This is a genomic window from Acidovorax sp. GW821-FHT09B03, assembly GCF_059418305.1.
The window spans coordinates 1-55,363 of sequence record NZ_JBWKPP010000001.1; the positions used below are offsets into that span (position 1 = coordinate 1).

General features: G+C 67.8%; 54 protein-coding genes (1 of these 54 cut by a window edge). 16 read left to right on the plus strand and 38 right to left on the minus strand.

Annotated features, from left to right (window positions below; genetic code table 11):
* Positions 1-186: 186 nt before the first annotated feature.
* The 8 genes from gshB to AC07PA_RS00040 form a co-directional block, all read right to left on the minus strand.
* Complete coding sequence (gene gshB, locus AC07PA_RS00005; RefSeq protein WP_494604116.1) at positions 187-1,146, minus strand: glutathione synthase; 960 nt, start codon at positions 1,144-1,146, stop codon at positions 187-189.
* 84 nt (positions 1,147-1,230) lie between these two features.
* Complete coding sequence (locus tag AC07PA_RS00010) at positions 1,231-2,418, minus strand: benzoate/H(+) symporter BenE family transporter (protein WP_007851222.1); 1,188 nt, start codon at positions 2,416-2,418, stop codon at positions 1,231-1,233.
* A gap of 77 nt (positions 2,419-2,495) precedes the next feature.
* A complete protein-coding gene (locus AC07PA_RS00015) occupies positions 2,496-4,364 on the minus strand; it encodes a potassium transporter Kup (protein WP_035202579.1) in 1,869 nt (622 codons plus the stop codon).
* Positions 4,365-4,563: 199 nt separating this feature from the next.
* The gene (gene gshA, locus AC07PA_RS00020) at positions 4,564-5,859 is read right to left on the minus strand and encodes a glutamate--cysteine ligase (protein WP_007851219.1); all 1,296 of its coding nucleotides are present in this window, start codon (positions 5,857-5,859) and stop codon (positions 4,564-4,566) included.
* Positions 5,860-5,955: 96 nt separating this feature from the next.
* A complete protein-coding gene (locus AC07PA_RS00025) occupies positions 5,956-7,422 on the minus strand; it encodes a TrkH family potassium uptake protein (protein WP_494604113.1) in 1,467 nt (488 codons plus the stop codon).
* 16 nt (positions 7,423-7,438) lie between these two features.
* Positions 7,439-8,893, minus strand: coding sequence for a Trk system potassium transporter TrkA (gene trkA, locus AC07PA_RS00030; protein ID WP_007851217.1), 1,455 nt, complete (start codon positions 8,891-8,893; stop codon positions 7,439-7,441).
* A gap of 69 nt (positions 8,894-8,962) precedes the next feature.
* Complete coding sequence (locus AC07PA_RS00035) at positions 8,963-10,243, minus strand: glutamate-5-semialdehyde dehydrogenase (RefSeq protein WP_494604111.1); 1,281 nt, start codon at positions 10,241-10,243, stop codon at positions 8,963-8,965.
* 138 nt (positions 10,244-10,381) lie between these two features.
* Positions 10,382-11,953 carry an RCC1 domain-containing protein gene (locus AC07PA_RS00040; RefSeq protein WP_494604109.1) on the minus strand — a complete coding sequence of 524 codons (1,572 nt, stop codon included), beginning with the start codon at positions 11,951-11,953 and terminating at the stop codon, positions 10,382-10,384.
* Between the two features lie 279 nt (positions 11,954-12,232).
* On the opposite strand from AC07PA_RS00040, the gene AC07PA_RS00045 reads away from it, so the two are divergent.
* Positions 12,233-12,514: a hypothetical protein gene (locus AC07PA_RS00045; RefSeq protein WP_007857523.1), complete on the plus strand. Its 282-nt coding sequence runs from the start codon at positions 12,233-12,235 to the stop codon at positions 12,512-12,514.
* Between the two features lie 12 nt (positions 12,515-12,526).
* On the opposite strand, the gene holA is transcribed toward AC07PA_RS00045, so the two are convergent.
* Entirely contained in the window at positions 12,527-13,582 is a 1,056-nt protein-coding gene (gene holA / locus AC07PA_RS00050) for a DNA polymerase III subunit delta (RefSeq protein WP_494604107.1), read from the minus strand.
* Positions 13,583-13,816: 234 nt separating this feature from the next.
* Here holA and rocF point away from each other — a divergent pair, with 234 nt between their 5' ends.
* The gene (gene rocF, locus AC07PA_RS00055) at positions 13,817-14,770 is read left to right on the plus strand and encodes an arginase (protein ID WP_494604105.1); all 954 of its coding nucleotides are present in this window, start codon (positions 13,817-13,819) and stop codon (positions 14,768-14,770) included.
* 2 nt (positions 14,771-14,772) lie between these two features.
* Here rocF and AC07PA_RS00060 read toward each other — a convergent pair whose 3' ends face one another.
* The 6 genes from AC07PA_RS00060 to AC07PA_RS00085 all read right to left on the minus strand — a co-directional run bounded on the left by AC07PA_RS00060 (position 14,773) and on the right by AC07PA_RS00085 (position 20,698).
* Positions 14,773-15,273: an LPS-assembly lipoprotein LptE gene (locus tag AC07PA_RS00060; RefSeq protein WP_007857526.1), complete on the minus strand. Its 501-nt coding sequence runs from the start codon at positions 15,271-15,273 to the stop codon at positions 14,773-14,775.
* Between the two features lie 2 nt (positions 15,274-15,275).
* Positions 15,276-17,987, minus strand: a complete 2,712-nt coding sequence (gene leuS / locus AC07PA_RS00065) for a leucine--tRNA ligase (RefSeq protein WP_494604103.1) — start codon at positions 17,985-17,987, stop codon at positions 15,276-15,278.
* A 98-nt stretch (positions 17,988-18,085) separates the two neighbouring features.
* Positions 18,086-18,526: an ExbD/TolR family protein gene (locus tag AC07PA_RS00070; RefSeq protein ID WP_494604101.1), complete on the minus strand. Its 441-nt coding sequence runs from the start codon at positions 18,524-18,526 to the stop codon at positions 18,086-18,088.
* Positions 18,523-19,212, minus strand: coding sequence for a MotA/TolQ/ExbB proton channel family protein (locus AC07PA_RS00075; RefSeq protein WP_494604099.1), 690 nt, complete (start codon positions 19,210-19,212; stop codon positions 18,523-18,525). The genes AC07PA_RS00070 and AC07PA_RS00075 overlap by 4 nt, the downstream gene beginning before the upstream one ends.
* Before the next feature lie 22 nt (positions 19,213-19,234).
* Complete coding sequence (dapB, locus tag AC07PA_RS00080; protein WP_007857530.1) at positions 19,235-20,065, minus strand: 4-hydroxy-tetrahydrodipicolinate reductase; 831 nt, start codon at positions 20,063-20,065, stop codon at positions 19,235-19,237.
* A gap of 60 nt (positions 20,066-20,125) precedes the next feature.
* On the minus strand, positions 20,126-20,698 hold the full coding sequence (locus AC07PA_RS00085) for an outer membrane protein assembly factor BamE (protein WP_494604097.1): 573 nt from the start codon (positions 20,696-20,698) through the stop codon (positions 20,126-20,128).
* A gap of 85 nt (positions 20,699-20,783) precedes the next feature.
* Here AC07PA_RS00085 and fur point away from each other — a divergent pair, with 85 nt between their 5' ends.
* Positions 20,784-21,200 (plus strand): ferric iron uptake transcriptional regulator, encoded by a 417-nt coding sequence (gene fur / locus AC07PA_RS00090; protein WP_007857532.1) that lies wholly within the window; start codon positions 20,784-20,786, stop codon positions 21,198-21,200.
* A 124-nt stretch (positions 21,201-21,324) separates the two neighbouring features.
* On the opposite strand, the gene hprK is transcribed toward fur, so the two are convergent.
* The 4 genes from hprK to AC07PA_RS00110 all read right to left on the minus strand — a co-directional run bounded on the left by hprK (position 21,325) and on the right by AC07PA_RS00110 (position 24,695).
* Positions 21,325-22,281, minus strand: coding sequence for an HPr(Ser) kinase/phosphatase (gene hprK / locus AC07PA_RS00095; RefSeq protein WP_007857533.1), 957 nt, complete (start codon positions 22,279-22,281; stop codon positions 21,325-21,327).
* Between the two features lie 36 nt (positions 22,282-22,317).
* Complete coding sequence (locus tag AC07PA_RS00100) at positions 22,318-22,785, minus strand: PTS sugar transporter subunit IIA (RefSeq protein ID WP_007857534.1); 468 nt, start codon at positions 22,783-22,785, stop codon at positions 22,318-22,320.
* Positions 22,786-22,893: 108 nt separating this feature from the next.
* A complete protein-coding gene (gene hpf, locus AC07PA_RS00105; RefSeq protein ID WP_007857535.1) occupies positions 22,894-23,229 on the minus strand; it encodes a ribosome hibernation-promoting factor, HPF/YfiA family in 336 nt (111 codons plus the stop codon).
* Between the two features lie 230 nt (positions 23,230-23,459).
* The gene (locus AC07PA_RS00110; protein ID WP_494604093.1) at positions 23,460-24,695 is read right to left on the minus strand and encodes an MFS transporter; all 1,236 of its coding nucleotides are present in this window, start codon (positions 24,693-24,695) and stop codon (positions 23,460-23,462) included.
* A gap of 203 nt (positions 24,696-24,898) precedes the next feature.
* Here AC07PA_RS00110 and AC07PA_RS00115 point away from each other — a divergent pair, with 203 nt between their 5' ends.
* Positions 24,899-25,819 carry a phosphoribosylaminoimidazolesuccinocarboxamide synthase gene (locus tag AC07PA_RS00115; RefSeq protein WP_007857537.1) on the plus strand — a complete coding sequence of 307 codons (921 nt, stop codon included), beginning with the start codon at positions 24,899-24,901 and terminating at the stop codon, positions 25,817-25,819.
* A 61-nt stretch (positions 25,820-25,880) separates the two neighbouring features.
* Here the strand turns inward: AC07PA_RS00115 and trxA are convergent, their stop codons facing one another.
* Positions 25,881-26,786: a thioredoxin gene (trxA, locus tag AC07PA_RS00120; protein ID WP_494604090.1), complete on the minus strand. Its 906-nt coding sequence runs from the start codon at positions 26,784-26,786 to the stop codon at positions 25,881-25,883.
* Between the two features lie 154 nt (positions 26,787-26,940).
* Between trxA and purE the strand changes: the two genes are divergently transcribed.
* From purE to AC07PA_RS00140, 4 genes are all read left to right on the plus strand, one after another.
* Positions 26,941-27,438: a 5-(carboxyamino)imidazole ribonucleotide mutase gene (gene purE, locus AC07PA_RS00125; protein ID WP_007857539.1), complete on the plus strand. Its 498-nt coding sequence runs from the start codon at positions 26,941-26,943 to the stop codon at positions 27,436-27,438.
* Entirely contained in the window at positions 27,435-28,604 is a 1,170-nt protein-coding gene (locus AC07PA_RS00130) for a 5-(carboxyamino)imidazole ribonucleotide synthase (RefSeq protein ID WP_494604087.1), read from the plus strand. Before purE ends, AC07PA_RS00130 begins: the two co-directional genes overlap by 4 nt.
* Positions 28,605-28,623: 19 nt before the next feature.
* Positions 28,624-29,640, plus strand: coding sequence for an L-threonylcarbamoyladenylate synthase (locus AC07PA_RS00135; RefSeq protein WP_007857541.1), 1,017 nt, complete (start codon positions 28,624-28,626; stop codon positions 29,638-29,640).
* Between the two features lie 85 nt (positions 29,641-29,725).
* Positions 29,726-30,682 (plus strand): SGNH/GDSL hydrolase family protein, encoded by a 957-nt coding sequence (locus AC07PA_RS00140; RefSeq protein ID WP_007857542.1) that lies wholly within the window; start codon positions 29,726-29,728, stop codon positions 30,680-30,682.
* Between the two features lie 73 nt (positions 30,683-30,755).
* Here AC07PA_RS00140 and AC07PA_RS00145 read toward each other — a convergent pair whose 3' ends face one another.
* The 4 genes from AC07PA_RS00145 to dacB all read right to left on the minus strand — a co-directional run bounded on the left by AC07PA_RS00145 (position 30,756) and on the right by dacB (position 35,675).
* The gene (locus AC07PA_RS00145) at positions 30,756-31,427 is read right to left on the minus strand and encodes an OmpW/AlkL family protein (protein ID WP_007857543.1); all 672 of its coding nucleotides are present in this window, start codon (positions 31,425-31,427) and stop codon (positions 30,756-30,758) included.
* 39 nt (positions 31,428-31,466) lie between these two features.
* Positions 31,467-32,612 carry an SGNH/GDSL hydrolase family protein gene (locus tag AC07PA_RS00150; protein ID WP_145693692.1) on the minus strand — a complete coding sequence of 382 codons (1,146 nt, stop codon included), beginning with the start codon at positions 32,610-32,612 and terminating at the stop codon, positions 31,467-31,469.
* A gap of 163 nt (positions 32,613-32,775) precedes the next feature.
* Positions 32,776-34,080 carry a lipase family protein gene (locus AC07PA_RS00155; protein WP_494604084.1) on the minus strand — a complete coding sequence of 435 codons (1,305 nt, stop codon included), beginning with the start codon at positions 34,078-34,080 and terminating at the stop codon, positions 32,776-32,778.
* A gap of 134 nt (positions 34,081-34,214) precedes the next feature.
* A complete protein-coding gene (gene dacB, locus AC07PA_RS00160; RefSeq protein WP_494604082.1) occupies positions 34,215-35,675 on the minus strand; it encodes a D-alanyl-D-alanine carboxypeptidase/D-alanyl-D-alanine endopeptidase in 1,461 nt (486 codons plus the stop codon).
* Between the two features lie 60 nt (positions 35,676-35,735).
* On the opposite strand from dacB, the gene AC07PA_RS00165 reads away from it, so the two are divergent.
* The 5 genes from AC07PA_RS00165 (at position 35,736) to corA (ending at position 39,924) form a co-directional block, all read left to right on the plus strand.
* Positions 35,736-36,731, plus strand: a complete 996-nt coding sequence (locus AC07PA_RS00165; RefSeq protein WP_035205030.1) for a DMT family transporter — start codon at positions 35,736-35,738, stop codon at positions 36,729-36,731.
* Positions 36,732-36,750: 19 nt separating this feature from the next.
* Complete coding sequence (gene tsaB / locus AC07PA_RS00170) at positions 36,751-37,470, plus strand: tRNA (adenosine(37)-N6)-threonylcarbamoyltransferase complex dimerization subunit type 1 TsaB (protein WP_145693698.1); 720 nt, start codon at positions 36,751-36,753, stop codon at positions 37,468-37,470.
* A gap of 13 nt (positions 37,471-37,483) precedes the next feature.
* Positions 37,484-37,963, plus strand: a complete 480-nt coding sequence (gene rimI, locus AC07PA_RS00175; RefSeq protein ID WP_007857549.1) for a ribosomal protein S18-alanine N-acetyltransferase — start codon at positions 37,484-37,486, stop codon at positions 37,961-37,963.
* A gap of 16 nt (positions 37,964-37,979) precedes the next feature.
* Complete coding sequence (locus AC07PA_RS00180; protein ID WP_494604079.1) at positions 37,980-38,744, plus strand: uracil-DNA glycosylase family protein; 765 nt, start codon at positions 37,980-37,982, stop codon at positions 38,742-38,744.
* Between the two features lie 193 nt (positions 38,745-38,937).
* Positions 38,938-39,924, plus strand: a complete 987-nt coding sequence (corA, locus tag AC07PA_RS00185; protein WP_007857552.1) for a magnesium/cobalt transporter CorA — start codon at positions 38,938-38,940, stop codon at positions 39,922-39,924.
* A 175-nt stretch (positions 39,925-40,099) separates the two neighbouring features.
* On the opposite strand, the gene AC07PA_RS00190 is transcribed toward corA, so the two are convergent.
* From AC07PA_RS00190 to AC07PA_RS00235, 10 genes are all read right to left on the minus strand, one after another.
* On the minus strand, positions 40,100-40,843 hold the full coding sequence (locus AC07PA_RS00190; RefSeq protein ID WP_494604076.1) for a 5'-methylthioadenosine/adenosylhomocysteine nucleosidase: 744 nt from the start codon (positions 40,841-40,843) through the stop codon (positions 40,100-40,102).
* Positions 40,844-40,983: 140 nt separating this feature from the next.
* Positions 40,984-42,663 carry a long-chain-fatty-acid--CoA ligase gene (locus AC07PA_RS00195; RefSeq protein WP_035205036.1) on the minus strand — a complete coding sequence of 560 codons (1,680 nt, stop codon included), beginning with the start codon at positions 42,661-42,663 and terminating at the stop codon, positions 40,984-40,986.
* Between the two features lie 142 nt (positions 42,664-42,805).
* Positions 42,806-44,230: an NAD(P)(+) transhydrogenase (Re/Si-specific) subunit beta gene (locus tag AC07PA_RS00200; protein ID WP_007857557.1), complete on the minus strand. Its 1,425-nt coding sequence runs from the start codon at positions 44,228-44,230 to the stop codon at positions 42,806-42,808.
* Positions 44,227-44,553 carry an NAD(P) transhydrogenase subunit alpha part 2 gene (locus tag AC07PA_RS00205; protein ID WP_145693704.1) on the minus strand — a complete coding sequence of 109 codons (327 nt, stop codon included), beginning with the start codon at positions 44,551-44,553 and terminating at the stop codon, positions 44,227-44,229. Before AC07PA_RS00205 ends, AC07PA_RS00200 begins: the two co-directional genes overlap by 4 nt.
* A 30-nt stretch (positions 44,554-44,583) precedes the next feature.
* The gene (locus tag AC07PA_RS00210) at positions 44,584-45,129 is read right to left on the minus strand and encodes a hypothetical protein (RefSeq protein WP_007857559.1); all 546 of its coding nucleotides are present in this window, start codon (positions 45,127-45,129) and stop codon (positions 44,584-44,586) included.
* 23 nt (positions 45,130-45,152) lie between these two features.
* Entirely contained in the window at positions 45,153-45,866 is a 714-nt protein-coding gene (locus AC07PA_RS00215; protein ID WP_145693706.1) for a hypothetical protein, read from the minus strand.
* On the minus strand, positions 45,863-46,978 hold the full coding sequence (locus tag AC07PA_RS00220) for a Re/Si-specific NAD(P)(+) transhydrogenase subunit alpha (RefSeq protein WP_494604072.1): 1,116 nt from the start codon (positions 46,976-46,978) through the stop codon (positions 45,863-45,865). Before AC07PA_RS00220 ends, AC07PA_RS00215 begins: the two co-directional genes overlap by 4 nt.
* A gap of 184 nt (positions 46,979-47,162) precedes the next feature.
* Entirely contained in the window at positions 47,163-48,227 is a 1,065-nt protein-coding gene (gene fba, locus AC07PA_RS00225) for a class II fructose-bisphosphate aldolase (RefSeq protein ID WP_007857562.1), read from the minus strand.
* A gap of 81 nt (positions 48,228-48,308) precedes the next feature.
* Positions 48,309-49,694 (minus strand): histidine kinase dimerization/phospho-acceptor domain-containing protein, encoded by a 1,386-nt coding sequence (locus AC07PA_RS00230; RefSeq protein ID WP_494604070.1) that lies wholly within the window; start codon positions 49,692-49,694, stop codon positions 48,309-48,311.
* Positions 49,691-50,398, minus strand: a complete 708-nt coding sequence (locus tag AC07PA_RS00235; protein ID WP_494604068.1) for a response regulator — start codon at positions 50,396-50,398, stop codon at positions 49,691-49,693. The genes AC07PA_RS00230 and AC07PA_RS00235 overlap by 4 nt, the downstream gene beginning before the upstream one ends.
* Before the next feature lie 89 nt (positions 50,399-50,487).
* On the opposite strand from AC07PA_RS00235, the gene AC07PA_RS00240 reads away from it, so the two are divergent.
* Positions 50,488-51,228 carry a phosphatase PAP2 family protein gene (locus tag AC07PA_RS00240; protein ID WP_494604066.1) on the plus strand — a complete coding sequence of 247 codons (741 nt, stop codon included), beginning with the start codon at positions 50,488-50,490 and terminating at the stop codon, positions 51,226-51,228.
* 15 nt (positions 51,229-51,243) lie between these two features.
* Here AC07PA_RS00240 and pyk read toward each other — a convergent pair whose 3' ends face one another.
* Positions 51,244-52,680: a pyruvate kinase gene (gene pyk, locus AC07PA_RS00245; RefSeq protein ID WP_007857566.1), complete on the minus strand. Its 1,437-nt coding sequence runs from the start codon at positions 52,678-52,680 to the stop codon at positions 51,244-51,246.
* 280 nt (positions 52,681-52,960) lie between these two features.
* On the opposite strand from pyk, the gene AC07PA_RS00250 reads away from it, so the two are divergent.
* On the plus strand, positions 52,961-53,254 hold the full coding sequence (locus AC07PA_RS00250; RefSeq protein ID WP_494604064.1) for a DUF4148 domain-containing protein: 294 nt from the start codon (positions 52,961-52,963) through the stop codon (positions 53,252-53,254).
* A gap of 107 nt (positions 53,255-53,361) precedes the next feature.
* Here AC07PA_RS00250 and AC07PA_RS00255 read toward each other — a convergent pair whose 3' ends face one another.
* From AC07PA_RS00255 to AC07PA_RS00265, 3 genes are read right to left on the minus strand one after another with little or no spacing between them, the layout of a single operon-like run.
* A complete protein-coding gene (locus AC07PA_RS00255; RefSeq protein WP_494604062.1) occupies positions 53,362-53,742 on the minus strand; it encodes a nuclear transport factor 2 family protein in 381 nt (126 codons plus the stop codon).
* Between the two features lie 2 nt (positions 53,743-53,744).
* Positions 53,745-53,942, minus strand: a complete 198-nt coding sequence (locus tag AC07PA_RS00260) for a tautomerase family protein (RefSeq protein WP_494604060.1) — start codon at positions 53,940-53,942, stop codon at positions 53,745-53,747.
* An 11-nt stretch (positions 53,943-53,953) separates the two neighbouring features.
* Positions 53,954-54,508, minus strand: a complete 555-nt coding sequence (locus AC07PA_RS00265) for a flavodoxin family protein (protein WP_494604058.1) — start codon at positions 54,506-54,508, stop codon at positions 53,954-53,956.
* A 101-nt stretch (positions 54,509-54,609) separates the two neighbouring features.
* On the opposite strand from AC07PA_RS00265, the gene AC07PA_RS00270 reads away from it, so the two are divergent.
* Positions 54,610-55,363, plus strand: partial view of a LysR family transcriptional regulator gene (locus AC07PA_RS00270; protein WP_494604056.1) — the 5' portion only. Its footprint extends 152 nt past the window's final position; the window shows 754 of its 906 coding nt (coding positions 1-754); it begins with the start codon at positions 54,610-54,612; its stop codon lies off the right edge, out of view.

The window sequence follows — 55,363 nt, forward strand, 5'->3', positions numbered from 1 at the left end:
GCAGTCAGCTCTTGTCAGCGCAGCCTTAGATTGTATACCGAGAAATCAGCGACTTTTCTAAAACTACCGAAGTTTTTTCAAACCCCGCCTCCGTCTGCCCAGAACCTCCAAAGAAGGAAAGGACCTCCGTGCAGCGAAGCCCTCGACTATAGCATGAGTTTTGGGGCTGCCGGGGGAGTTGCCGACTTATCGCGCGGACAAGGCAGCCAGGGCCGCCTCCAGTGCATCGATGAACAGGGCTGCCACGTCGCAGCCGGTCTGGTCGAAGATCTCCTGGAAGCAGGTGGGGCTGGTGACGTTGATCTCGGTGACGCAGTCACCGATCACATCGACACCGGCCAGCAGCAGGCCGCGCTCCTGCAGGATGGGACCCAGGGCATTGCCGATCTCCCAGTCGCGCTCGGACAAGGGGCGGGCCACGCCCTTGCCGCCAGCGGCCAAGTTGCCGCGCACTTCGGTTCCCTGGGGAATGCGCGCCAGGCAATAGGGGACCGGCTTGCCGCCAATGACCAGCACGCGCTTGTCGCCTTCGGAGATCTGGGGCAGGAATTTCTGCACCATCACGCTCTCGGCGCCATCCTTGTTCAGCGTCTCGATGATGCTGCCCAGGTTCAGGCCGTCCGGCCCCACGCGGAAGATGCCCATGCCGCCCATGCCGTCCAGCGGCTTGAGGATGATGTCCTTGTGCTCGGCGTGGAAGCTGCGGATGTCTGCCGGGTCGCGCGTGACCAGGGTGGGGCCGATGAACTGCGGGAACTCCATGATCGCCAGCTTCTCTGGGTGGTCGCGCAATGCCCGGGGCTTGTTGAACACGCGCGCACCATCGCGCTCGGCCTGTTCCAGCATGTGGGTGGCGTAGAAGTATTCGCTGTCGAACGGCGGGTCCTTGCGCATCAGCACCGCGCCGAAGTCGGCCAGCACGGCAGTGCGCACGGGCTGCTCGGTGTACCAGTCGTCCGGGTGGCCGGTGAGCACGATGTCGCGCACGCGCGCCGTCACCTTGCCGCCGCGCTGCCAGCTGACGTCCTGCGGGCCGCACACCGTGATCGTGTGACCACGGCGCTGGGCCTCGCGCATCATGGCGAAGGTGGTGTCCTTGTAGATCTTGAAGCTGGCCAGCGGGTCGGCGATGAAGAGGATTTGCATGGACTGGAAGATGGATGGATGTGGAAAAGACCGGCGCCCCATGGCCAGGGAGGGCTTCTCTATATACAGAGGGGAAGGAAGCCGTCAGCCGCCCTGGGTGCGCGTACGCCCGTACTGTTGCACAAATAGCGCAAGGCTGCCTGCGACCACGCCCCAGAAAGCCGAGCCCACGCCCGCCACCACCACGCCGCTGAGCGTGACCAGGAAGGTGATGAGCGCCGCCTCGCGGTGCCCCTCCTCGCGCAGCGCAGTCGCCAGGCCATTGCCGATGGTGCCCAGCAGGGCCAGCCCGGCGATGGCGGCGATCAGCTCCTTGGGAAAGGCGGTGAGCAGGCCGGTGATCACCGCGCCAAAAATCCCGATCACCACGTAGATGGCTCCGCAGGACACGGCGGCCGTGTAGCGGCGTGCACGGTCCTCATGGGCTTCGGGCCCCATGCACATGGCGGCCGTGATGGCGCTGAAATTGAGGGCGAAGGCTCCGAAGGGTGCCAGAACCAGGGTAGCGAGCCCCGATAGCGTGAGCAGGCGCGAGACCGGCAGCGGGTAACCCGATGCACGGATGACCGCCACGCCAGGCAGGTTCTGCGAGGCCATGGTCACCACGAACAGGGGGATGGCCAGGCTCACCAGGGCCGACAGGCTGAACTGCGGCGTGGTCCAGACCGGCACCGCCAACGAGAACTGAACGGCCGACCAGGCCATCTGCCCACGCAGCGCCACCCAGGCGATGCCTACGGCCAGCGTGAGCACCACGGCATAGCGCGGCAGCAGGCGGCGACCCAGCAGGTAAGTGCCCAGCATCAGCAGCACCAGGGGCAGTGCGGTCTGCGCCGCTGTGAAGGCCTGGATGCCGAAGCGCGCCAGCACGCCGGCCAGCAGCGCGGCCGCAATCTCCATGGGAATGCGGTTCATGATGCGCTCGAACCAGCCGGTGATGCCGCACAGCGTGATCAGCACGGCACTGACCATGAAGGCACCGACGGCCTCGGCCATGCTGAAGCCACCGGCCAACCCGGCGGTGGCCAGCACCGCCGCGCCCGGCGTGGACCAGGCGATCATGACCGGCATGCGCAGGATGAGTGATGGCACCAGGGAGCACAGCCCCATGCCCAGCCCCAGCGCCCACATCCAGGACGTGATCTGCCCCGGCGTGGCGTGGAAGGCCTGGGCCGCCTGGAAGACGATGGCCACCGAGCTCGTGAAGCCCACCAACACCGCCACGAAGCCCGCGGTGAAAGCCGACAGGCTCAGGTCTTTGAAAAACTGCATGGGCAGGATTCTGCATCGCGCACCGAAGCGGTGCACGGCGGGGGCTATCGGCCCCGCAGTCCCCTGCCCCAGGGGCGTCAGATCTCGATCTTCGAGCCCAGCTCCACCACCGCATTGTTGGGCAGGTGCAGGAAGTCCGCAGCGCCACTGGCATTGTGGTGCATCTGGGCGAAGAGTTTCTCGCGCCAGGGCGCCATGCCGCTGCCGATGGTGGGCACCACGGTATCGCGCGACAGGAAGTAGCTCGTGGTCATCGGCTCCATGCCGCAGCCCCGGCCGCGCAGTTGCTCCAGCGCGCGTGGCAGGTCCGGATCGTTCTTGAAGCCGTAGTGCACCACCACCTGCCAGCAGTCATGGCCCAGCGCATCCACCTGCAGGCGCTTGTCCATGCCGATCCAGGGCACCTCATGGCTCTTGACCGTCACGAACAGGTTCTGCTCGTGCAGCACCTTGTTGTGCTTGAGGTTGTGCAAGAGCGCATTGGGCACGACACCCGTCTCGGCCGTGAGGAACACTGCCGTGCCTTCCACGCGCGTGGGCGGGCTGATGAACACCGACTCCAGGAAGTCCTTGAGGTCGATGGCATCGGCGCGCAGCTTGTCGTTGACCAGGTGGCGCCCTTGCTTCCAGGTCATCATCAAGGTGAAGACGACCCCGCCGATCATCAGCGGGAACCAGCCGCCCGCGAACAGCTTGAGCAGGTTGGAGGCAAAGAAGGCCAGGTCCACCACGAAGAAGCAGCCCGTGGCGGCCACGCACAGCGCCAGAGGATAGCCCCAGCCGTAGCGGATCACGAAGAAGGTCAGCGTGGTGGTGATCAGCATGTCCAGCGTCACCGCGATGCCGTAGGCAGCGGCCAGGTTGCTCGACGAGCGGAACATCACCACCGCGAGCACGATGGCCACGAACAGGCCCCAGTTCACGAGCGGCATGTAGATCTGGCCGGTATCGCGCACGCTGGTGTGCTGGATGTTCAGGCGCGGCAGGTAGCCGAGCTGGATGGCCTGCTTGGTCACGCTGAAGGCGCCCGTGATCAGCGCCTGCGAGGCGATCACCGTGGCCATGGTGGCCAGCACCACCAGGGGCAGCAGGGCCCAGCTGGGGGCCATCATGAAGAACGGGTTCTTCACGGCCTCGGGCTCGGCCAGCAGCAGGGCGCCCTGGCCGAAGTAGTTGAGGACGAGTGCCGGCATGGCCACGCAGAACCAGGCCAGGCGGATGGGCCGCTTGCCGAAATGCCCGAGATCGGCATACAGCGCCTCGGCCCCGGTCACGCACAGCACCACAGCGCCCAGGATGATGAAACTGGTGCCTGGATTGGCCCACATGAAGCCCAGGGCGTAGTGCGGGCTCATCGCCCAGAGAATTTCGGGGTGGGTGACGATGTGGGACACGCCCAGGATGGCCAGGGTAGCGAACCACACCAGGGTGATGGGCCCGAAGAACTTGCCGATGCCGCTGGTGCCGCGCTTTTGCACCAGGAACAGGCAGAACAGCACGACCAGGGTCAGCGGTATCACGTACTGCTTGAAGTGCGGAGAGACCACCTCCAGCCCTTCCACCGCCGACAGCACCGAGATCGCCGGTGTGATGACCCCATCGCCGTAGAACAGCGAGGTGCCGAAGATGCCCACGCCCAGCAGCAGGCCGCGCAGGCGGGGTTTGTCCTTCACGGCCTGGGAGGCCAGGGCCAGCATGGCGATCAGCCCGCCCTCGCCGTTGTTGTCGGCGCGCAGCACCAACACCACGTACTTCAGTGACACGATGACCGTGAGCGTCCAGAACAGGATGGACAGGATGCCGTAGATGTTGTCCTGGGTGAAGGGCACATGCCCCGACCCGAAGACCTCCTTGACCGCATACAGCACGCTGGTGCCGATATCACCGTAGACAACACCGATGGCGCCCAGCGTGAGCGCTGCGAGCGAGGATTTGGAGCTTTGCACTGACCGCACCCGGCACACGTGGCTGCCGGGGTTCCGTTACTTTTGGGAACGCTATTGTGCTCCTGCGGTGGTGCAGCGGCGCACCAGCCCGGGGCATGTTGCAACGCAGCAACTGCCCTCTGGCGCCCCGTTGGCAGACGTGGCAGGCAGGTGTGTGGGGCCTGTTGGCCCGCCTTCCACCCTCTTTAGAGAGGGCACCTCAGTCGTAGACTTCGGCGTCCGGATTGGTGGCTTCGAGCTCGTAGCTGGCAGCGAGCATGGCCAGGCGAGCGACCACGCCGTACATGTAAAAGCGGTTGGGTGCGCTCACGCCCGGGCGCATGCCCGGCTGGGGCATGTGCGTGCTGTGCTCGAAGGCCAGGGGCACAAAGCTCGCGCCCGGTGCGTTCAGGTTCTCGTCGGTGCCGCGCTCGGCGTGCATGCGGTAGAAGCCGCCCACCACGTAGCGGTCCATCATGTAGACCACGGGTTCGGCCACGGCATCGTTCACGCGCTCCTGGGTGAGCACGCCCTCCTGGATGATCACGTCGTTGACCACCTGACCGTCCTTGATCACGGCCATCTTGTTGCGCGTCTTGCGGTTGAGCGCGTCGAGCTCCTTGGCGTCGCGCACCGTCATGATGCCCATGCCGTAGGTGCCGTTGTTGGCCTTGACGATCACGAAGGGCTTTTCGTTGATGCCGTATTCCTTGTACTTGCGGCGCACCTTGGTGAGCAGGGCGTCCACATTCGTCTGCAGGTTCTCCATGCCTGCACCTTCGGAGAAGTCCACATCGCCGCACTGGCTGAACATGGGATTCACCAGCCAGGGGTCGATGCCCAGCATCTTGCCGAAGCGCTTGGCCACCTCCTCGTAGTTCTTGAAGTGGGTGCTCTTCTTGCGCACGCTCCAGCCGGCGTGCAGCGGCGGCAGCAGGTACTGCTCGTGGATGTCTTCCAGGATGCCCGGTGCGCCCGCCGTGAGGTCGTTGTTGAGCAGGATGGTGCAGGGGTCGAAGTCCTTGAGCCCCAGGCGGCGCTTGGTGCGCACCACGGGCTCCAGCGTCACCGTGTCACCATTGGGCAGCTCGATCAGGGTGGGCTTCTTGATCTCGGGGCTGATGGAGCCCACGCGCACGTTGAGCCCGGCCATGTTGAAGATGCGCTGCAGCTGCACCACATTCGACAGGTAGAAGGTGTTGCGCGTGTGGTTCTCGGGAATGATCAGCAGGTTGCGTGCCTCGGGGCAGATCTTCTCGATGGCGGCCATGGCGGCCTGCACGGCCAGCGGCAGCATCTCCTTGGTCAGGTTGTTCCAGCCGCCGGGAAACAGATTGGTGTCCACCGGGGCCAGCTTGAAGCCAGCATTGCGGATGTCCACCGAGGTGTAGAACGGCGGGGTGTGCTCCATCCACTCCAGGCGGAACCAGCGCTCGATGGCGGGCATGGAGTCGAGCACACGCTGCTCGAGTTCGTTGATCGGCCCGGTCAGGGCCGTGATGAGGTGCGGAACCATGGAAAACCTTACGTGGAGGCGGGTCTATTGCGGTGGCAGGCCATTGTAGGGTGGGGGCGTGACCAATTGTTCGCAAGCCCGCCCGGCGGCTTTCTTTCACCGCCGCCAGAACGACGGCGTCAGCAGCGCCATGAAGCTCAGGATCTCGAGCCGCCCGAGCAGCATGGCGAGGGTGCAGACCCAGATCTGAAAATCGGTGAGCACCGAGAAATTCGACGCCGGCCCCACGCTGCCCAGGCCGGGCCCGGCGCAGTTGACGCTGGCCAGCACCACCGAGAAGGCGGTCACCGGGTCCAGGTCGGTCAGCAGCAGCACCATGCTCAGCCCGAAGACCGTGCCACCGTACACCAGCATGAAGGCCAGCACCGAGAAGATCACGCGGTTGTCCACCACGCCGCCGCCCAGGCACACCGGCTGCACTGCGCGCGGGTGCACCAGGCGGTTCATCTCGCGGCGCGCCTGCTTGACCAGGATGAGCATGCGCACCATCTTGATCCCGCCACCGGTCGACCCGGCACTGGTGGCCACACCCGACAGCAGCAGCATGAACACGGGCGCGAACACCGGCCAGGCCAGGTAGTCCACCGTGGCATAGCCGGTGGTGGTGGCCAGCGATATGGTGTTGAACATGCCATGGCGCAGTGCATCGAGCGGCGCGTACACCCCCTTGGCCCAGAGCAGCAGCGCCACCACCAGCCCGCCGCCGGTCAGCGCGAACAGCGTGGCGCGCAGCTCCGGGTCGCCCCAGAAGCCGCGCCAGTGCCCCTTGCGGAAGGCCACGAAGTACAGCGCGAAGTTGCAGCTGGCGACCAGCATGAAGAAGATGCAGATGGCTTCGAGCAGTGGCGACTGGAAATGTCCGAAGCTCGCATCATAGGAAGACAACCCCCCCAGGCTCACCGTGGTGAACATGTGCATCAGCGCATCCAGCGGCGCCATGCCGGCGAGCCAGTAGGCCAGGCCGCAGGACACGGAGAACAGCGCATACACGCCCCACAGCCCCTTGGCCGTGCCCGTCATGCGCGGCGTGAGCTTGGCGTCCTTGAGCGGGCCGGCGGCTTCGGCCTTGAACAGCTGGCTGCCGCCTACACCCAGCAGTGGCAGCACGGCCACGGCCAGGACCAGGATGCCCATGCCCCCCACCCACTGCAGGAAGGTGCGCCACACGTTGACCGACACCGGCAGCGTGTCGAGCCCGCTGAGCACCGTGGAGCCGCTCGTGGTCAGGCCCGACACGGCCTCGAAATAAGCGTGCGTGAACGACATGGGGCGCCCGATATAGTGCCCCGCCAGCATCAACGGCAGCGCCGCGGCCAGTGGCAGCAGCATCCAGACCAGCGACACCAGCATGACCCCGTGGCGCGGCTGCAGCTCATGGCGAAAGTGGCGCAGGCGCCACCAGAGCCAGGCGCCGGCCATGAAGGTGGCGCCCATGGCCTGTGGGTACACATACCAGATGCCGTCGCGCGTCCAGAGCGATACCGCCAGCGGCAGCCCCATGGTCAGCGAGAAGATCATGGCCAGGATGCCCAGCACGCGCAGGACGGGGAACATGTCCACCATGGTGTTCAGTGCTGCGTCAGAAGAACGTGGCGCTCACGCGAAAGAGCTTCTCCACTTCGCGCACCAGCCGCTTGTGCGGCAGGAAGAACACGACGTGGTCGTTGCTCTCGATCACCGTGGAGCTGCGCGGGATGATGACCTGGGGCTCGCGCAGGTCCTCGGGCGAGACGTCGGGCGAATCTGGCAGGCCGCGCACGATGAGCCCCATGTGCACCTCGCCGGGCAGCTGCAGTTCGCTGACCTTGCGGCCCACCACGCGCGAGCTCTTGCGATCGCCACGTGCCACGATCTCCAGTGCCTCGGCCACGCCGCGGCGCAGGCTGTGCACGGCCTGGACGTCGCCCTGGCGCACATAGGCCAGCAGCTCGCCGAGCATGGCTTGCGCGGGCGACAGCGCAATGTCGATCTGCGTGCCGTGCATCAGGTCGGCATAGCTGCGCCGGTTGATCAGCGCCAGCACCCGGCGCGCGCCCATGCGCTTGGCCAGCAGGCAGGACATGATGTTGTTCTCGTCATCGTCGGTGAGCGCAAGGAAGAGGTCGATCTCCTCGATGTTCTCGTCCCCCAGCAGGTCCTCGTCGGTGGCATCGCCCTGCAACACCAGGGTGTCGGCAGGCAGCAGGGAGGCCAGCTCGGTGCAGCGCTGCATGTCGCCCTCGATGATCTTCACGCGAAAGCGCCCACCCTGTTTCGCCAGCTGTCGCGCCAGGCGCAGACCCACGCGCCCGCCACCGGCGATCATGATGCGGCGAACGGGCTGCACGGCCGTGGCGCCGCGCCGGTGCAGGGCCGCGAGCACGTACGCAATGTGCTCGCTGGCCGCAAGCACGAAGACCTCGTCGCCCGGCTCGATGCGGGTGGTGCCGTCACAGGCCACGAAGCGGTCGGGCTCGTCGGGAAAGCGCCGGTAGATGGCCACGATGCGCACCGCCACGTCGGGCGCGCCGGCCCGCAGTTCGGCAATGGTGTGGCCCACCATGGGCGCCCCGGCCCGTGCGCGCACCGAGGCCAGGCAGGCCCGGCCGCCCGCGAACTCACGCACCTGCATGGCCTCGGGGTACTCGATGAGCTTGCCGATGTAGCGGGTCAGCGACTCCTCGGGGCAGATGATGCGGTCCACCGCAAAGCCTTCGGGGCCAACCAGCCGCTCGTCATCGTCGAAGCCCGAGGAGCGCACGCGCGCGATGCGCGTGGGGATGCTGAACAGCACCTGCGCGATCTTGCAGCACACCAGGTTGGTCTCGTCCTGCGCGGCGCAGGCGATCAGCAGGTCGGTGTCGTGCGCACCGGCCTCGGCCAGCACCTGCGGGTCGATGCCGCTGCCGACCACACCGCGCAGGTCGAAGCGCGACTCCAGGTCGCGCAGGCGCGCAGCATCGGTGTCGATGACGGTGATGTCGTTGCGCTCGGAGACCAGGCTCTCGGCCACGCTGTGGCCGACACGGCCGGCACCCAGGATGATGATTTTCACGGGGGAATGATGGGTACAGGCGGCGGGCGCGTCAAGCCGGCTGCCGCACGCGGCAGCCGGGGCGGGGGATCAGCCGCGCACCTCGCCTTCGCCCAGCACCACGTACTTGAGCGAGGTCAGGCCCTCGATGCCCACGGGGCCGCGGGCATGGAACTTGTCGGTGCTGATGCCGATCTCGGCGCCCAGGCCGTACTCGAAGCCATCGGCAAAGCGCGTGCTGGCATTGACCATGACGCTGGCCGAGTCCACTTCGCGCAGGAAGCGCTGGGCGTGCACGTGGTCAGTGGTGAGGATGGCGTCCGTGTGGTGCGAGGAATAGTGGTTGATGTGCGCGATCGCCTCGTCCACGCCCGCCACCACCTTGATGCTGATGATGGGCGCCAGGTATTCCTCGGACCAATCCTGCTCGGTGGCATCGACCAGCCTGGCGCCGGCCACCGGGGCCAGCAGCGCGCGGCTTTCGGAGCACACGCGCATCTCCACGCCCTTGGCGGCATAGACGGCACCGATCAGCGGCAGAAATTCGGCGGCCACGCCGCGCGCAACCAGCAGGCCCTCGCTGGCATTGCAGGGGCTGTACTTCTGGGTCTTGGCGTTGTCGGCCACCTTGACGGCCATGGCCACGTCGCAGGGGTCGTCCACGTAGGTGTGGCAGTTGCCGTCCAGGTGCTTGATCACGGGCACCTTGGCATCGCGGCTGATGCGCTCGATCAGGCCCTTGCCGCCGCGCGGGATGATCACGTCCACGAACTGCGGCATGGCGATGAGCTGGCCCACGGCCTCGCGGTCGGTGGTCTGCACCAGCTGCACCGCGTCCTGCGGCAGGCCGGCCTCGGCCAGCGCCAGCTGCACCAGGCGCGCCAGCGCCTTGTTGGAATCGATGGCTTCCGAGCCGCCGCGCAGGATGCAGGCGTTGCCGCTCTTGATGGACAGGCTCGCAGCCTCGATGGTCACGTTGGGGCGGCTCTCGTAGATCATGCCGAACACGCCGATGGGCACGCGCATCTGGCCCACGCGGATGCCACTGGGCTGCTGTTTCATGCCGATGATCTCGCCAATCACGTCGGCCATGGCCGCCAGCTGTTCACAGCCCTCGGCACAGGTGTCGAGTACCTTGGGCGTGAGCTTCAAGCGATCCACCAGGGGTTCAGCCAGGCCGGCAGCACGGGCGCGTTCCAGGTCGCGGGCGTTGTCCACCTGCAGTGCGGCGGTGTGCTCGCGCAGCAGGCGCGCCAGGGCGCGCAGGGCCTTGTTCTTGACAGCGGCCGGCGCGCGCGCCATGAGGGCGGAGGCGGCCTTGGCCTGGGATCCGAGGGTGTGCGTGTATTCAGCCACGTTGAGCGCGTTCATGGCCCCGATTCTCGCAGAAGCGCCCTGCCCCTGCGCACCCCAGGGAAGGCATGCCGGCAATGCCGGGAGGGAGGTGCCGGGTTCTCCGCCAGCCGCCTCCCTGGCGGACCGGCGATCCCGGCACCCGCCCACAGGCACTCAGTTGAGCGTGTGCACCACCCGGTAACGCCCCGCCCGCACCATCTCCGCAGCGGCCGAGGCATCATCCCCCACACCGTACCCCACCACCAGCTGCACGCCTTCCAGCCCGCTGAAGTTCAGGCCCGAGGCAATGCGCACCGGCACCGTGCGCGGCAGCGCACCCGACAGGTACGCCGGGAAGGCACCACCCGTGTACTGCGCCCAGCCGTTGGAGCCCAGGAACAGCACGGTCGAGCCCGCAAAGGCCGCCACGTACACGCGCCCGGTCTTGCCCCGGTGCAGCGTGGAGACCGTGGCTCCGACGTCCAGTGTCACGTTGCTCAGGGGGCCGGTCTGGCTGCCCGCGAAGGTGCCGCTGGCATCGCCCACCCGCCCGGCATCGAAGGCCGCTCCATTGCCGCCCATCACGCGCACGGGAGCCGTGGTCTTGTCGGTGCCACCCAGGTTGGTGCCCTTGCCCCAGATCCAGACGCTGCCGTCGGTGCCGATCACGCCCGAGATCGCCGAACCCGCCGCCGCGGCAACCACGGGCGGCAGGCCCGCGATGTGCGCGATCTTGGGCACTTCGGTGGAAGGGTTCACCAGGGTGCCGTCGCCCAGCTGGCCGGCGGCATTGACGCCACAGGCATGCACCGCACCATCGGCATCGACGAACAGGGTGTGGCCGTCGCCCGGCTCGATCTGCTGGATGCGCGTCAGGCCCTGGACGGGGGAGATGTCGATCAGGGCGAAGCCGCCGTTCTGGATGCCTTTTTGGCCGCAGTAGGTGGCGTTGGTCGAGGCCTGGCCCCAGACGGCGACGCTGCCGTCGTTCTTGAGGGCGTAGTACTGGCCGGCGATGTTCATGGAGGTGGAGGCCACGGCCTGCACGCTGCCCAGGGCGTCGATCACGACAGGGGCGGTGGCGGTGCCGGCCACCGGGGCCAGGGCCTTGTTGCCGTTGGAGCCCCAGGCGAGGACCTTGCCGTCCTGGCGCAGTGCCAGGGCGGCGGCGTCCGAGGCGCTCACGGCGACGGCGCCCTGGGCACCGGCCACCAGGCGGGGCACGGGGTTGCCGCCGGGGCTGGTCTGGCCCGTGCCCAGCAGGGCGGTGCTGTTGCTGCCCCAGGCATAGACCTGGCCGGCTGCGTCGGTGGCGAAGGCGGCGGCGGTATCGGTGCCGGCGTTGATGCTCACGATGTTGCTCAGGCCGTTGATCTGCACGGGCACGCTGGTGCCATTGCCCCCGGTGCGCCCGCCGGAGTTGTCGCCCCAGGCCCAGACGCTGCCGTCGGCCTTGAGCGCCAGCGAGAACGAGCCGCGCGCCACCACCTGCACCACGTTCTGCAGCGCGGGGATCTGCGTGGGCGTGGTGCGGGTGGCGGTGTTGCCCAGGCCCAGTTGGCCGCTGCCGCCGTAGCCCCAGGACCAGACGGTGCCGTCGGCGCGCAGCACCAGCGCGTGGTCGTAGCCCATGGAGATGGCCGGCTGCACTGCGTGCGCCGAGGTCATCGCAAAGGCACTGCACAGTGCGGCAGCGCCCAGGGCTGCGGCCGTGCGGAAAGTCTTGTTCTTCATCAGGTACTTCATCGGTTCTCTCAGTAATTCGGTCAATCGGAAATCAAACAGGTAAACACCTGGAACCCATGGAGGGCTCCATGAACCAGCGGTGTCCGCCGTGCCGCCATCTGTGTGTGATGCATGGCTGCGAACCGCTTGGCCGCGAGTCTGACGGCGGCCGGCTTTGCAAACAATGGTGTGCAGCGCAGGCCGGCGGGCAGGGCGTGAACTTGTGCACGAAGCCGGCACGCAAAAGTGCACGGCCGTGCTGCTGCCGGGCCGCCAGGGCCTTTCGCGGATACTTGGGGCATGGCAGCCGAACACGACCAACTCACCACATTGCAAGCCGCCCTGGCGCGTTTCAGCGAGGGCGCAGCCAGTGCCGCGTCCTTGAGCACGCTGGCGCGCGGACAGGCCGACCTGCTCGCGGCCCTGCCGCCGCGCTACAGCGAAGTCCTGCTGAACCTGCTCGACCGGCTCGAATCGAGCGCGCTGTTCTCCGAGGAGAGCTGCTCGTTCAGCCAGAAGGACCTGGTGGCCAACCTGCAGATGTGGGTGGACAAGGCGCGCGGCACGCTGGACGCGCGCTGAACGCAGTGCGGGCTACTTTGCCGAACTTGTCAGCCTGCACAGCTGCAGCGCCAGGCGCTGCAGGGCCTGCCAGCCATCGGTAGGCCAGTCGGGCACCTTCAGGCCCTTGACGATGCCGTCCACCGTGTGGGCCGACTGCAGCAGGCGCGCCAGCGCCGCGTCGCTGGCCTTGGGCAGGATGCGCTCGAACAGGCGCTCCTTGGGCCCCCAGATGCGGTTCTCGCGCAGGGCCATGGGCAGCGGGCGCCCGGCGTTCATCGCGTCCTTCACGCGCTTCAGGGCGCGTATGTCCTCGGCCAGCGCCCAGTGCACCAGCACCTCGGCCTCGCCCTCGGCCTGCAGGCCGTCGAGCATGCGCTGCACGCGCCCGGTGTGGCCGCCCAGCACCGACTCGGACAGCTTGAACACGTCGTAGCGCGCCACATTGAGCACGGCCGCTTCGACCTGGGCCTGGGTCAGTTCGCCCGGTGGGTGCAGCAGCGCGAGCTTCTGGATCTCCTGGTGGGCGGCGAGCAGGTTGCCCTCCACGCGGTCGGCAAAGAACTGCAGCGTGCGCTGGCCCTCCTCGCCCGCCACCACGCGCTGGCCCTGGGTGGCCAGACGCTGGGCGATCCACTGCGGCAGCATGCCGCGCTCGATGGGGTCGATCTGGATCGAGGTGCCGTTGCCCTCCAGCGCGGCGAACCAGGCGCCCGTGCGCGTGGCCTTGTCCAGGCGCGGCAGCATCACCAGGGTCAGGGTGCTGTCGTTGCTCCGGGCGGCCTCGGCGATCTGCTGCAGCGCCACGCTGCCATCCTTGCCCGGCTTGCCCGACGGGATGCGGATCTCCACGATCTGCTTGTCGGCAAACAGGCTCAGCGAGCCCCCGGCAGCCAGCACGGCGCTCCAGTCGAAGTGGGCGCCCGCTACCGTGTACGAGCTGCGCTCGGTATAGCCCTGGCTGCGCGCCGTGGCGCGGATGGCGTCGGCCGCCTCCTGCTGCAAAAGCGCTTCATCGCCATGCAGCACATACAGCGGCGACAGGCCCTTTTGGAGGTGGGGGGAGAGTTGGGCCAGGGCGACTTGCATGGTGCAAAGTCTAAACGCGTGGCACGCTCCCCTGCGACCTCCCGGCACGGTGCAGAAAGCCTGCGCCGTACCAAATGCCAACAAGGTCGTACAAATTGATCAATCTTTGGCAAGAATTGCACAGGCTTTTGGCTTTCCATTGCCCGCGCGCCGACCCACAATAACGCCCTGCATGGCCGTGGCGCTACCCGCGTTGCAGCAGCAGCCCATTCCCCCTCACAAAGGCACCCACGCATGACCATCCTCCCTGCAACGCACCCTGCCGCCAGTCTGATCGGCGCGCCCACCGACATCGGTGCCGGAGCCCGCGGCGCGTCCATGGGCCCGGAGGCCTTGCGCGTGGCGGGCTTGCAGGCGGCGCTGGAGCGCCACGGCCTGCAGGTGGCAGACCGCGGCAACCTGAACGGCCCGGCCAATCCCTGGCTGCCGCCGGTGGACGGCTACCGCCACCTGCCCGAAGTGGTGCAGTGGAACCAGCTGGTGTTCGATGCCGTGCATGCCGAGCTGCAGCAGGGCCGCCTGCCCATCCTGCTTGGCGGCGACCACTGCCTCGGCCTGGGCAGCATCAGCGCGGTGGCACGCCATTGCGCCGAGACGGGCAAGACGCTGCGCGTGCTCTGGCTCGACGCCCATGCCGACTTCAATACCAGCGCCCTCACGCCCAGCGGCAACGTGCATGGCATGCCCGTGGCCTGCCTGTGCGGGCTGGGACCGATCGAACTCACGGGCCTGGCCGGCATGCCCGATGGCGGCCCGGCCCTGCGGCCGCAACAGGTGCGCCAGATCGGCATCCGCAGCGTGGATGCGGGCGAGAAGCGCCTGGTGCACGAGCAGGGGCTGGAGGTGTTCGACATGCGCGCCATCGACGAGATCGGCATGCGCCAGGCCATGCAGCAGGCCCTGGCCGGCATGGACGAGAACACCCACCTGCACGTGAGCTTCGACGTGGACTTCCTGGACCCGGGCATTGCCCCCGGCGTGGGCACCACCGTGCCCGGCGGCCCGACCTACCGCGAGGCCCAGCTGTGCATGGAGATGATCGCCGACAGCGGCCGCCTGGCCTCGCTGGACATCATGGAACTGAACCCGGCCCTGGACGTGCGCAACCAGACGGCCGAGGTGGCCGTGGACCTGGTGGAATCACTCTTCGGAAAAAGCACCCTGATGCGGGTGCCCCCGCTGAAGTAGCCTCAGCGCTTCACGACCGCCAGGCGGCGCAGCAATTGCTGCACGATGTCGGTCTGCATGTTGCGGTACAGCAGGGCCTCTTCGGCCTCCTTGGCCAGGGCGATGGTTTCGTTGTAGCTGATGTCGCGCTGCTGCAGCAGCTCGGTCTCGGGCAGGAGTTCTGCGCCATTGGCACCGCGCACCCGGAACTTCACGCGCAGCCGCAGTTGCAGTTCGCGCACCTGGCCCGAGGCGTTCTGCCCCACGACCACGCGCTCGCGCTGCTCGGACAGCAGCTCCAGCCCGACCTGGGCCTTGGGCAGGTCCGCCATATCGCGCAGCACCGTGAGCTTGCTGCCCGAGCCGTCCAGCGTGCGCTGCAGCTCGCGCGCCAGCGTGGAGCTGGGGGGCGCGGCGATGAACAGCACGTCGAACGAGAACTCGGGCACGCCACGCAGGCGAAAACCGCAGGCGGTGAGCAATGCGGCAGGTGCCGCCATGAGCAGGGTGCGCTTGGTCAGCATGCTCACACCACCACGTTCACCAGGCGCCCGGGCACCACGATCACGCGCTTGGGCGCAGCCCCTGCGGCCTGGGCGATGAAGGCTTCGCTGGCCAGCGCAACGCGCTCGATCTCGGCCTTGTCGGCCTGGGCCGGCACGAGGATGGAGCCGCGCAACTTGCCGTTGACCTGCAGCATGAGCTCGATCTCGTCCTGCACCAGGGCACCGGCGTCCACCTGGGGCCAGGGCGCGTCGAGCAGCTCGCCCAGGGCACCGGCATAGCCCAGCGTGGCCCACAGCGCGTGGGCGATGTGGGGCGTGGCGGGGTACAGGCTGCGCAGCAGGATGCCGAAGCCCTCGATCAGCGCCACTTGGGCGCCTGCCGAGTCGGTGGCCTTGAAATCTTCCAGCGCGTTGATCATCTTCATCGCGCCCGAAACCACCGTGTTGTACTGCATGCGCTGGTAGTCGTAGTCCACCTGCTTGAGCACGGTATGGATCTCCAGGCGCAGGGCCTTGGCCTCCTTGCCGAACTGCACGTCGGCCAGGCTCGTGGCACCGGCCACGCTGGCCAGCGCCGCGTCCCGGTCGATGGCCGCGAGCTTGAAGCCGAAGTTCCACACCCGGCGCAGGAAGCGGTAGCTGCCTTCCACGGCCGCATCGTTCCACTCCAGCGTGGCTTCGGGCGGGGCCGTGAACATGGTGTACAGGCGGGCGGTGTCGGCACCGTACCTGGCGATCAGGTCCTGCGGATCGACACCGTTGCGCTCGGTCTTGCCCATCTTGCCCACGCCGCCATACTCCAGCAGCAGGCCCTGCGCGAACTGGCCTTCGGCCTCGTTCAGCTTGCCGCCGGTGATGCGGCCCTGGGCATCCAGCACGGGGGTCACGCCCTCGGGCGGGAAGTAGCTCTTGCCGCCCTTCTCGTCGCGCGTGAAGTAGATGTGGTTGAGCACCATGCCCTGCGTGAGTAGGTGGGCGAAGGGTTCGTCCACCGTCACCAGCCCCAGGTCGCGCATGACCTTGGTCCAGAAACGTGCGTACAGCAGGTGCAGGATGGCGTGCTCGATGCCGCCGATGTACTGGTCCATGCCGGCACCACCGGTCGCGGCCTTCTGGTCGCGCATCCAGTAGGCCGTGCCGTCGGCCACCATGGCGTCGTCGTTCTTCGGGTCGCAGTAGCGCATGAAGTACCACGAGCTGTCCACGAAGGTGTCCATGGTGTCGGTCTCGCGGCGCGCGGCCTTGCCGCAGACCGGGCAGGTCACGCCGGCGTGGAAACCTTCGTGCTTGTGCAGCGGGTTGCCCGAGCCGTCGGGCACGCAGTCGGTGGGCAGCACCACCGGCAGGTCCTTCTCGGGCACCGGCACGGCACCGTGCTCCTCGCAGTGGATGATGGGGATGGGCGTTCCCCAGTAGCGCTGGCGCGAAACGCCCCAGTCGCGCAGGCGCCAGGTGGTCTTGGTCTCGCCCAGGCCCTTGGCCTGCAGCGCGTGGGCCACGGCGGCCACGGCCTCCTTGTAGCCCATGCCGCTGAAGCTGTCGGAGTTGATGGTCACGCCGCGCTGCTTGTCACCGTACCAGTCGTTCCACTGGTGATAGTTGAAGTGCTCGCCGTCCACCAGCACCACCTGCTTGATTTCCAGGTCGTACTTCAGGGCGAAGGCAAAGTCGCGCTCGTCGTGCGCGGGCACGCCCATCACGGCGCCGTCGCCATAGCCCATGAGCACGTAGTTGCCCACCCACACCGGGATCTGTTCTTCGGTGATGGGGTGCGTCACGAACAGGCCCGTGGGCTGGCCCTTCTTTTCCTGCGTGGCCAGCTCGGCCTCGGTGGTGCCGCCGCTCTTGCATTCCTCGATGAAGGCCGCCAGCGCCGGGTTGCTGCGCGCGGCATGCGCCGCCAGTGGGTGCTCGGGCGCCACGGCGCAGAAGGTCACGCCCATGATGGTGTCGGCGCGCGTGGTGAAGACGTACATGCGGCCGTCGCCGATCAGCGCGCCGTCATCGCCCTGGATGTCGTGCAGGAAGGCAAAGCGCACGCCTTCGCTCTTGCCGATCCAGTTCTCCTGCATGAGCTTGACGCGCTCGGGCCAGCCGGGCAGCTTGTCGCCGGTCACGAAGTCCAGCAGTTCTTCGGCGTAGTCGGTGATCTTCAGGTAGTAGCCGGGAATCTCGCGCTTTTCCACCGTGGCGCCGGTGCGCCAGCCCTTGCCGTCGATGACCTGCTCGTTGGCCAGCACGGTCTGGTCCACCGGGTCCCAGTTCACGACCTGGGTCTTGCGGTAGGCAATGCCCTTGTCCAGCATCTTCAGGAACAGCCACTGGTTCCAGTGGTAGTACTCGGGATCGCAGGTGGCGACTTCGCGCGACCAGTCGATGGCCAGGCCCATGGCCTGCATCTGCGTCTTCATATACGCGATGTTCTCGTACGTCCACTTCGCAGGCGGCACGCCGTTCTTGAGCGCCGCGTTCTCGGCCGGCAGGCCGAAGGCGTCCCAGCCCATGGGCATGAGCACGTTGTGGCCGTTCATGCGCAGGTAGCGCGTGAGCATGTCGTTGATGGTGTAGTTGCGCACATGGCCCATGTGCAGCTTGCCGCTGGGGTAGGGCAGCATCGAGCAGGCGTAGAACTTCTTCTTGTTCGCGTCTTCGACCACGCGGTAGGCATCGCGGGCGGTCCAGTGGTCTTGCGCGGCGCGCTCAACCTCTTGGGGAGAGTATTTGTCTTGCATGGAGGCTCGGGTCAGGATGGTGCAGCCACAGGACTGCGCTGCGCGGATTTTAGGCTGTCGGGCGAACCGCCGCGGGAGCGGGCCCGGCAGCCCGGGTTTCAGGGCTTTTTCGGGGCTTGGGCGGCGGACTGCGGATCGGCCACGAAACCGATGCGCTGCAGGCCCGCGGCATGGGCTGCGCCCATGATCTCGACGATGCGACCATAGGGCACGGCGGCGTCCGCGCGCAGCTGCACTTCGGTGTCGGGCGCGGTGGCGCCGATGCGCTGCAGGCGCTCGGCCAGTGCGGCCTGTGCCAGCGGCTGGTCGTCGAGGAAGGCCTGGCCCGTGCGGTCCACCACCAGCGTGAGGGCCCTGGCCGGCGTCCCGGAGGCGGTGCCCTCGGCGCGCGGCAGGTCCAGGCGGATGGCGCTGGCCATGAGCGGCGCAGTGAGGATGAAGATCACCACCAGCACCAGCATCACGTCGACCAGCGGCGTCATGTTGATGTCGCTCATGGGCTGGGAACCCGGCGTACGTTCCAGCCTGCCGAAGCTCATTCGGCCACCCTGCCCACGGGCACGGCGGCCGCGTGCGCCATATCGGTGCGCAGTTCACGCAAATCCCGGGCGAACCCCTCCAGGTCGGCCTCGATGCGCCCGATGAGCCGGCCGCAGACGTTGTAGGCCAGCACGGCCGGGATGGCCACGGCCAGTCCGGCGGCGGTCATGACCAGGGCCTCGCCCACGGGGCCGGCCACGCGGTCGATGGTGATCTGCCCGGCCCCGGCCATGGCCGACAGCGCATGGTAGATGCCCCAGACGGTGCCCAGCAGGCCCACGAACGGCGCCGTGGAGCCCACGGTGGCCAGCAGCACCTGGCCGAACTGCAGGCGGCCCAGCACCGCGTGCAAGGCGTCGCGCAGCACGCGCGTGAGCCGCTGCGACAGGCTGCCCATGGAAGCCAGGGCAGCGGGGGAGGCCTGGTCGGCCACGGTGTTGACGGCCTGCACCATGGGCAGCACCAGGGCCAGCCGGTCAAAGCCCTGCAGGCGCAGCGCGGCCTCCGGCAGCGAGGGGGCCTGCCAGACGGCGGCCACGCAGCGCGCCACGTCGGCACTGGCACGGCGCAGCAGGCGCAGCTTCCAGAAGATCACCACCCAGCTGGCAACGGACATGCCCAGCAGCAGCAGGGCCGTGCCCTGTGTCACCGCGTCGCCCTGGCGCCACCAGTGGAATGCGTCCATGCGCGTGTACGGCCTTGGTTTCTTACTTCAGGTTCAGCACGTCGAACATGTCGTGCAGACCGGTTTGGTGGGCGGCCAGGTAGCGCACGGCGCGCAGGCTGCCCTGGGCGTAGGTGGTGCGGCTGCTGGACTTGTGCGTGATCTCGATGCGCTCGCCGATGCCCGCGAACAGCACGGTGTGGTCGCCCACGATGTCGCCGCCGCGGATGGCCGCAAAGCCGATGCTGGACGGATCGCGCTCGCCCGTGATGCCTTCGCGGGCGTAGACGGCGCATTCCTTGAGGTCGCGGCCCATGGCCTCGGCGATGACCTCGCCCATTTTGAGCGCGGTGCCCGAGGGCGCATCCACCTTGTGGCGGTGGTGGGCCTCGATGATCTCGATGTCGTAGCCGGTGGCCATGGCCTTGGCGGCCATCTCCAGCAGCTTGAGCGTGACGTTGACGCCCACGCTCATGTTGGGCGCCATGACCACGGCCGTGCGCTGCGCCAGGGCGGCGATCTCGGCCTTCTGCTCGTCGGAAAAGCCGGTGGTGCCGATGACCATCTTCACGCCCAGTTCGGCGCACACCGCCAGGTGGGCCAGCGTGCCCTCGGGGCGCGTGAAGTCGATCAGGACGTCGGCGTTCTGCAGGCCGGCCTTGATGTCCGAGGTGATGGCCACGCCGCTGGCATGGCCGAGGAAGGCGGTGGCATCCGAGCCGATGCCGGGGCTGGCGGCCACGTCCAGTGCGCCGGCGAGCACGCAGTCGTCGGTGGCGCGCAGGGCCTCGATGAGCATGCGGCCCATGCGGCCCGATGCGCCGGCAACGGCCACGCGCACGGGGGTGGAGGTTGTCGATGTGTTCCCTGCCATGTGATTCCTGGGTTCGCTAATAGATGACAATGAAAAAAGCCCCCATGGGGGGCCGCCCGGTCAGCGCCCGGGCACTTCGAGGGGCGGGTAGCGGGCCGGTGCCAGTTCCTGCGGGGCTGCATCGGCGGCCTTTTCGGCGGGGGTCTCGGCCTTGCGTGCGGGGTAGCGCGCCAGCTGGTCCTGCGTGGCCTCCAGCACGGGCACCTTGCCCTTGCCGGTGCGGCCGCCGTCCAGCGAGGCGACGAATTCGGCCTCGGAGGGCATTTCGTCGCCTTCCGAACGCGCCAGCACGTCGCCCTCGAAGAACACCGTGAGCTTGCGGGTCTGCAGCTCGGCCGAGGGCTTCTTCAGGGTGAAGACGTATTCCCAGCGGTTGGAGTGGAACAGGCTGGTCACCAGGGGGGTGCCCAGGATTTCACGCACCTGCTGGCGGCTCTGGCCGGGCTTCAAGGCCTCGACCTGCTCGCGCGAGACGAAATTGCCCTGCACGATGTCGATCTTGTACGGCGTGACCACGGTGGCCAGGCGGCGGCTGGCGCCGTCCAGGCTGCCGCACCCCGCCAGGGTGCCGACGACGGCACCCACCAACAGGATCCAGCCCAGGCGGGCATTGATACGGGCTTTGACTGGCATGGGGGAAAGAGCTGAGGATATGATCAAACCATTGTAGCGGCAGCCTCTCTCCCCTTCCCGGGCCACCGGCAACCAGGACCAATCCATGACCAATATCGACGAACTCAAAAGCACCGGCCTCAAGGCAACCCTGCCCCGCCTGAAGATCATGGAGATCTTCCAGAAGGGCACGCAGCGCCACATGACGGCCGAAGACGTGTTCCGCGTGCTGCTCGAGGAGCGCTCGGACATCGGCCTGGCCACCGTGTACCGCGTGCTCACGCAGTTCGAGCAGGCGGGCATCCTGATCCGCAGCAACTTCGAGAGCGGCAAGGCCGTGTACGAACTCAACGAGGGCTCGCACCACGACCACTTCGTCTGCACGTCCTGCGGCAAGGTCGAGGAGTTCTACGACCCCGAGATCGAAAAGCGCCAGCAACTCGTGGCCAAGTCCAAGGGCTGGCTGGTGCAGGACCACACCATGGCGCTCTACGGCCAGTGCGCCGATTGCGCGAAGAAATGACTCCCCCCTGAGTCGCCTGCGGCGCCTTCCCCCCAGAGGGGGGACGCTCCCAGCGCGGCGGGGCGGCCCTTGCGCGGGAGCACTGGTATGGCCGCGCCAGTTTCGGCGGCCTGACTGAGCGCCGCTAGCCGCCGGTGTCGCGCTCCATGGCGCGGCGGTGGCGTTCGACGAATTCCTGGTAGGTGTCGATGCCGCGCAGCTGCAGGATGGTATTGCGCACGGCGGCCTCGACCAGCACGGCGATGTTGCGGCCGGCCACCACCTGGATCACCACCTTGAGCACGGGCACGCCCAGCACGTCCTGGGTGAGCGGCTCGTAGGGCAGGCGCTCGTAGTCGCGCTCCAGCGTTTCCTTGCGCACCAGGTGCACGATGAGCTTCAGGCGCATCTTGCGGCGCACGGCCGTCTCGCCAAAGATGGCGCGGATGTCCAGGAGGCCGATGCCGCGCACTTCCAGCAGGTTCTGCAGCAGCTCGGGGCACTTGCCCTCGATGGTGGTCTGGTTGATGCGGAACAGATCCACCGCGTCGTCGGCCACCAGGCCGTTGCCGCGCGAGATCAGCTCCAGGCCGAGTTCGCTCTTGCCCAGGCCCGATTCGCCGGTGATCATCACGCCCAGGCCCAGGATGTCCATGAACACGCCGTGCATGGTCGTGCGGTCGGCGAAGTGCTTGGACAGGTAGGCCCGCAGCACGTCGATCACGAAGGCCGAGGACTCGTGCGTGGAGAACATCGGGATCTGCGCGCGCTCGCACATCGACACCAGCGCATCGGGCGCGGTCTGGTTGTCGGCCAGCACCAGCACCGGCGGCTCCAGCGTCACGATGCGGGCGATGCGGCGCTTGCAGTCGTCGGGGGAGGCATTGCTCAGGTAGGCGATCTCGCGCTCGCCCAGGATCTGCACCCGGTAGGGATGGATGTAGTTGAGGTAGCCGACCAGGTCGGCGCCCGAGCGGGCGGAGCGTACCGCCACTTCGTCGAAGCGGCGCTCGGAGGCACCGAGGCCCGCAACCCACTCCCATTTCAGGGCGCTGCGGAATTCCTCGAAAAGGACGTCGGCGCTGACAACATTGGGTTTCACGGCAAGGATGCGGGGGAATGCGCGGTGCCGCGCAGGTCAGGCGGCCTGGGTGGACTGCCAGCCGGCGATCATGCCGTGCAGCTCGGCCGCATCGGTGCTGGCCTTGAGCTTTTCGCGCAGCACCGAGTCGCTCAGCAGCTCGGCGATCTCCGAGAGGATCTCCAGGTGCTTCTGGGTCGCGGCCTCGGGCACCAGCAGGAAGATCAGCAGCGCCACCGGCATTTCGTCCGGGGCATCGAAACCGATGGGGTGGGCCAACTGGAACACCGCCGCCATGGGCGCCTTGAGGCCCTTGATGCGGCCATGCGGGATGGCCACGCCATGGCCCAGGCCCGTCGAGCCCAGGCGCTCGCGCGCGAAGAGGCTGTCGGTGATCAGGGCACGCGAGAGCCCGTGCTGGCTCTCGAACAGCAGACCCGCCTCTTCAAAAGCACGCTTCTTGCTGGTGGAGTCCACGCTCACAAGCACTTGGGCGGGAGGCAGGATGGAGGCGAGTCGGTTCATGGTCAGAGGTAACAATTATGCACATATTGGCAAAAACCCTGAGCAATTTACAAGGGGCCACAAAAAAACCGCCTCCAGGGGCGGTTGCTGTGGCCCGCAATGCAACGCTCAGGCGTGCATTTCGCGCTTGGCAGCTTCGTGGTGGTGGTCCTGCAGGCGGTCCTTGTGGCGCACCACCTGGCGGTCCATCTTGTCGACCAGCTCATCCACCGCAGCATACAGGTCGGAATGGGAGCTCTCGGCAAACAGGTCGTTGCCCTTCACATGGATATTGCATTCCGCTCGCTGGCGCTTTTCCTTTTCCTTTTGCTTCTCTACTGTCAGCAGCACCTTGACGTCTACTACTTGGTCGAAATGGCGATTGATCCGGTCCAGCTTGGTTGTCACATAACTGCGCAGTGCTGGGGTAACTTCGAGGTGGTGACCGCTGATCGTCAAGTTCATAAATAAGTCTCCTGTGGCTCTCGGTGGAACAAATGCCGCCCTGGATCAGAGGGCCGGCCCGGCGAACTTGGATGCATCCATTGACGGGTTCACTATGCCCCTGCTGTCATCGAAATGCAATCCCATACCGCCCCTGCCCACTGGGTTATGCCCGGCGAGGTGCCAGCGGCCCGAAAAGGGCGCACAATGGCTGAGTTGGCAGGGGCAGCCTGGCCCACAGGAGCCACGCCTCAGGCCTTGCCTGCAGGCCCCGGCGCTGCGCCATGCAGCACCAGCCGCCCCACCACCGCGATGGACAGCACGCTGGCAACGGTGCCCACCACCGCAGCCATCCAGTAGCCCTGTACCAGCCCCTGGGCATCGCGGCTGATCAGCACGCCCCCCACCAGCGAAGCCACGCCCATGGCCGCGGACTGCACCGAGGCATTGAGCGTCATGAACGTGCCGCGCAGCTGCGGGTTGGCGGCCGAGGTGATGATGGCCATGCCGGGGATCATGCGCCCGCTCATGAAGGCGAACATCAGCGTGGACACCGTGAGCACCACCCACAGCGGCACCCCATGCACCGTGGTGATGCCGAGCAGGCACGGCCCCACCGCCAGGGCCAGCCAGCGGAAGGTGCGGACCTTGCCGCGCGCATCCGTCAGGCGCCCGAACAGGCGCGCCGTGAACAGGGTCACCACGCCGCCGCACAGGTAGATCAGCGGCACCTGGTCGGTGCGCACGCCGGCATTGGCCTGCATGTAGATGGTGATGTACGGGATCACCGTGAAGCCGGTGAACATCAGCAGGCCCGAGAACACGAAGGCCCGGCGGTGGTTGGCGTCCCTGAGCACCTCGGCGATGCCGCCCAGGGCCGTGCGCTGCTGGCCTGCCGCCAGGTGGGCATCCATGGTCGGCAGGGTGCGCGCGGCAAACACCAGCAGCAACAGGCACATCGCGGCAATCGCGAAGAACGGCATGTGCCAACCCCCGTACTCGGCGAACACCAGCCCCAGCGGCACCCCGGCCACCGTGGACACCGAGAACGAGGTCATCACGATGCCCATGGCCCGCCCGCGCCGCTCGAAGGGAACCACATCGGCCACGACGGTCTGGCACAGGGCCGAGAGCACGCCGCCGAACATGCCGGCCAGCACGCGCGCCACCATCAGCGTGGCGTAGGTGGGCGCCAGGCCGCAGGCCAGCGTGGCCAGGCCGAACAGCGCGTACAGCGCCAGCAGCAGGCGCTTGCGGCCGAAGCGGTCGATGTAGGTCGAGGCCAGCAGCCCCGAGACACCGGCCGACAGCGTGTACGCCGACACCAGCAGGCCGAACTGGGCATCGCTGATGGCGAAGATGCGCGTGAGCTGCGGGCCCAGCGGCATCATGATCATGAAATCCAGGATGTGCGTGAATTGCACGCCCGCCAGGGTCAGGAGCAGCCACAGTTCGCGGCGGGGAGAAAGGGGATGGGACGTGGGCACAAGGGATTGCCGGCAAGGGCATGGTGAAAGCGAGCCCGGCAGTGTGCCGTCCCTCGAAGGGCCCCACAAGCCCCTGCCGACCGGAGCATCGGCCCCGGCGCGTAAAATCGGCTTGCTGTACAGAGAACGTGGCCGCGCGGGTGCGCGCCCTCCCCTTCCCCAGGCCTGACCGCAGCGGACATCGACTGCCCCACACCGACACCATGACCCAGCCCAGCTCCAACGCCCTGCACACCTCCGCCCTGACCTCGCTGCCCCTGCTGGCGCGCGGCAAGGTGCGCGACAACTACGCCGTGGGCGACGACCGCATCCTGATGGTGGCCAGCGACCGCCTTTCGGCCTTCGACGTGATCATGGGCGAGCCCATCCCCGGCAAGGGCGAGCTGCTCACGCAGATGGCGCTGTTCTGGTTCGACAAGCTCGGCCACATCTGCCCCAACCACCTGACGGGCGACGCCCCCGAGAGCGTGGTCACCCCGGCCGAGGCCCCGCAGATCCGCGGCCGCTCGATGCTGGTGCAGCGCCTGCAACCCATCCCGGTCGAGGCCGTGGTGCGCGGCTACCTGGCCGGCAGCGGCTGGAAGGAGTACCAGGAGTCGCGCTCGGTCTGCGGCGTGCCCCTGCCCGAAGGCCTGACCAATGCAGCCAAGCTGCCAGCGCCCATCTACACCCCGGCCGCCAAGGCCGCAGCCGGCGAGCACGACGAGAACATCACCTTCGAGCGCACGGTGGAGATGATCGGCCTGCCGCTGGCCACGCAGATCCGCGACCTGAGCATCGCCATCTACCAGGCCGCGGCGGAGATCGCGCTGACCAAGGGCATGATCATTGCCGACACGAAATTCGAGTTCGGTCTGGCACCCGATGGCACCCTGGTGCTGATGGACGAGGTGCTCACGCCCGACAGCTCGCGCTACTGGCCTGTGGAAGGCTATGAAGCGGCGCTCGCCGCCGGCCAGAACCCGCCAAGCTACGACAAGCAGTTCGTGCGCGACTGGCTGGAGCAGGCCCAGGTCAACGGCAAGCCCTGGGACAAGACCCCACCCTCTCCGCGCCTGCCGCGCGAGGTGATCGAAAAGACCGCGGCCAAGTACCGCGAGGCGCTGGAACGGTTGGTCGGCTGACACCCGTCCCGGTTCCTGCAACAAAAAAGGCTCCCTGGGGAGCCTTTTTGCATGGTGCCGGTCAGCTGAGCACGACGCTCGACAGGCGGCGGCGGTACGTGGCCACCACCGGGTCGTCCGGCGGGATCTGGCCGTCTGCCACCTTGGCCTTGGGCTGCTCGATGATCTCCAGGATGGCGACGTAGGTCTTGCGCGCCACTTCTTCGCCCCAGGCCTTGTCGCGCATCAGGATCTCGAGCAGTTCGTCCATGGCGTCGGTCCAGCGCTGCTCGGTGATGAGCCAGCGCGCATGGGCCAGGCGGGCGTCGAAGTCGCGCTTGCTGACCGCGATCCTGGCCTCGAACGCGGACGTGTCGCCCGCGCCTTCGGTGGTGGCCACGGTGTCGATGGCGTCCATCCAGACCTTGAGCGCGGCGATCTTGCGCGAATTGGGGGCCTTGGCGATCACCGGGGCGAACGCCACCTTGGCATCGTCATCGCGGCCCAGCTGCAGCAGCAGCTTGACGTAGTCGAAGCGCGCGTCGTCATTGCCCGGGTCGGTGGCCACGGCATGCTGCAGCTTTTCCAGCGCGGTGCCGGTGTCACCTTCTGCCAGGGCATCCAGGGCTTCTTCTTCCTGCTCCTCGGCTTCCAGGACCTCGGCCGTGGGCACATGCTTGTCGAGGAACTCGCGCACCTGGCCCTCGGGCAGGGCGCCCATGAAGCCGTCCACGGGCTGGCCGTTCATGAGCAGCACGCAGGTCGGAATGCTGCGGATGCCGAACATGCCGGCCAACTGCTGCTCCTGGTCGGAGTCGATCTTGGCGAGCTTGAAGCGGCCGTCGTACTCGGTTTCCAGCTTCTCCAGCACCGGGCCGAGGGACTTGCAGGGGCCGCACCAGGGCGCCCAGAAATCCACCAGCACAGGCACTTCCATCGAGGCGGCAATCACCTCGGCTTCAAAATTTTCTACGGTGACGTCAATCATGGTCGGGGGCCCAGGGCCGGTGAAGCAAGTTGGCGCTATTTTGGCGCATTGAAACAACCCCGTGGCGGGGGGGCCATCGCAAATCGTAAAATCGGGGGTTCCACCTACAGCGCTCCGGTGGGCTCACGCCCACCGGAGCGCCCCCACACACACCATGAAACCCATCCAGATCGGCGTGGTCATGGGCTCCAGCAGCGACTGGGAGACCATGCAGCATGCAGTGCAGATTCTTGAGCAATTCGGCATTTCCCACGAGGCGCGCGTGGTGTCGGCACACCGCATGCCCGACGACATGTTCGCCTATGCCGAAGCCGCCGCCGGCCGGGGCCTCAAGGCCATCATCGCCGGTGCCGGCGGCGCCGCCCACCTGCCAGGCATGATCGCCGCCAAGACCACGGTGCCCGTGCTGGGCGTGCCGGTGGCCAGCCGCCACCTGCAGGGCGTGGATTCGCTGCACAGCATCGTGCAGATGCCCAAGGGCATTCCCGTGGCGACCTTCGCCATCGGCACGGCCGGCGCCGCCAACGCGGCCCTGTTCGCGGTGGCGCTGCTGGCCAGCGAGAGCCCCGAGCTGCGCCAGCGCCTGGAAGCCTTTCGCGCCGAGCAGACCGAAGTGGCGCGCAACATGACCCTGCCCCCGGCTGCTGCATGACCACGCTTTCTGTCCCCCTCCTGCCGGGCGCCACGTTGGGCGTCCTGGGCGGCGGCCAGCTGGGCCGCATGTTCGTGCACACGGCCCAGGCCATGGGTTACTTCACGGCCGTGCTCGATGCCGACCCGACCAGCCCCGCAGGCTTGGTGAGCCACCACCACATCCAGACCGGCTACGAGGACGCGGCCGGCCTGGCCGAACTGGCCCGCGTGGCCGATGCCGTGACCACGGAGTTCGAGAACGTGCCCGCCACCGCCCTGGCGGCGCTGGGCGCGCTGCGCCCGGTGTCGCCCGCTGCGGGTGCCGTGGCCGTGGCCCAGGACCGCGCGCAGGAAAAGGCCCATTTCGTGCGCTGCGGCGTGCCCTGCGCGCCCTATGCAGTGATCGAGACGGCCGAGCAACTGGCTGCCGTCTCGCCAGACCTGCTGCCGGGCATTCTCAAGACCGCCCGCATGGGCTACGACGGCAAGGGCCAGGTGCGCGTAAAGACCAGCGCCGAGCTCGCCGTCGCCTGGGATTCCGTGGGCCAGGTGGCCTGTGTGCTCGAAAAGATGCTGCCGCTGGCGCTCGAATGCTCGGTCATCGTCGCGCGCGGTGCCGATGGCGCCTGCGTGCACCTGCCGGTGCAGCGCAACCTGCACCGCGAAGGCATCCTGGCCGTGACCGAGGTGCATGCCGGCAACCTGCCCGACGCACTGGCCCGCCAGGCCATCGCCGGTGCCGTCTCGATCGCAGCCGGTCTCTCGTACGTGGGCGTGCTGTGCGTGGAATTCTTCGTGCTGCAGGACGGCAGCCTGGTGGTCAACGAGATCGCCCCACGCCCGCACAACAGCGGCCACTACAGCCAGAACGCCTGCGACGTCTCGCAGTTCGAGCTGCAGGTGCGCACCATGGCCGGCCTGCCGCTCACCCAGCCACGCCAGCACAGCCCGGCGGTGATGCTCAACCTGCTGGGCGACCTGTGGTTTGCGGCCGATGGCAGCGCGCAGACGCCACCCTGGGCCCAGGTGCTGGCCCTGCCCGGCACCCACCTGCACCTGTACGGCAAGCGCGACGCCAAGCCCGGGCGCAAGATGGGGCACCTGAACATCACGGCCGACAGCGCCGATGCCGCGCGCGCCACCGCCCTCCAGGCCGCGGCCCTGCTGGGCATTGCGCCCTTCTGACCGGCCCGGACCGCATTCCATGATCCTCGACGGCAAGCAGCCCGAATCCATCGCCGCCGCCGCCCGCGCGGTGCGCAGCGGCGCCCTGCTGGGCCTGCCCACCGAAACGGTGTATGGCCTGGCAGCGGACGCCAGCAGCGATGCGGCCGTGGCCCAGATCTTTGCCGCCAAGGGGCGGCCCAGCGACCACCCGCTGATCGTGCACGTGGCCGATGCCTCGGGCATTGCCCATTTCGCCAGCGAGGTGCCGGCCTTTGCGCAGGCCCTGGTCGACGCGTTCTGGCCCGGGCCACTGACCATCATCCTGCCGCGCCGCCCTGGCGTGGCCACGGCCGCCACCGGCGGCCAGGACAGCGTGGGCCTGCGTTGCCCGGCCCATCCCGTGGCACATGCCTTGCTGACCGCGTGCGCAGCCCCCGGAGATGGCAGCGAGCTCGGTGGCCCGCCCGTGTGGGGCGTGGCAGCCCCCAGTGCCAACCGGTTCGGCCGCGTGAGCCCCACCACCGCCCGGCATGTCGCCGACGAGCTGGGGGAGGACCTGCTGGTGCTCGATGGCGGCCCCTGCGGGGTGGGGATCGAGTCGACCATCGTCGACTGCACGCGCGGCATGCCGGTGCTGCTGCGCCCGGGCGCCATCACGCGCGCCCAGATCGCCCGCGCCTGCGGCATCGCCCCGCTGTCCAAGGAAGACCTGCCCGCGCACACGCCGCGCGCCTCGGGCACGCTGGAAGCCCACTACGCGCCCAACGCCAAGGTGCGGCTGATGGATGCCAAGGCCCTGCAGACGGGCCTGGACCTGCTCGGTGCCGACGCCGCCAACATGGCCATCTATGCCCGCACGGCCTTGCGCACGCGCTCGTCCAGGCTGGTCATGCGCCGCATGCCCGATGATGCGTCGGCCACTGCCCAGCAGCTCTTTGCCGTGCTGCGCAGCTTCGACGATGCCGGAGTCAAGCTGATCTGGATCGAAGCCCCGCCCGCCACCCCGGAATGGGAGGGCGTGCGCGACCGCCTGCAGCGCGCCGCAGCAGCCTGAGCACAAACATGGCCGCACTGTGACAATGCTTTACATGGCTTGACATGGCGTCGTTAAACTAACCCCCCATTTTCTGGAGAAATACATGGCAGCAAATTGGATGCGCCGCACCGTACTGGTGGCCGCATGCGCGTCGGCCGCATTGCTTGCGGCCTGCGGTTCGAGCACGACGGAGTCGGCTTTCAACCCTGAACGCCTGGTGGCCTTTGGCGACGCTTACAACGACGTCGGCCAGAAGGGAACGCGCTACTCGGTCAACGATGGCAGCGTGAACAACTGGACGCTGCAGATCGCTTCGCGCTACGGCAAGACGCTGGCTGCATCGGCTGTGGCCGGCGGCCGCAGTTATGCCGTGGGCAATGCCCGCGTGGCGATCAAGCCCGATGCCGCGGGTGTGGCGACCACGCCCACCGTGACCGAGCAGATCGACACCTTCCTGGCCGCCGGCGGCGTCACCACAGGCGACCTGATTGTCATCAACGGCGGCCCGAGCGACGTGATCGCCGGCATGGCCGCCGTGACGGCCGGCACCCAGAGCACCACCGACATGGTGGCCGCTGCGCGCAAGGCCGGCCAGGACCTGGCCACCCAGGTGCGCCGCCTGGTCGCTGCGGGCGCCAAGAACGTGGTCGTCACCGGCACCTACGACCTGGGCAAGACGCCCTGGGCCAAGACCATCAACCGTGAAGCCCTGCTCAGCGATGCCAGCAGCCGCTTCAACGAAGGCCTGCTGGTGAGCATCGTCGACCTGGGTGCCAACGTGCTCTACGTGGACTCGGCCTACTACGTGAACCTGTATGTCGGCACCCCTGCCAACTACGGCTTCAACAACGCCACCACGCCCGTGTGCACCTCGCTGGACACGGCCAACGGCATCGGCATCGGCGCCGGCCAGGTCAACTCGGCCCTGTGCACGCCCTCGACCCTGCTGACGGGTGCCAACCAGGACTCCTACGTGTTCGCCGACAGCGTCTACCTGACGCCCAACGCCCACCGCCAGTTCGGCAACTACGCCTACGACCGCCTGCGCGCGCGCTGGTAAGCCGCGCTGCGGCCGAGACGGCCCCAAGAAAAAAGCCGACCCAGGGTCGGCTTTTTTGTGTCTGCTCGGGGCCTCAGAACCGGTAGCCGACCCCGATGGCGATCACGTCGGGGTTCAACCGCGTGGTGATCGACTGGCCTGACGACAGGTGTGTCGTGGTCTTGAGGAAGCTCTTGTAGTAGGCGGCATCGACCGACCAGCGGTCGTTGATGCTCCAGACGAAGCCGATCTGGGGCGTCAGCCCCCACTTGTTGTCCACCGACGCCGTCGTGGGGCGCGACGGCGTGCCACCGGTCAGGCCGCTCAAGGTGGCCGTGCTGCGGGTCTTGAAGAAGCGGCTGTAGGTCAGGCCCAGCCCCACATAGGGGCGGAACTTCGCCTCGGGCTCGGCAAAGCGGTACTGCGCGAACACCGTGACCGGCAGGACCTTGGTCTCGCCGAGCTTGCCCACGCCGGCGATGGCGCCATCGCCCTCGATATCGTGCTTGAACGGCAGCGCCAGAGGGACATCCACGGCCCAGTGGTTGGTCAGCATGTAGTTCACGCCGCCCGACAGCGAGGTGGCATTGCCCACGTCCACGGTGGTGCCCGGAAAGCTCGGGGCGCTGAGGTTGCCGCTCTTGACCTGCGGGGCGATGTGGGTGAAGCCTGCGCGCACGCTGAACGTGCCGGCAACCTGTGCCGAGGCGCCAGCGCACAGCAACAAGGCTGCCGTCGCCAGGCCCAGCCGGGAAAAGTGGTGCATGGGAAACTCCTTGAAAAGTACGGAGGTCACGGCGAAGCCTTACAGCCAGCCTGCACGCGACAACGAACGCGAGACCAGTTGCCCGATCAGCTGGTGGCCGTAGGGCGTGGGGTGGAAGCTGTCGGAGAAGCCGTAGCTCTTCCACCAGTCCGCCCCTCCGGTGGCTCCTGCTGGGGGCGCCATGGCAGACAGCGCGGCCGCGGTGCAGGTCGGGAAGCTGTAGGTCGGCAGGCCGTCGCTGCCCACCCCTGTTGCCGGGCAGGCGGGCGTGCTGGCGTTGGTCAGCTGGTACTGCCCAGGGTTGGTCGACTGGTCCTTGAACGAGGTGTAGAAGTCCACCACCACGATCTTGGCGTCACCCGCCAGGCTGGTGGCCAGTTGTGCATTGAAGGCCTGGACCCAGCCGTCGAACAGGGCCTCGGCCTGCTTGGCCGCGTCGGCACCGCGCTGGGCGGCGATGGACCCCAGCACCATCTGGAAGCGGGGTGTGCGGGTGATGCCCGGTGCATTCAGCACGGCCACGCGCGGGGCCCCCTTGGCCACCGTGTTGGCCTGGATGGTCGCGGCGAACTGCTGGGCCAGCGCCTGCATGTAGGCACCACCGACCTGCGCCATCCCCGTGGCACCGCTGGCCAGGGCGGCGTTGACGGTAGCTGCGGGCAGCACGCTGGTGAGCACGGCCGCGTAGGCCTGGCCATTGTCTGCGGAGGCGCGCAGGTAAGCACCCACCAGGTCGGCCGCATCGTTGCCGCCACCGTCGACCAGCACCAGGTCGGCCGGGCTGTAGCCGGCATTCCCCAGGTCCTTGAGCTGCTGGGTGATGGACACCGGAGAGGTCGGCGCGGTGAAGTTGTTGATGCGGCCACCGCTCACGGCGTAGTTCGAGCAGCTGTTGTTGGCCACGAACGCCGTGCCGTTGAACAGGTAGTGCGCGCACAGGGTCTGGCCATAGCTGGTGGCCACACGCTCGGGCCAGATCGGGGTGGACCCGGCCCCCGTGGCTGCGGCCCCCTGCACGGTGGCCTTGAAGCCGAAGGTGCCACTGTCGGCCAGGCTATCGCCCGCGACCTTCACCGAGGTCACCGGTGCAGCAGGCGCGGTGTCCGAGCCACCGCCACCGCAGGCTGCCAGAAGGCAGGCCGTGGCCAGGACCGACAGCGCGGTCTTGCATGTTTGTGCAATCAAGGGAGTTCTCCAGAAAAGACGATTACAAAAAGCACGACCGTGCTTTTTTGCAACAACCATCCTAACCCCGTGTCTCCTGATTGCCCGCCCGGGAAACTACCAAGCCGCGCAGCATGAAAAAAGCCGACCCGCGGGTCGGCTTGGGAGTGCGCGGTGAGACCGCTTACTTCACGATGACGTCGAAGACGGCACGCGCCTGGGCATGGCAGAACGGTGGCTCATAGGTGCCGTGGTAGGCGCCGTAGTAGGTGGCGAAGGCTGCAGACGCGGGGTCGGTGGGCGCTGCGCCACCGGGGCCGAAGGTGGCCTGGATGGGTCCGTCCACATCCACCGAGATCACATTGGTCACGCCGCGCCTGGCGAAATCGGCCGCCATCACGTTCTGGTGCACGGCGGGCGGCACCGTGGGGTCGCCCGATCCGCCACACAGCAGCACGCGCGACTTGGGCGTCCAGCCCAGCAGGTCGTTCTTCTGGGCAGCCAGGTAGAGCGGGTCGTTCAGGTTGGTCTGGCTGCTGGCGATGAAGGCCGGCTGGAACAGCGCGTCGCGCGCCTGGTTGGGCGTGCCGGCGGGCAAGGTGCCCGAGGTCACCAGCGTGGTGTAGGTCATCGTCGGGCTGGGCAGCAGGGTCTCGATGTAGTTCGAGTACGGCGCCTTGAAGGCCAGCTTCACGTCGCTGTAGATATTGCCGTAGACCTTCTGCCAGGCCGTCACCAGGTAAGGCACGAAGAACTGCACGCCCGCGATCGCATCGGGGATGCGCAGCGAACCCGACAGGTTGTAGGGCCCGGCCAGGTGGGCACCGGCCGCCACGTCGAACTCGTTGCCATAGTCGCGCTCGGCGGCGCGGTGCGCGGCCATGGAGGCATGGCCGCCTTGCGAGTAGCCGGTGAACAGGATCCGGCCCGACAGGTTGCCGCCTACCGAGGCGGAGGCCTTGCGCGCAGCGCGCACCGAATCGATCACCGAAGTGGCTTCCGAATCGGCGTGCAGGTAGGGGTGGTAGCTGTAGCCCGACTTGGCGAACCCGAGGTAGTCGGTAGCGACCACCGCATAGCCCTGCGAGGCGTACATCGCGGCCAGCAGGAAGGTTTCGCTGTCCTGCGGGTTGGCCAGGGTGCGCGGCTTTTGCACGTCGGTGCCCTTGGCATAGGCCAGCAGGGCGGTCTTTTCCGTGCTGCAGGTGCCTGCGGGCACCAGCATCACCCCCGAGGCGTTGGTGAGTTCACCCGCCTTGGCACCTGCCGTGTAGTAGTTGAGTGCCACGACCTTCACGTCGCAGCGGGCCTTGCCGGCAAGGGCCCTGAGGCCGCTGGACGTGGTGCCCGCATCGATCTGCGCGGCAGTCAGCGTGGTCAGGATGTTGGGAGGATCCATCAGGTCCCCGCGCGAGGGGTCCTCGGAGCCGCCGCAGGCGGCCAGCAGGGCCGCTACGGCGGCGGTACACGTCAGGCGGAAGTACTTCATGGTTGCAATCCTCTCTCTGTATGGGCTATGTCGGCGGATGGTAACGCAGCATCGTGCGCGCACCGGCACTGGCGTAGCCATTGGGGTTTACGAGAGCGTTCGGACGCCTGCGCGACAGGGTCCGCGCGCGGCTTCTACTGGTCGCGCGCGGCCCAGTCGGTGAGCGCATCGAGCACCGGCCGGGCGGCTCCGGCGTTGGCATGGTTGACCATGGCCACCAGCACGTAGCGCCGGCCGCTGGCGCCATGCACGTAGCCGGCGATGGCCATGACGTCACGCAGGCTGCCGGTCTTGAGGTGGGCCGCGCCGCGGGCCTGGCTGCGGCGCAAGGTGCCGTCCACCCCGGCGATGGGCAGGGAAGACACCAGCTCGGGCATCACCGGCGAGGCCCAGGCCGACTGCAGCATGCGCGCCAGGCCCTGGGCCGTGATGCGCGCATCGCGGGAGAGGCCCGCACCGTTGTCGGCCACGGGCTGGTCGGTATCGCCAAAGCGCAGCTGCCACCAGCGGCGCAGGGCCTCGCGCGCGCCGTCGAAGGTCGCGGGAGCCCCCTTGTTCCCCAGGGCCAGCGTGAGGAACACCTGCTGCGCCATGACGTTGTTGCTGTACTTGTTCACATCGCGCACCACCTCGGCCAGCGCCGGCGAGGTGGCCACGAAGGCGGGCTTGAGCCCGGCCGGCACCTTGCCGTCGCGCACGCTGCCCGTGAGCCTGCCGCCCAGCTCGCGCCACATGCCCTCCACGGCACGCGCCGCGAAGCCGCGCGGGTCCGTCGGCGCGATCGGCCAGACGCGTTCGCCGCAACTGGACGGGAACACGCCCTGGAAGGCAATGCGCGCCGGGTCGGAAAACTCCGCGCGCAGGGCGCCGCGCCAATCGCCGCATTCCGCCCCCGGGGCGGCCAGCGCCACGGACGCCTGGCGCTGCACGCCGGCCATCGGGGGGTCGTACTGGATGCGCGCCAGGCCGGCAGCGGCATCGGGCACGAAGGTCATCACCTGGGACTTGTAGTTCACCAGCAGGGCATCGGGCGAGGCGTTGTAGGGCCGCAGGGGCTCGTTGTCGAAGCTGCCAGGGTCCTGCTCGGGCACGTCGAAGGCGGTGCGGTCGAGCACGATGTCACCCACGATGACCTGGATGCCCTGGGCCTGCAGGCGCCGCAATAGCAGCCACAGGCGCTCCATCACCAGCTTGGGATCGCCCTGGCCCTGGATATAGACATTGCCGCGCAGGCTACCGTCCTGCACCGTGCCCTGCACGTAGACCGGGGTGTTCCAGGTGTAGGCCGGCCCGAGCTGGTCGAGCGCGGCGTAGGTGGTGACCAGCTTCATCACCGAGGCCGGGTTCATCGGCACCTGGGCGCGGTGCGCCAGGCGCGGCGCCTGCCGCGCACCGCCCTGGGCATCGACCACGAGCACCGAGAGCGCCTCGCGCGGCAGGCGCGTGCGGGACAGCGCGGCCTCCACTTCGGGAGGCAGCGGCGCTGGGGCTGGCGCCTGGGCGCTGGCACCGGGGGGCAGCATGCCCCACAGCAGCACGGCAAGAGGCACCAGGGAGGTCAGGGACAGACGGGTCAACGAAGGGACAGACAACATGGAGGGGGAGTCTATCGCCCACCTCCGGCACGGCCTGCCCGGCCCACCGATAATCCCCGGATGCGCTTTTCTCCCCGGGCCATGGGCCTGCTGGCGGCCCTGGTGACCGTCACCCTCTGGACCAGCTTCATCGTGATTGCCCGCGCCTCGGCGCAGCGCAGCCTCACGCCGCTGGACATCACGCTGCTGCGCATCGTCGGCGCCAGCCTGGTGCTGGTGCCCTGGGGCTGGTGGCTGGTGCACCGGCGCAGGGTGCAAATGGGTGCCAGCGCCCCCGCCTCCAGCCTCGCCGGCATCTCGCCGCTGCCGCTCTCCACCACGGCCCTGCTGGGCCTGTTTGGCGGCCTGCTGTATGCCGTGCTGGCCTATGCGGGCTTCTTCCATGCCCCGGCCACCCATGCCGCCGTGCTCATGCCCGGCAGCCTGCCGCTGTGGACCGCTCTGCTGGCCGTGCTCGTGCTGCATGACCGCATCACCCCCCTGCGCGCACTGGGCCTGGCGCTCATCGTGGCCGGCGACCTGCTGGTGGGCGGACGCAGCCTGCTGGCGGGCTTTGCGGGCGGGGATGTGTGGAAAGGCGACGTGCTGTTCATGCTCGCCGCAGCCAGTTGGGCCGCCTACAGCGTGCAGGCCCGGCGCCTTGCGGTGGATGCAGTGCAGGCCACGATCGCCATCACCGCCTTTGCGCTGCTGGTCTACGCACCGGTGTACGGGGCCTTGGTGGCCCTGGGCATGGTCACCAGCCACCTCGGCCACGCGCCCTGGAGCGAGATCCTGTTCCAGCTGGTCTTCCAGGGCGGTGGCTCGGTGGTCATCTCGGGGATTGCCTTCACGCGCATGATCCAGCACTACGGCCCCGTGCGCAGCACCATGATCACGGCGCTGGTGCCGGGGCTGTCGGCCATCGGCGCGGTGCTGCTGCTGGACGAGCCCATGCACTGGAACCTGGGCGCGGGCCTGGCGCTCGTGACCACGGGTATCCTGCTGGGCGTGCTGCGCAAGAGCCCCGCGCCCGCCTCCTCCCTGCCCACCGCTTCCGGAAAATCTGCGGCCTGATGTCCCGCCTGCCACCGCCATGAACCTGCTTGCCTTCGATACCAGCACCGACACCCTGTCCATCGCCGTGCAGCACGGGGATCTGGTGCGCGAGCACACGGGCCCGGGCGGTGCGCAGGCCTCGGCCACGCTGATCCCGGCCATCAACCGCCTGCTGGCCGAGGCCGGCCTGTCGTTCGCCACGCTGGACGCCATCGTCTTCGGCCGGGGACCGGGCTCCTTCACCGGCCTGCGCACGGCCTGCGCCGTGGCCCAGGGCCTGGCCTTCGGGGCGCGCGGCGGCGCGGGCGTGCCCGTGCTGCCGGTGGACACGCTGCTGGCCGTGGCCGAGGAGGCGCGCCTGCAGCATGGCTCTACCCAGGTGGTGGCGGTGCTCGACGCACGCATGGACGAGGTCTACAGCGCCCGCTGTGCATGGCAGCCCGCCGAGGGCCGCTGGCAGGCCGATGCCGACTTCGGCCTGGGCGCCCCTGAGACCGTGGAGGTGCCCGACGGCTGGAGCGTGGCCGGCAATGCGCAAGCGCCCTATGGCGAGCGCCTGGCGCCCCTGGCCGCCCATGTACGGGCCCTGCCCACGGCCACCGCACTGCTGCGCCTGGCGCCGGCCCTGCTGGCCGCAGGGGGCGCCGTGCCCGCCAGCGACGCCCTGCCGCGCTACATCCGCGATAAAGTGGCGAAAACCACCGCCGAGCGGGACGCCTTGCGCGCCGCCCAGGCCACCACGCCCACCCCTCCCTGAACCGACCGCCTGCATGAGCGCCGTACCCACCCCTTCTGCCGATGCCCCCGAGGCGCGCCTGGAAGCCCTCACGCTGGCACAGCTCGATGCGGTGCTGGAGGTGGAGCAGCGCGCCTACACCCACCCCTGGACGCGGGGCAACTTCATCGACGCCATGGCCTCGCGCTACGAGTGCCAGTTGCTGCTGGGCGGCGACCGGTTGCTGGGCTATTTCGTGGCCATGATGGGGGTGGACGAAGTGCACCTGCTGAACCTCACCGTCACGCCCGAATTCCAGCGCCAGGGCTGGGCCCGCGTGCTGCTGGACGCACTGGCCCTGTGGTCGCGCGGCAAGGGCGCCCAGTGGCTGTGGCTGGAGGTGCGCGTGAGCAACCTGCGCGCCCAGCACATTTACGAGACGCACGGCTTTCGCCGCGTGGGCGAGCGCAAGCGCTACTACCCTGCCCACCATGGCCAGCGCGAGGACGCGGTGGTCATGAGCCTGCCCCTGTGAGAACCTGCCAATCCCTATGAGCCTTTCACTCGATGCGCGCCAGCGCGCCATGCTGCAGGAGATGGGGGTGACCGTGTGGGCCCCCGGCGAGGACGCTGCCGCACCGCCCGCGGCCGCCGCCCCCGTGGCAGTGGCCGCAGCAGCCCGCCTTGCCCCACCGCCGCCTGCGGCTGTGCAGCCACCGCCGGTGGTGCATACCCCCGCACCGGCGGCGCAGCGCGCGCCTGTGGCCACCACACCGGTGGCCCCGGTGGCGGCCGCGACCGCCGCAGCCACCGGCCTGGCAGTGCACGCGCCCCAGGCGCTGTACCCCGGGGCAGACCCGGCGCGCACGCCCGCGGGCCTGGGCGGTGGCTGGCTCATCGTGGCCGAAATTCCCCATCCCGCCGAGCCGCTCTCGGGCGATGCCGGCAAGCTGCTGGACAACATGCTGCGCGCCATGCAGTTGCACCGCCACCCCCGGGTGTTCCTCGCGGCGCTGGAGCGCGCCGGCTCCGGCAACGGCAACAGCAGCGATGCCGACGTCGCCGGGCAATTGGCGCAGGCCGTTGCCACGCTGCGGCCGGCCATGGTGCTGGTGCTGGGCCATGTGGCGGCCCGGGCCGCGCTGGCCAGCACCGAGCCCCTGGGCCGCCTGCGTGCAGGGCCGCACACCCTGGCGGGCTGCCCGGCCGTGGTCACCTACGACCCCGCATTCCTGCTGCGCTCACAGGACAACAAGGCCGCCGCCTGGGCCGACCTGTGCCGGGCGCTGGCCATCGTGCGCGCGGCCGCCGCCTGAGCCGCCGCGGCCAGGTCTTCACCACAGACACGCCGGCTGCCCGGTGCGATAATCCGGCGCTTGCATTTTTAAACGGAGAAAGCTCCTTGGAAACCTACCCGAGTTGGTAGCTTTCAGCTCCCCGGCCTGCCGTGGGGTTGAAAGCAACCCCTGACCCCCCACCGCAGACGCCAATTACCAAGGGAGTGAGCCCATGCTCAACATCTTTACGCTCGCCAATGGCCGGCTGTTCCAGGAAGAGATCGAATCTCTGGAAGAGCTCGCCAAGTTCCAGCCGATCTGGGTGGACCTGGAAGCCCCCACACTCGAAGAAAAGCGCTGGATCAAGCAGCACTACGGCCTGTCCATCCCCGAGGATGCGATGGACGAGGACATCGAGGAATCCGCCCGCTTCTACGAAGAAGACAACGGCGAGCTGCACATCCGCAGCGACTTTTTGATCGATGATGACGAGAACCCGCGCTCCGTGCGGGTGGCCTTCATCCTGAACCAGCACAACGCCAACCTCAAGAGCCGGGGCGTGCTGTTCTCCATCCACGACGAGGACGTGCCCGTGTTCCGGCTGCTGCGCATGCGCGCGCGCCGGGCGCCGGGTCTCATCGAGGACGCCAAGGAGGTGCTGCTCAAGCTGTTCGACGCCGATGCCGAGTACTCGGCGGATACGCTGGAGAACATCTACGACGAGCTCGAAGCGGTGAGCAAGCAGGTGCTGGCCGGCGACGTGACCGACACCCGCGCCGGCGAGGTGCTGGCCGCTATCGCGCGCCAGGAAGACTTGAACGGCCGCATCCGCCGCAACGTGATGGACACGCGCCGCGCGGTGAGCTTCATGATGCGCAGCAAGATGCTCAACTCCGAGCAGTTCGAAGAGGCGCGCCAGATCCTGCGCGACATCGAATCGCTGGACAACCACACGGCCTTCCTGTTCGACAAGATCAACTTCCTGATGGACGCCACGGTCGGCTTCATCAACATCAACCAGAACAAGATCATCAAGATCTTCTCGGTGGCCAGCGTGGCGCTGCTGCCGCCCACGCTGATCGCCAGCGTCTACGGCATGAACTTCGAATTCATGCCGGAGCTCAAGTGGACCTACGGCTATGCCTATGGCATCGCGCTGATGGTGGCGAGCGCGGTGGTGCCCATGTGGTACTTCCGCAGGCGCGGCTGGTTGAAGTAGCCCCCCTGTGGCGCTGCGCGCCTTCCCCCCGAGGGGGGACGCCACCCCTGGACCGGCAAAGCCGGATCCACGGTGGCGCTGGCGGTTGCACTTCTGGCGCTGCGCGCCCTTGTGTTGTCAGGCCGGGTTCTAAGCTACGCCCATCTGTGGCGCTGCGCGCCTTTGTGCTGCCGGGTCACAAAGTTTGCATGAGCACGTGCACCATGTGCTCGGCATAGCGGCTGGCGACGGTCTGGACGAATTGGGCGAAATCGACGTGTGCGGTGTCGTCGGCGCGGTCGGAGATGGTGCGGATGGCGGCGAAGGGGATGGCGTAGTCCAGGCAAACCTGGGCCACGGCGGCGCCTTCCATTTCGACGGCAAGCACGTCGTGGCCAGCCTGGCGCAGGCTGTCGCGCAGCTGCCGGGCTTCCTGGGCGCTGGAGACGAAGCGGTCGCCACTGGCGACGAGGCCGTGGTGCACACGGTGCGCGCCGTCGCCCAATTCTGGCAGGCGGCCGGCGCCGGACAGGCAGCTGCGCGCGGCCTCCCGCAACAGGGTGGACAGGTGCGCATCGCAGGCCAGCCGCGTGCGTGCATAGCCAGGCAGTTCCCAGCGCGGGAACAGCGGGGAGGCGTCCATGTCGTGCTGCACAAAGGTCTCTGCCACCACCACGTCACCCACGTTCACGCCATCCCCCAGCCCCCCCGCCACGCCGGTGAAGACGATGCGCGCCACGCCGAAATGCTCGATGAGCGCCGTGGCCGTGGTGGCCGCCGCCACCTTGCCGATGCCCGAGAGCGCCAGCACCACGGGCCGCTCGCACAGCTCGCCCCGCCAGAAGGAGCGGCCGGCGTGCGTGAGGCGCTGGGCGCGCTCGAGCCGGGCGACGAGGCTGGCCTGTTCTTCGGGCAGGGCGCTGAGGATGGCTGTGGTCATGGGGCTTGGGGCAAAGGAAAAGGGCCTGCGGCCGGGCTCGCAGGTCTGCGATTATTCCAGCCGAAGGCCCTTCGTCGAAAACACACCCTGGGCGGCGCCGTTCACAGCACCGCGGGCAGGGTGGTTTCGCTGGCGTCTTCTTACTTCTTGTCGCGCAGCTCGCGGCGCAGGATCTTGCCCACCGGGGTCTTGGGCAGCTCGGTGCGGAACTCGATCACGCGCGGCTGCTTGTAGCCCGTGAGGTTGGCCTTGCAGAACTCCTTGACCTGGGCCTCGGTGAGACCCGGGTCCTTCTTCACGATGACCAGCTTGACCGCTTCGCCGGTCTTCTCGTCGGGCACGCCGACCACCGCGCATTCGAGCACGCCAGGGCAGTTGGCGACCACTTCCTCGACCTCGTTGGGGTAGACGTTGAAGCCGCTGACCAGCACCATGTCCTTCTTGCGGTCCACGATCTTGAAGTAGCCGCGCTCGTCCATGATGCCGATGTCGCCGGACTTGAAGTAGCCGTCATCGGTCATGACCTTGGCGGTCTCGTCGGGGCGCTGCCAGTAGCCGGCCATGACCTGCGGGCCCTTGATGGCGATCTCGCCGGGCTGGCCCAGCGTGGTGACCTCGTGGCCTTCGTCGTCCAGCAGCTTCATCGTCGTGCCGGGAATCGGCACGCCGATGGTGCCGGTGTATTCCTTGGCCGTCACGGGGTTGCAGCTGGCCGAGGGGCTGGTCTCCGACAGGCCATAGCCCTCGCAGATCGGGCAACCGGTCTTCTCCAGCCAGAGTTTGGCCACGGCGCCCTGCACGGCCATGCCGCCGCCCACCGAGACCTTGAGGTTCTTCCAGTTGACGGTGTCGAAGTCCGGGTGGTTGGCCAGACCGTTGAACAGCGTGTTCACGGCCGGGAAGCTGTGGAAGGTGTGCTTGGACAGCTCCTTGAGCACCGCCGGCAGGTCGCGCGGGTTGGGGATCAGGATGGTCTTGCCGCCCGTGCGCATGGACAGCATCATGTTCACGGTGAACGCGAAGATGTGGTACAGCGGCAGCGCGCAGACGCTGGTGGGCTGCTCGCCCGAAGGCACCTTGGCCATCACCGGCGCATTCCAGGCCTCGGACTGCAGCACGTTGGCGATCACGTTGCGGTGCAGCAGCACCGCGCCCTTGCTCACGCCGGTGGTGCCGCCGGTGTACTGCAACAGGGCGATATCGTCGGGACGGATGTCGGGCTTCTTGAAGCTGCCGCGCGTGCCCTTGGCCACGGCGTCGTTGAAGCGCACGGCACCGGGCAGGTCATAGGCGGGCACCATCTTCTTGACGTTGCGCACCACATAGTTCACCAGCGTGCCCTTGAGCAGGCCCAGCTGGTCACCCATGGCCGCCAGCACCACGTGCTTGACGGGCGTGTTGGCAATGCACTGCTGCAGCGTGGTGGCGAAGTTCTCGATGATGACGATGGCCTTGGCGCCGGAGTCCTTGAGCTGGTGCTCGAGTTCGCGCGGGGTGTACAGCGGGTTCACGTTGACCACGACGAAGCCGGCGCGCAGGATCGCGGCCACCGTCACGGGGTACTGCGGCACATTGGGCATCATGATGGCGACGCGGTCGCCCTTGACCAGGCCCAGGCCCTGCAGGTAGGCCGCGAAGGCGGCGCTCAGCGAATCGGTCTGGGCGTAGCTCACGTCCTTGCCCATGAAGCTGTAGGCCACGCGGCTGGCGTACTTGTTGAACGCCTCGTCCATCAGCGCCACCAGGGAGGGGTACTGCGAGGTATCGATATCTGCGGGAACACCTTGCGGATAGGCGGCCAGCCAGGGACGGTCGGTCATGATGCGTGTCTCTCCAAACTTCTCGTTGCAATGGAACCCCGGCATTGTCTCTGCCGGTGCGGGTTCCGTGGGTGCTTAGTTTCCCCTAGGCGACAGGGCTTTCGCCGTAGCGCCCAAAGGGTCTTTTCGCCGTGGGGAAGGACTACTCGATGGCCTTGCCGATGTCCTCGACGACCTTCTTGGCATCGCCGAAAACCATCATGGTCTTGTCCATGTAGAACAGCTCGTTGTCCAGGCCGGCGTAGCCCGCGGCCATGGAGCGCTTGTTGACGATCACGGTCTTGGCCTTGTAGGCCTCGAGGATGGGCATGCCGTAGATGGGGCTGCCCTTGGTGTGTGCCGCGGGGTTCACCACGTCGTTGGCACCGAGGATGATGGCCACGTCGGCCTGGCCGAACTCGCCATTGATGTCCTCCATCTCGAACACCTGATCGTAAGGCACCTCGGCTTCGGCCAGCAGCACGTTCATGTGGCCGGGCATGCGGCCCGCCACCGGGTGGATGGCGTACTTCACCGTCACGCCCTTTTCGGTGAGCTTGGCCGCCAGTTCCTTGACCGCATGCTGGGCGCGCGCCACCGCCAGGCCATAGCCGGGCACGATGACCACGGTCTCGGCGTTGCCGAGCACGAAGGCCGCGTCGTCGGCGCTGCCGCTCTTGACCGGCCGCTGCTCCTTGGCTCCACCCGCCGCGGTGGCGGTGTCGCCACCGAAGCCGCCCAGGATCACGTTGAAGAACGAGCGGTTCATGGCCTTGCACATGATGTAGCTCAGGATCGCGCCCGAGCTGCCCACCAGCGAGCCGGCGATGATCAGCATCGAATTGTTGAGCGAGAAGCCGATGCCCGCTGCCGCCCAACCCGAGTAGCTGTTGAGCATGGAGACCACCACCGGCATGTCGGCGCCGCCGATGGGGATGATGATCAGCACGCCGAGGATGAAGCCGAGCGCGATCACCAGCACGATGTCGACCCAGCTTTGCGAATGCCAGAAGCCGAAGCAGAAGAACAGCACGGCCAGGCCCAGCACCAGGTTGAGCTTGTGCTGCCCGGGGAACTGCACGGGCGCGCCCTGGAACAGGCGGAACTTGTACTTGCCCGAGAGCTTGCCGAAGGCGATCACCGAACCACTGAAGGTGACCGCGCCGATGAAGGCGCCGAGCGCCAGCTCGATGCGGTTGCCGCCGGGGATGGGGGCGTCCTTGGGCACGATGGCAAAGGCCCAGGGCTCGGCCACCACGGCCACGGCAATGCACACCGCTGCCAGGCCGATCATGCTGTGCATGAAGGCCACGAGCTCGGGCATCTTGGTCATCTCGACCCGGTTGGCCATGATGGCACCGGCCGCGCCGCCCACCACCAGGGCGCCCAGCACATAGACCATGCCCTGCGCCTTGCCGCCCGAGAGCTCGACGATGAGCGCGGCGGTGGTAAGCACGGCGATCGCCATGCCCGTCATGCCGAAGACGTTGCCGCGGATCGAGGTCGTGGGGTGCGAGAGCCCCTTGAGCGCCTGGATGAAGCAGACGCTGGCCACCAGGTACAGCAGCGTGACGAGGTTCATGCTCATGCCTGGCCTCCTTCAGCCTTGGAGACGGACTTCTTCTCTTTTTTCTTGAACATCTCGAGCATGCGGCGCGTCACGAGGAAGCCGCCGAACACGTTGACCGCAGCCAGCGCCACGGCCAACACGCCCATGCTCTTGCCCAGCGTGGTTTCGGTCAGCGCCGCGGCCAGCATGGCGCCCACGATGACGATGGCGGAGATGGCATTGGTCACCGCCATCAGGGGCGTGTGCAGCGCGGGGGTCACCGTCCAGACCACGTGGTAGCCCACGTAGATGGCCAGCACGAAGATGATGAGGTTGATGAGGGTGGGAGAGACGGCATCCATGGAAATGTGTCCTTCTTTCTTCAATTGGCGTTAGGTTCCGGCAGACCAGGGGCCTTTGGCGGCATTCTTCTTGGCGAAATAGGCATCCACAGCGTCGATGAGCTGCTGCTGGGCCGGGTTGATGGGCGGCTCGATCAGAGCGGCCGATCGCATCACGGTCTTGAGCGTTTGCACGTGGTAATCGGTGAACTTGTCGGCGCTGCGCGCGAGCACCTCGGGCAGCTCGGTGAGCGCCAGCGCGCGGTTGCGCAGCAGGTGCGCGCTGGCCACCCAGAGGCTGCCGGCATCGCCATCGGTCAGCGCCAGGTGCTCGCGCAACAGCGCCTGCACGCCGGTCTTCTGCTGCACCGTGATGGCGCCCGTGGTCTGCACCGTGGCCAGGGCCAGCACGGCGACCACGTCCACCGGATGGTCGAGCGCGTAGAGCGGTGGCGTGGTGACCTTTTTCCGCCAGGCGCGCCGGTGGAAGAAGGTCAGCGGGTTGAGCCAGCCCACATCGATGCCGAAGCGCCGCAGGGCCTCCATGGCCATGGTGAAGGTGATGACCAGGCCCAGGATTTGCAAAATGATCCCCATGTTCCGTGCCTCCCTTGGCTTTTTTATTGCGGCAGTGCGGCGGGGAACGGCGGCACGGCCAGGAATCCATCGAGCATGCCGACGCTCACGCGTGCGGCCCGGGCCATCTGCTGGCTCCAGGCCTCGGCAGGCAAGCCGGCGCGCAGGTAGTCGGGGGTATTGCCTGCGGGCAGCTTCAGCAGGCGCAGGTCCACCAGCGCATTCACCTCGATATAGGCACCGCCCTCGGTCGCATAGCGGTAGTTCACATGCGAGTAGGGCTGCGTGAGCGCCACGCCGCGCTCACCGATCCAGCGCACCAGGCCCGGGTTGGCCTTGTCCAGGAAGCGGTCGCTGGTATGGGCCCAGCGCTTGAAGCGCAGGCAGTCCACGCGCACGGGGCTGCCGGCGGCGGCATCCCGCACCCACAGGCCCTGCTCCTGCGCACAGGAGGCCGTCCACAGCGTGCGGTCACGCGGGTCGCTGCGCTGGTGGGATTGCACCAGCATCACCGCCAGCACTTCGTTGCGGGCGCCGCGCAGGGCCACGGCGCGGGTCTGCAGGGGCAGGCTGGCCGGTGGCGGCAATGCCGCCAGAGCGTCATCGAAGCTGCCCAGATCTTCCCAGGCGGAAGACGGCAGCACCACGCGCGTGCGCCCGGCGCTGAACTCGGCAGGGCCGGCAGGCATGGGGGCGCATGCGGACAGAACCGCCAGGGCCGCCGCAGCGGCCAGCAGGCGGGGCAGCAGGGGCCTCATGCGCGCTTCACCGTGCCTTCATGGGCCATCAGGCAGGCAGCCACGATATCGTCCTGCAGGTCCATGTGCAGGGCGCCTTCCTTGTTGACGATGAGCTTGAGGAAGTCGAGCACGTTGCGCGCGTAGAGCGACGAGGCATCCGCCGCCACCAGGGCCGGCAGGTTGGTCTCGCCCACCAGGGTCACGCCGTGCTTGACGACGGTCTTGCCGGGCTCGGTGAGCGGGCAGTTGCCGCCCTGGGGGGCGGCGATGTCGACGATAACCGAACCGGCCTTCATCGACTGGACCATCTCCTCGGTCACCAGCACCGGGGCCGCGCGGCCGGGGATCAGGGCGGTGGTGATGACCACGTCGGCCTGGGCCACGCGCTTGGCGACCTCGGCCTTCTGGCGCTCCAGCCAGCTGGGCGGCATGGGGCGGGCGTAGCCGCCCACCCCCTCGGCGGCGTCCTTTTCTTCCTGGGTCTCGTAGGGCACGTCGATGAACTTGCCACCCAGCGATTCGACCTGCTCCTTGACGCTGGGGCGCACATCGGAGGCCTCGATCACGGCACCCAGGCGCTTGGCCGTGGCAATCGCCTGCAGGCCGGCCACGCCCACGCCCAGGATCACCACGCGCGCGGCCTTCACGGTGCCGGCGGCTGTCATGAGCATGGGGAAGAAGCGCTGGTAGCGGTCGGCCGCGATCATCACGGCCTTGTAGCCGGCGATGTTGGCCTGGGAGGACAGCACGTCCATGCTTTGCGCACGGGTGGTGCGGGGAGCGGCTTCGAGCGCGTAGGCCGTCACGCCGGCAGTCGCCAGCCGCTGCAGGCCCGCCGCATCGAAGGGGTTGAGCATGCCGACCAGCGTGGTGCCCGCGCGCAGGCGTGGCGTCTCGGCCTCGGACGGGCAGCGCACCTTGAGCAGCAGGTCGGCGCCCCAGGCGCCCGCGGCATCGGTGATCTCGGCACCGGCCGCTTCGTACGCCGCATCGGTGACGCTGGCGGCAATGCCGGCGCCGGCCTCGACGCGCAGGGTATGGCCCTGGGCCTTGAGCTTCTTGACCGTTTCGGGGGTCACGGCAACCCGTGTCTCTCCTGCCATGGACTCTGCAGGCACACCAATCAGCATGTCGTCTCCTTGCTCAAGGTCAGTGGTTTTACTTACTTACTGACCGCGAGCTTACATGAAGAAACTTTGATGGCTGTTGCATTTGGCTGATGTAGAGGGAACTCCCCATCGCAAAGGAGACACTCCGGGCGCAAAAAAGCCCGCAAGCACGGGACTTGCGGGCTTGTAGGCCGGGGCCGGTGGTTCAGTGCACCACTTGCGCCAACGTGCCTGCGGCGTACTGCTGGGCCACCTGCTGCAGGCTCAGGCCCTTGATCTTGCTGCCCTGGCCTTCGCAGCCGAATTCCAGGTAGCGGGCCTTGCAGACCTGCTTGGCGGCTTCGCGTGCGGGCTTGAGCCATTCGCGCGCGTCGAACTTGTCGGGGTTCTCGGCCAGGAACTTGCGCACCGCGCCGGTCATGGCCAGGCGGATGTCGGTGTCGATGTTGATCTTGCGCACGCCGTACTTGATGGCCTCCTGGATTTCCTCGACGGGAACGCCGTAGGTTTCCTTCATCTTGCCGCCGTACTGGTTGATGATGGCCAGCAGCTCGGCAGGCACCGAGGAGGAGCCGTGCATCACAAGGTGGGTGTTGGGAATGCGCTGGTGGATTTCCTTGACGCGGCTGATGGCCAGGATGTCGCCCGTGGGCTTGCGGCTGAACTTGTAGGCGCCGTGGCTGGTGCCGATGGCGATCGCCAGGGCATCGAGCTGCGTGGCCTTGACGAACACGGCGGCTTCCTCGGGGTCGGTCAGCATCTGGCTGTGGTCCAGCTTGCCTTCGGCGCCGATGCCGTCTTCCTCGCCGGCTTCACCGGTTTCCAGGTTGCCCAGGCAGCCGAGTTCGCCCTCCACGGTGACGCCGACCTTGTGCGCCATGTCGACGACCTTGCGCGTCACTTCCATGTTGTATTCGAAGGACGAGGGGGTCTTGCCGTCTTCCATCAGCGAACCGTCCATCATCACCGAGCCGAAACCCAGGTCGATGGCGCCCGCGCAGATTTTGGGCGAGGTGCCGTGGTCCTGGTGCATCACCAGGGGAATGTGCGGGAAGGCTTCGACGGCGGCCTGGATCAGGTGCTTGATGAAGGGCTCGCCGGCGTACTTGCGGGCACCTGCGCTGGCCTGCAGGATCACCGGTGCACCCACCTCGTCGGCAGCAGCCATCACGGCCTGGACCTGTTCCAGGTTGTTGACGTTGAAGGCGGGGATGCCATAGCTGTTGGCAGCGGCGTGGTCGAGCAGTTCGCGCATCGAGACGAGGGGCATGGTCGTGAGGTCCGTTCAGGGTTGATGGGGCGCCATGGATACAGGCAGCGGGCGGTGGTAACCGCTTGGTAACCCGGGATTTTACCCGGCCGTCGCCGCCGACGCTGCGGCGAATTCCAGCCGGTAGCAGGTGGTAAAGGGCGCCGGCGCCGCTGCGGGCCCGAAATGCCCACCATGGGCCTCGGCCACGCGGCGCACGATTTCATGCCCCAGGTGCAGGCTGTCCGCAGGTGCCACGGCACGTTGCGCGCCCGCGCCGCGGGCCCCGTCGTCGCAGACCTGCAGCCATGCAGCCCCGGCATCGGAGACCCCCATCTGCACGGCGATGCGGGTGCCTTCCGGGGTGTGCTTGAGGGCGTTTTCCATCAGGTTGCGCAACGCCAGATCCAGCAGCACGGCATGGCCCGCCAAGGCCATCTGGTCAGGGCCGGCCAGCGCGATCTCGTCGCCGCGCTGCCAGGCAGCCTGTGCGTAGTCGGCGCACACGGCCCGGCTGACGGCCACCAGGTCCAGGGGCGCCTTGGCCTCGTGCAGTTCGGCCCGGCTGGCACGCGCCAGGGCCAGCAACTGGTTGAGCACGTGGCCCGCTCGCAGCGCGTCCTGGCCGATGCGCGCCACGGCCTGGGCCTGGGCCGGAGCGTCCAGGCCCTTGTCCAGTGCGCTGGCCTGGAGCGCAATCGACGACAGCGGCGTGCGCAGTTCGTGCGCCACCTCGTTGGCCAGGCGGCGCTCGCGCGCCATGGCGGCCTGCTGGCGCTCCAGCAGGGTGTTGATCGACGCTACCACCGATTCGAACTCGCTCCAGGCACGGCTGGCGGTCAAGCGCTCGGCGCTGGCCGGGTCGAGCGCTGCCACGTCGCGGGACAGCTCGTACAACGGGCGCAGCCCCCGCCACAGCGCCAGGCCCAGCGCCAGGGCCACGACAGGCAGCAGCCACAGGCCGGGCTCCACCATCTGTTCGGCGATGTCCTCGGCCAGGTCATCGCGCTCGCCCAGCTCCAGCAGCACCACCACCTTGCGGCTGCGGTCGGCCGACCACTGGGAGAAGCTGCGCCACACGGTGGCCTTGGGCCCCAGCGTGAGGTTGGAAAAGCCCTCGGCCCCACCGAAGGCGGGCAGGGGGGCGCTGCCCGTGTGGGCCAGCAAACGGCCCTGTGCATCCCACTGCACCACGCTCAGGGATTGCTGGTAGTCGTGCGCCTTGAGCCAGGGCATGGGGGCACGCTGGGTGGTGTTCTCGACCTCGACGGACTCCAACGCACGCAGGTTGAGCAGCAGCGCGGCCACGCTGGCCAGGTGGCCATCGGTCAGCTCGTCGGCCTCGTGGATGCCGGTCTGGTAGCCCAGGTAGACAAAGCTGGCCCAGACCAGCACCAGGGCACCGAGCGACCAGAGCAGCAGCTGGCGGGTGAGCGAGGAACTGCCGGCCACGCGCAGCAGGCGCCGGCCCCAGGCCTTCATCCTCATGGCTTCTCCTGGGGCATGAAATAGCCCACGCCGCGCATGGTCTGGATGCAGGTGCTGCCCAGCTTGCGGCGCAGGTGGTGGATGTAGACCTCGATGGCGTTGCTCTCGATGGCCACGTCCCAGCTGTACAGGCGCTCCTCGATCTGCTGGCGCGAGAGCACGCGCCCGCGCGCATCCATCAGCACCCACAGCACGGAGAACTCGCGCGGCGACATCTCCACCGCGTGCCCCGCCTGGTGCACCGTGCGCGCACCGGGGTCGAGCTCGATGTCGGCATGGCGCAGTGTGGGCGATGCCCGGCCCGTGGCACGGCGCAGCATGGCGCGCAGCCGAGCCTCCAGTTCATCGACGTTGAAGGGCTTGACGAGGTAGTCGTCGGCCCCCTGGTCCAGCCCTGCGATGCGTTCGGTGACATGGTCGCGCGCCGTGAGGATCAGCACCGGCGTGGCCGGGTCCGGCAGCGCCAGCGCTGCCTGCGCCCCGGCCGTCGCGGCCGGGCTGGCGCGCAGGCGGCGCAGCACCTCGCTGCCGTCGCCGTCCTTCAGGCCCAGGTCCAGCAGCACGGCATCGAAGCGCTCGGCGCGCAGGGCGGCCCAGGCACCCGCCACGCCATCGCACACGTCGACGGCATAGCCGCGCTGCTGCAGGTTGGTGCGCAGGCCACTGGCAATGCCGGCATCGTCTTCCACCACAAGGATTCGCATGCGCGCATTGTGGCAGTCCCGCGCGGCCTGCGCCCGGACCGCCGCAGGGGTTTAAGACGGCCTTAAGAGCGGATTCCTATCGTCGCCCCATGCGCCTGCCGTCCTCGCCCCTTGACCCCGCCCTCCCCCCGTTCTCCGCACAACGGCGCATCGCTGCCTGGACACTGGCCTGCCTGGCCCTCGTGGTGCTGTGGGATTTCCTGGGCCGGGACCTGTTGCTGGCCCATGCCTTCGGCAGTGGCTCGGGCTTTCCGCTGCGCGACCAGTGGTTCTTCGTGCATGTGGCGCACGAGGGGGCGCGGCGGGTGGGCTGGTTGCTGGTCTTGCTGCTGGCACTCGGCGTGTGGTGGCCCCTGGGCCCGCTGCGCCGCCTGGACATGGGCGAGCGCCTGCAGTGGGTGGTGAGCGCACTGCTGGCGCTGGCCGCGGTCAGCATCGCCAAGAACCTGAGCAGCACCAGCTGTCCCTGGGACCTGGCCGAATTCGGGGGCGTGGCGCGTTATGCCTCGCACTGGGCCTGGGGCTTGGTGGATGGCGGCGGGGGCCGCTGCTTTCCCGCCGGCCACGCCTCGGCAGGCTTCGCCTTCGTCGGCGGCTGGTTCGCGCTGCGGCGCACGCAGCCCCGGGCTGCATGCGTCTGCCTGGTGGCATCGCTGGTGGCCGGGCTGGTGCTGGGCCTGGCCCAGCAGGCGCGGGGCGCGCATTTCATGAGCCACACCCTGTGGTCGGCCTGGCTGTGCTGGACGGTCGCCTGGATGGCCGACCTCGGCGCACGCGCACTGCGGGTGCGCCTGGCCCCGCCGCCGGGTGCCGCCGCACCCGCGGCCTGAGCCGCTTGGGAGGGATCAGCTGGCGCGGCAGATCTTGAGCATGTTGGTACCACCGGGAGCCCCCATGGGCTCGCCGCAGGTAATCGCATAGACATCGCCCTTCTGCACGATGTTGCGCGTCTTGAGGTGGCCCTCGGCCTGCTCCAGCGCCGTGTCGCGGTCGGCACTGGTGTCCATGAGCAAGGGGCGCACGTTGCGGTACATGGCCATCTTGCGCTGCGTGGCCACCTTGGGCGTGAGCGCATAGATCGGGATGTGGATGCGGTGGCGGCTCATCCACAGCGCCGTGGCGCCGCTGTCGGTCATGGCCACGATGGCCTTGGCGCCCAGGTGGTGGGCCGTGAACAGCGCGCCCATGGCGATGGACTGGTCGATGCGGCCGAAGGTCTGGCCCGTGAAGTCGGCGTCCAGCGGGTGGTCCTCCGCGGCCTCGGCCGCGGCGCAGATGGTGGCCATCTCCATCACCGTCTCCAGCGGGTACTTGCCGGCCGCCGTCTCGGCGCTGAGCATCACGGCGTCGGTGCCGTCGAGCACGGCGTTGGCCACGTCGCTGACCTCGGCGCGCGTGGGCACGGGGTTGGTGATCATGCTCTCCATCATCTGCGTGGCGGTGATGACCACCTTGTCCAGGTCACGCGCCATGCGGATCATCTTCTTTTGCAGCGCCGGCACGGCGGCATTGCCCACTTCCACGGCCAGGTCGCCGCGGGCGACCATGATGCCGTCGCTCACGCGCAGGATGGCTTCGAGGTGCGGAATCGCCTCCGCGCGCTCGATCTTGGCGATCAGGCCCGGCTTGTGGCGGAACTCGGAAGCCGCCACGTTGCACAGCTGGCGTGCCATCTCCATGTCGGTCGCGTTCTTGGGAAAGCTCACGGCCACGTAGTCGGCCTGGAAGCTCATCGCGGTGCGGATGTCCTCCATGTCCTTGGCCGTGAGGGCGGGCGCCGTGAGGCCGCCGCCCTGCTTGTTGATGCCCTTGTTGTTGGACAGCTCGCCGCCGATCTTGACCGTGGTATGCACCTCTTCGCCCTGCACGGAATCGACGATGAGCACGATCAGGCCATCGTTGAGCAGCAGCACGTCACCGGCCTTCACGTCGCGCGGCAGCTCCTTGTAGTCGAGGCCCACGCCGTCGATGTCGCCGGGCTCGGTGCGCGAGGCGTCGAGCACGAACCTCTCACCCGACACCAGCTGCACCTTGCCTTCGGCAAACTTGCCGACCCGGATCTTGGGGCCTTGCAGGTCGGCCATGATGGCCACTTCGCGTCCGGCGCGCTGGGCGGCGGCGCGCACCGTGGTGGCGCGGTCGATGTGGTCCTGCGCCTTGCCATGGCTGAAGTTCAGGCGCACCACGTTGACGCCCGCGCGGATCATCGCCTCCAGCAGTTGCGGGTCGCTCGAAGCGGGGCCCAGGGTGGCAACGATCTTGGTGGCGCGGCGGGTTTGCATGGGCTTGTCTCTTTCGTCGGTTATGTAATCGAATTTCAATTTTCACACGAAAGCGGTTACATGCCGATTACCACCTGCCCGGCAGGCCCATGCGGCATTCGCAACTATTTCCAAAACTGGAACAGTCAGTTCGCGACTTGGTAGTTTTTCTCTGAACACCCCAGGCGTACAGTTCAACCCATCGATGAGCCGAACCCGCAAGGCGACTCACCGAACCCGGTCTGAAGTTGTTTTCTCTCCGGTTTTTTTGAGACGCTTTTTCACTTGAAGGATTTTCATCATGAACACGACCGCACGCTTCCTCTCCATCGCCGCTGTTGCCGCTTTCGCTTCCTTCGGCGCCCAAGCCGACGAAGCCGATGCTTCGCAATTCGCCACGAAGTTCGAAACCAACCGCACCCGCGCCGAAGTGGCCGCTGAAGCCGCTACCGTGGCCCAGACCCGCAGCATCGAGCCCGCTGGTTCGCGCGTCGTGACCTACAAGTCCACGGCCGACCGTGCTGCCGTGCGTGCCGCAGCCGCTGAAGCTGTGCGCCTGGGCCAGATCCCTTCGGGCGAAATCAGCGCCCTGTAATCCACAGGCAAGGCTGCAGGCCGCACTGCAGCCTCCATGCAAAAGGCCGGTGTCCCGCGAGGGGCACCGGCCTTTTGCCATGGGCGAGCCTGCCCACAGGCGCGCCTTCACTCCGGCACGTCGAAGTGGAACACCTTGCTCACGATCTGCCAGCGCCCGTCGAGCCGCACCAGCGTCAGGAAGTCCGTAAAAAGGCGCGGTGCAATCGCGCACTCCACCCGCGCAAAGGCCGTGACCGGACCGGCGAACTCGATGGACAGGATGCGATCGCGCCGCGGCTGCCCGAGGCTCGCGGGCGAAGGACGCTGGTCCACGATGGGAAAGTACTCTGCCATGCTCCGGCGCAGCAGCTGTCCCTCGGTGGCGCAGCAATAGATCGCCTGCGGATGGAAGACCTGTGCCAGCCGGCCCGTGTCACTCTGGTACAGGCCGTCGAAGTAGGTGCGCAACGTCGTGGCGACGCCCGCAAAATCTGAGGCGGCGTTCATGGCTAGCGCTTTCGGAACTCGGCCACGGGCAAGCCGCCCACGCCCCAGTTGTCGAGCTCGATCTCGTCGATCACCACGTGCGTGGTCGCGGGGTTCTTGTGCAGCACCCGCACCAGCAGCTCGGTGACGCCGGCGATGAGCTCGGCCTTCTGTTCGCGCGTCACGCCTTCGCGGGTGATCTGGATGTTCACGTAGGGCATGGCGGCTCCTTTCAGCCGATGCGGCCCACGACCTGTGCAATGCGCTCGCCGAAGGCCCGGGCCGTTGCCAGGTCGCCAGCCACCATCTCGTCGGTCGATGCATCGGAGGGCGTGGCGGTCATCAGCCCGGCAAAGGAGGCCAGGTAGTTCAGGTCGTCACGCAGCGCGGCCTTGGTGTTGCTCGGCGGCAGGGCCGTGCCTGCCCAGAGCATGCCGTGCTGCTGCGACAGCGAGAACAGGGTGTAGAGCGTGGTGAGCTTGTCGCCGTTGATCCCGGCGCTGTTGGTAAAGCCGGCGGCCAGTTTGTCCTTCCACCCCTGGCGCGCCCAGACGGCGGAGCTGGCATCCACGAAGCGCTTGAACTGCCAGCTCACGTTGGCCATGTAGGTCGGCGAGCCGAACACGATGGCGCGCGACGCATCGAGCTGTGCCCAGCCTTCGGGGGCGAGCTCGCCGTGCTCGTCGATGGCGAGCAGAACGCCGCCGCTGCCTGCAGCGACGGCCTTTGCGATTTCGCGGGTGTGGCCGTAGCCACTGTGAAAAACGATGGAAATGGGAGAGGTCATGGGTTTCCTGGTCGAGACAAAACGGGAAACCGCAGGTTATTAAATACCTCATGATTGATAAACTACCCATCACTAACTTCATCCATTACATGGAGTAATGCATGGCCCGTGAATTCGGCGACGTGATGCTCGGGAGCATCGAACTGTTCTGCCTGGCCGCAGAAGCCCAGAGCTTCACAGCCGCAGCCCGGGAGGCGGGGCTGACCCCGGCGGCGGTGAGCCGCTCCATTGCGCGGCTGGAGGAGCGTCTGCAGGTGCGGCTGTTCGTGCGCAGCACGCGCAAGATCCGCTTGACCGATGGCGGCCGGACCTATTTCGACCAATGCCGGCAGGCGCTCAACCGCCTCAGCGAGGCCGAGCGGGAATTGACCGGCACGCAGGCAGAACCTGCCGGCAAGCTGCGCATCAGCGTGCCCACCACGCTGGGGCATTACCGTGTGCTGCCGGCGCTGGTGGGCTTTCGCGCGCGCTACCCCAAGGTGCAGGTCGAGGTGCAGCTGAGCAACCGCAATGTGGACTTCACGGCCGACGGCTTCGATCTGGCCGTGCGGGCACGTGCGCAGGCCGACTCAGGCCTGGTCGCGAGAAAGCTGATGGACGCAGAGCTGGTCGTGGTCGCCACGCCGGGCTACCTGCACTCGGCGGGCGTGCCCCGCAACCTTGGCGACCTGGCATCCCACGAGTGCCTCCAGTTCGTGCTGCCCAGCACCGGGCAGGCAGTGCCATGGGTTTTTTGCCAAGAGGGCCAGGACATCGATGTCGGCACCACGGGCAGCCTCACCTGCTCGGACGACCTGCTGGGCGGAGTCACCCTGGCACGCCATGGCGCAGGGCTGCTGCAGACCTACCGTTTCA

Bases quoted from the DNA above. Each gene is read 5' to 3' on its own strand.
- purE (WP_007857539.1), top strand. From the start codon at position 26,941: ATGAAACCCATCCAGATCGGCGTGGTCATGGGCTCCAGCAGCGACTGG.
- trxA (WP_494604090.1), bottom strand. From the start codon at position 26,786: ATGATTGACGTCACCGTAGAAAATTTTGAAGCCGAGGTGATTGCCGCC.
- AC07PA_RS00010 (WP_007851222.1), bottom strand. From the start codon at position 2,418: ATGCAGTTTTTCAAAGACCTGAGCCTGTCGGCTTTCACCGCGGGCTTC.
- AC07PA_RS00070 (WP_494604101.1), bottom strand. From the start codon at position 18,526: ATGAGCTTCGGCAGGCTGGAACGTACGCCGGGTTCCCAGCCCATGAGC.
- AC07PA_RS00265 (WP_494604058.1), bottom strand. From the start codon at position 54,508: ATGACCTCTCCCATTTCCATCGTTTTTCACAGTGGCTACGGCCACACC.
- corA (WP_007857552.1), top strand. From the start codon at position 38,938: ATGCTCAACATCTTTACGCTCGCCAATGGCCGGCTGTTCCAGGAAGAG.
- gshA (WP_007851219.1), bottom strand. From the start codon at position 5,859: ATGGTTCCGCACCTCATCACGGCCCTGACCGGGCCGATCAACGAACTC.
- AC07PA_RS00040 (WP_494604109.1), bottom strand. From the start codon at position 11,953: ATGAAGTACCTGATGAAGAACAAGACTTTCCGCACGGCCGCAGCCCTG.
- AC07PA_RS00250 (WP_494604064.1), top strand. From the start codon at position 52,961: ATGAACACGACCGCACGCTTCCTCTCCATCGCCGCTGTTGCCGCTTTC.
- AC07PA_RS00075 (WP_494604099.1), bottom strand. From the start codon at position 19,212: ATGGACGCATTCCACTGGTGGCGCCAGGGCGACGCGGTGACACAGGGC.
- AC07PA_RS00135 (WP_007857541.1), top strand. From the start codon at position 28,624: ATGATCCTCGACGGCAAGCAGCCCGAATCCATCGCCGCCGCCGCCCGC.
- AC07PA_RS00215 (WP_145693706.1), bottom strand. From the start codon at position 45,866: ATGAGGCCCCTGCTGCCCCGCCTGCTGGCCGCTGCGGCGGCCCTGGCG.
- AC07PA_RS00045 (WP_007857523.1), top strand. From the start codon at position 12,233: ATGGCAGCCGAACACGACCAACTCACCACATTGCAAGCCGCCCTGGCG.
- AC07PA_RS00180 (WP_494604079.1), top strand. From the start codon at position 37,980: ATGAGCCTTTCACTCGATGCGCGCCAGCGCGCCATGCTGCAGGAGATG.
- holA (WP_494604107.1), bottom strand. From the start codon at position 13,582: ATGCAAGTCGCCCTGGCCCAACTCTCCCCCCACCTCCAAAAGGGCCTG.
- AC07PA_RS00240 (WP_494604066.1), top strand. From the start codon at position 50,488: ATGCGCCTGCCGTCCTCGCCCCTTGACCCCGCCCTCCCCCCGTTCTCC.
- AC07PA_RS00210 (WP_007857559.1), bottom strand. From the start codon at position 45,129: ATGGGGATCATTTTGCAAATCCTGGGCCTGGTCATCACCTTCACCATG.
- AC07PA_RS00200 (WP_007857557.1), bottom strand. From the start codon at position 44,230: ATGAGCATGAACCTCGTCACGCTGCTGTACCTGGTGGCCAGCGTCTGC.
- AC07PA_RS00035 (WP_494604111.1), bottom strand. From the start codon at position 10,243: ATGAACGCGCTCAACGTGGCTGAATACACGCACACCCTCGGATCCCAG.
- pyk (WP_007857566.1), bottom strand. From the start codon at position 52,680: ATGCAAACCCGCCGCGCCACCAAGATCGTTGCCACCCTGGGCCCCGCT.
- rocF (WP_494604105.1), top strand. From the start codon at position 13,817: ATGACCATCCTCCCTGCAACGCACCCTGCCGCCAGTCTGATCGGCGCG.
- AC07PA_RS00195 (WP_035205036.1), bottom strand. From the start codon at position 42,663: ATGACCGACCGTCCCTGGCTGGCCGCCTATCCGCAAGGTGTTCCCGCA.
- AC07PA_RS00145 (WP_007857543.1), bottom strand. From the start codon at position 31,427: ATGCACCACTTTTCCCGGCTGGGCCTGGCGACGGCAGCCTTGTTGCTG.
- AC07PA_RS00025 (WP_494604113.1), bottom strand. From the start codon at position 7,422: ATGGTGGACATGTTCCCCGTCCTGCGCGTGCTGGGCATCCTGGCCATG.
- AC07PA_RS00165 (WP_035205030.1), top strand. From the start codon at position 35,736: ATGCGCTTTTCTCCCCGGGCCATGGGCCTGCTGGCGGCCCTGGTGACC.
- AC07PA_RS00205 (WP_145693704.1), bottom strand. From the start codon at position 44,553: ATGGATGCCGTCTCTCCCACCCTCATCAACCTCATCATCTTCGTGCTG.
- AC07PA_RS00230 (WP_494604070.1), bottom strand. From the start codon at position 49,694: ATGAGGATGAAGGCCTGGGGCCGGCGCCTGCTGCGCGTGGCCGGCAGT.
- AC07PA_RS00260 (WP_494604060.1), bottom strand. From the start codon at position 53,942: ATGCCCTACGTGAACATCCAGATCACCCGCGAAGGCGTGACGCGCGAA.
- dapB (WP_007857530.1), bottom strand. From the start codon at position 20,065: ATGGCAGGGAACACATCGACAACCTCCACCCCCGTGCGCGTGGCCGTT.
- AC07PA_RS00060 (WP_007857526.1), bottom strand. From the start codon at position 15,273: ATGCTGACCAAGCGCACCCTGCTCATGGCGGCACCTGCCGCATTGCTC.
- AC07PA_RS00130 (WP_494604087.1), top strand. From the start codon at position 27,435: ATGACCACGCTTTCTGTCCCCCTCCTGCCGGGCGCCACGTTGGGCGTC.
- AC07PA_RS00190 (WP_494604076.1), bottom strand. From the start codon at position 40,843: ATGACCACAGCCATCCTCAGCGCCCTGCCCGAAGAACAGGCCAGCCTC.
- AC07PA_RS00115 (WP_007857537.1), top strand. From the start codon at position 24,899: ATGACCCAGCCCAGCTCCAACGCCCTGCACACCTCCGCCCTGACCTCG.
- hpf (WP_007857535.1), bottom strand. From the start codon at position 23,229: ATGAACTTGACGATCAGCGGTCACCACCTCGAAGTTACCCCAGCACTG.
- AC07PA_RS00235 (WP_494604068.1), bottom strand. From the start codon at position 50,398: ATGCGAATCCTTGTGGTGGAAGACGATGCCGGCATTGCCAGTGGCCTG.
- AC07PA_RS00155 (WP_494604084.1), bottom strand. From the start codon at position 34,080: ATGAAGTACTTCCGCCTGACGTGTACCGCCGCCGTAGCGGCCCTGCTG.
- fur (WP_007857532.1), top strand. From the start codon at position 20,784: ATGACCAATATCGACGAACTCAAAAGCACCGGCCTCAAGGCAACCCTG.
- dacB (WP_494604082.1), bottom strand. From the start codon at position 35,675: ATGTTGTCTGTCCCTTCGTTGACCCGTCTGTCCCTGACCTCCCTGGTG.
- AC07PA_RS00100 (WP_007857534.1), bottom strand. From the start codon at position 22,785: ATGAACCGACTCGCCTCCATCCTGCCTCCCGCCCAAGTGCTTGTGAGC.
- AC07PA_RS00085 (WP_494604097.1), bottom strand. From the start codon at position 20,698: ATGCCAGTCAAAGCCCGTATCAATGCCCGCCTGGGCTGGATCCTGTTG.
- gshB (WP_494604116.1), bottom strand. From the start codon at position 1,146: ATGCAAATCCTCTTCATCGCCGACCCGCTGGCCAGCTTCAAGATCTAC.
- AC07PA_RS00220 (WP_494604072.1), bottom strand. From the start codon at position 46,978: ATGCTGATTGGTGTGCCTGCAGAGTCCATGGCAGGAGAGACACGGGTT.
- fba (WP_007857562.1), bottom strand. From the start codon at position 48,227: ATGCCCCTCGTCTCGATGCGCGAACTGCTCGACCACGCCGCTGCCAAC.
- AC07PA_RS00140 (WP_007857542.1), top strand. From the start codon at position 29,726: ATGGCAGCAAATTGGATGCGCCGCACCGTACTGGTGGCCGCATGCGCG.
- leuS (WP_494604103.1), bottom strand. From the start codon at position 17,987: ATGCAAGACAAATACTCTCCCCAAGAGGTTGAGCGCGCCGCGCAAGAC.
- rimI (WP_007857549.1), top strand. From the start codon at position 37,484: ATGAGCGCCGTACCCACCCCTTCTGCCGATGCCCCCGAGGCGCGCCTG.
- tsaB (WP_145693698.1), top strand. From the start codon at position 36,751: ATGAACCTGCTTGCCTTCGATACCAGCACCGACACCCTGTCCATCGCC.
- AC07PA_RS00255 (WP_494604062.1), bottom strand. From the start codon at position 53,742: ATGAACGCCGCCTCAGATTTTGCGGGCGTCGCCACGACGTTGCGCACC.